A 55,957-nucleotide genomic window follows, 5' to 3' on the forward strand; every position below is an offset into this window, starting at 1 on the left:
GTTGTTTGGTCGTGCTTTCAACACTACCAGAAGCCCCATCATGTCCTGTCTCTTAACCCACCTCGAAGGTGGTGCACTTATGAGTTGAATCTACCCCGGCTCTTGTTGAGCAGAATCTGGACATAGTTGAGCACGCCATTGATCGGATTGTTGATCTCGTGGGCGACTCCGGCCGCCAGCTCGCCGATGGCTGCGCCGATGGTTTTGAGCGCAGTGCGGTTGGCGTCCTCGAGGATGCCTTCCGGACTCAGGAGCCACAAGGACTGAAAGGCATTGTCCTGAATGGCCCGCAGCAGCCGCAGGCTGAGCAGTCTGGAACTGTCTGGAATGCCAAAGACCTGCAGCGGCACGTTGTTGACGCAGAGCAGCGTCGCTGCCCGTTGAGGACGGCGAAGATACCGCCGACCAGCTGGTTGTGACCGGCCCGGTGGATCTGCTGGTGCAGGACATCGGGATTTGCCCGTTAGGGGGGGGGAGAAACCAGGTTCCGGGCTGCTGTCTGTCGATGATGGTCATCGTCCCCTCTTCTTCAGGCATGATTCCGGACCATCCAATTTTTAAATCCCCATTTTATCCTGTGTTGGCACGGCAACAGGGGGGAATGAGGGGAATTTTACCGGACCTGCACGACACGCCAGACGGGCGGCGTCGATCACTTTCCGTCTGTTGCCTGCCTGTTCGGTCCCGTGATAAAAGGGGTTGGCGCGGTGAAATCATCTTTTTATGGAGGTAAAGATGCCCGATCTGACCATTCCCCGAGCCGAGTCTGCCTACAGTTACCCCCTGCTGATCAAAAATCTGCTCGACGCTCCCGTTGTCAGCAATCCCGACCAGGAGATCGTCTACCGGGACCGGATGCGCTACAGCTACCGCACCTTCAGGGAACGGGTCTGCCGTCTGGCCAACGCCCTGGAAAAGCTGAGGGTGAAGCCGGGGGATACGGTGGCGGTGATGGATTACGACAGTCACCGCTATCTCGAATGTTTCTACGCCGTGCCCATGCTGGGAGCGGTGCTGCATACGGTCAATGTCAAGCTGTCGCCGGAGCAGATTCTCTACACCATCGATCATGCCGAGGACGACATCCTGCTGGTGCATGCCGATTTTCTGCCGTTACTGGCGCAGATTCGCGGCCGTATCGACACGGTACGGGCTATGGTGCTGCTGCAGGACGAGCCGGTGTCGCCGCCGGAAGGGCTGGAGTTCGCCGGCGAGTACGAGGCGTTGCTGGCAGAGGCGGACCGCCACTACGAGTTTCGCGATTTTGACGAGAACATCCGGGCGACGACCTTCTACACCACCGGCACCACGGGGCTGCCCAAGGGGGTCTACTTCAGCCAGCGGCAGCTGGTGCTGCACACCCTCGGCACCATGGCCGCCCTGGCCTCGGCGCCCAGCCAGGGCCGGTTTCACACCGGCGACGTCTACATGCCGATCACGCCCATGTTTCACGTTCATGCCTGGGGCGTGCCCTACATCGCCACCTCCCTGGGGGTGAAGCAGGTCTATCCCGGTCGCTATGCGCCCGATGTTCTGCTCGACCTGATCGAGAAGGAGGGGGTTACCTTCTCCCACTGCGTGCCGACCATCCTGCACATGCTGCTGAACCATCCCGACATCGAGAAGCGGGACCTGTCGCGCTGGAAGGTGCTCATCGGCGGTTCGGCGTTGCCCAAGGCTTTGTGCGCCCGGGCGCTGGAGCTTGGCATCGACCTCTACTCCGGCTACGGCATGTCCGAAACCTGTCCGGTGCTGACCCTGGCCCAGGTGCCCGAGGCCGAGCTGGGCAGCGACAATGAACTCGAGATCCGCTGCAAGACCGGTCGGCCCCTGCCGCTGGTCGATCTGCGGATCGTCGACGAGCAGATGCGGGATGTCCCCGCCGACGGCGAGAGTGTTGGCGAGATCGTGGTGCGGGCGCCCTGGCTGACCCAGGGCTACCTGAAGGACCAGCGCAATTCCGAACAGCTCTGGCGCGGCGGCTATCTGCACACCGGCGATGTCGCCTGCCGGGACGCCAAAGGCTATGTCAAGATCACCGACCGGATCAAGGATGTGATCAAGATCGGCGGCGAGTGGATCTCCTCCCTCGAACTGGAGGATCTGCTCATCCAGCATCCGGCCGTAGCCGAAGTGGCGGTGATCGGCGATCCCGATCCGAAGTGGGGCGAACGGCCCCTGGCGCTGGTGGTGCCGCAGGGTGAACTGGACGAGAAGGCCCTGGTGACGCATCTGAAGGGCTTCATCGACCGCGGCCTGATGTCCAAGCAGGCCCTGCTGTTGAAGGTGAAGCTGGTGGAGCAGATCGACAAGACCAGCGTCGGCAAGATCAACAAGCGTCTTCTGCGGGAGAAACACGCCGGCAGGGTATGAGCCCTGCCGGCGGTGGACGGTTGCGGCGGCCCGGGCGTGCGAACGACCCGGGCCGTTTTTTTTACTCGAATTCCTTTTTGAAGCGTTCGAATTCTGCTCGCAGTCCGGCCAGTTCGTTGCGCAGCTGTTCGACGGCCTGTTCCAGCCGGTCCAGTCTTTCCTGCCGCTCTCTGGCCGTGGCCACTGCCGCAGGTTCGGCGGCGGGAGCAGTTTCGACTTCCGGTTCGCCCGCCAGCAGGTGGGCGATGCGCTGCTCCTTGCGCCCGGGCTGGCGTGGCAGGCGGGTCAGGATCGGTTGCTGCCGCTGCAGCATCTCCTCGACGGATCGTTCCAGGCTTTCCAGGCTGTCGAAGGCGTGCATCCGCGCCGTACGCTGGCGCAGCTCGCCCGGTGTCTGCGGGCCGCGCAGCAGCAGTTCGGCCAGAATCGCCAGTTCGGCCGGCACCAGATGCAGTTTGCCGCTCAGGTTGTGGGCGAACTTGGCTACCCGGCCGCCGTCGTTCGACTGCATGACCAGCCCCAGGGGACGCAGGGCAGCGATGGCCTCGGCGACATCCTCCGCGGTCAACTGCATGACCGGATCGCGGTTCGATTTCTGGTTGCAGGCGTTGACCAGTGCGTTCAGGCTGAGCGGGTAGTATTCGGGGGTGGCCAGCTCCTTTTCCGCCAGGCAGCCGAGCACCCGGACTTCCGTGGCGGTCAGCGGTCTTAGCATGCCTCGCTCCTGTCGGGTTCAGATCGGGTTGGTTGGCAGATCGCGGGTGAAAAATGATCTTCGAAATTGCGCCGTGCAATTTCAGCCATTAAACTTGGAAGACCGGTCCGGGTCAAGTCGCCGGTCGGCGGATTTTGTCATCTTGAATTTTCGTTGCCGTGGCAGGCCGTTGCCAACGAGGGATGCATGAAGCACCAACCGGGCCGGCGGGGGAGCGAAAAACGTTATCAGGCCCTCTTCAACAGTACGTTTCAGCTGGTTTTCACGCTCGATCTTCAGGGACGCCTGACCGATGTCAACAGGACCGCCCTGGGGCTGGTCGGTTGTTCAGCCGAGGAGGTAATTGGCCTGCCCTTTGTCGAAACGCCCTGGTGGGAGCGGGCCGATCTTTCCCGGCAGCGCCTCGCAGAGCTCATCGCCGCCGCCCGCGGCGAGTTCGTCCGTTTCGACATCTGTATTCGGCATCGGACGAGCGAGCGCTGCATCGATTTTTCCATCAAGCCGATCTTCGTTGACGACGGGGTCGACTTTCTGCTGGTCGAGGGGCGGGACATCACCGACTACGAGGCGGCCGCGCGGAAAAACATCCAGCTGAAGAATCTCTACGATACCCTGTCGCGGATCAACGCGACCATCCTGCACGCCCGGGACGAAGAACTGCTGCTGCAGCAGATTTGCGATATCGCCGCTTCACTGGAGGAGGTCCGCCTGGCCTGGATCGGATTTGTCGAGCCCCTGGACAATCGCGTGCGGCCTGTCGCCTGGGCCGGCGAGGCGCTGGCGGCAATCCAGGATTTTTCGCTGCATCCGGTCGAGGCGTGTGATGTCGGCGGCAATGCGCTGCAGGCCGACAGCCGCCCCATGGTGATCGACGATCTCGGTGAAGAAAATGTCCTGCGGCCCTTGCACGACATTCTGACGGAACGGCAGTTGCGCTCCCTGGCAGCCTTTCCGCTCTTTCGCGATGGCGAGCCCTGCGGCCTGTTCGTAGTTTATGCTTCCCTGTCCTGCTATTTTCGCGGCGGTCGGCTCGGCCTGTTCGAGGAACTGGCGGCCAACACCTCCTTCGCTCTCGGCAATCTGGCCCGGGAAAGAAAGCGGCTGGCCGCGGAGAGGGCGTTGCGTGAAAGCGAAACCCGCTACCGGGATCTGGTGGAGAATGCCCGCAGCATCATAACGCGCGTATCGCCGACAGGGGAAATTACCTATTTCAATCGTTATGCCGAAGAAATTTTCGGTTTCGATCGTGAAGAAGTCCTCGATCGCCCGTTGTGGGAGACGATTCTGCCGGAAGTGGAAGAATGCGGCCGCAACCTGCGGTCGATGATCGAGGGGATTCTGCATTCTCCCGACGATTACCAGCATAACGTCAATCAGAACGTCTGTCGCGACGGCCGTCGCCTCTGGATCGCCTGGCACAACCGGGGAATGCGGGACGATCAGGGGAGACTGGTCGAGATTCTCAGTATCGGCCATGACATCACCGAACAGCGTCGCCAGGCCGAACTGATCGAGCGCAAGGCCAGCGAAGAAGAACTGCGCGGCAATCTGCTGCGGCTGGTTCTCGAGCCCCTGACCATGGAGAAATTCCTGAAGCAGGGACTCAGGCTCATTCTCGATACCCCCTGGCTGGGACTGATCCAGCGGGGAGGGGTTTTTCTGGCCGATGCCGCAGCAGAACAGCTGCAGCTCGAAGCCGAGGTCAATCTGCCGCGGCGGCAGGTCGAGGCCTGCAGGACGGTTCCTTTCGGTACCTGCCTGTGCGGCCGGGTCGCGATGCAGATGCGTCCTTTCATCGGCGAGAACAATCCGGATATCGATCTGCGGGCCGGGCATCTGGGACTGCACGGACATTGCGTTCTGCCGCTCGTTTCCGGCAAGGAGCTGGTCGGTGTCCTCTGTCTCTACACCGTTCCCGGTCAGGAGAGTGACGGCCAGATCCGGCGATTGCTGGAGAGCGTGGCCGACATTTTCGCCGTCGGCATCAGCCGCCGGCAGGCGGAAGCCGCCCTGCGCAAGCAGGAGACCCTGCTGCGCAGGCTGATCGACACCATCCCCCTGCCGATTTTCTACAAGGATACCGACCTGGTCTTCCAGGAATGCAACGATGCTTTCGCCCGCGAGGTGATCGGCCTGCCGAAAGAGCAGATCGTCGGTCGCAACATGTATGACATCGCCCCTCTCGATCTGGCCCGGTTGTACGAGGATGCCGACCGTGATGTCCTGCGGAGCGGCGGTTCCCAGGTCTACCAGACCGAGGTTCGCTATGCCGACGGATCGCGGCGCAGTGTCCTGCTGCACAGGGCGGTACTGACCCGTGATGACGGTACGCCCTTCGGCATCGTCGGCGCCATTCTCGACCTGTCGGAGCACGAGCGGCTCGAGGAACAACTGCGCCACGCCCAGAAGGTCGAGGCGCTGGGAACACTCACCGGCGGTGTCGCCCATGATTTCAACAACTTTCTCACCGCAATCATGGGTTATGCCAGCATTCTCAAGTTGAAGTCGCCTCCGGCGAGCGAACAGGAACAGATCGTCGACCAGATTCTGCAGACCACCGAAAGGGCGTCGAAGCTGACCTATTCGCTGCTCGCCTACAGCCGGCGGCAGGTCAGCCGGCCGATGCCGCTCGATATCAACCAGGTGGTGTGCGGTCTGGAGAAGATGCTGCGGCGGATTATTCCGGAAACCATCGAATTCGCCACCAGCCTCTGTGAATCGCCCCTGATGGTGCTGGCCGACGTGTCCCAGCTTGAGCAGGTGCTGATGAACCTGGTCACCAACGCCCGCGATGCCATGCCGTCGGGCGGACCCCTGCGCATCGAAACCGGGATGACCGAGGTGGACGAGTCATTCGTCCGTCAGCACGGCTTCGGGGTGCCCGGTCCCTACGTCTACCTGCGGGTCGTCGATACCGGCGAGGGAATGAGCCGGGAGGTGATGGAGCGGATTTTCGATCCCTTCTTTACCACCAAGCAGGTCGGCAAGGGGACGGGACTCGGCCTTTCGGTAAGCTACGGCATCGTGCGTCAGCACCGCGGCGGCATCGTGGTGGAGAGCGAGCAGGGCGGCGGAAGCGTCTTCACCGTCTATCTTCCCCGTACCGAACGGATGCCGGGGACGGACGATCCGACGGTTTCGCACCTGGCCATCGGCGGCAGCGAACTGCTGCTGGTGGTCGAGGATGACCCCGCGGTGCGACAGGTGACCAGATCGGTACTGGAGGAGGTCGGCTACCGGGTGCTGACGGCCAGTGACGGTGAAGAGGGGTTGAACGTCTACCGGCAGAACGCCGACCGGATCGCCATGGTGCTGACCGACATCATCATGCCGCGCAAGACCGGCCTGGAGATGTACGAGGAAATTCGTCGGATCGATTCTTCCGTCCGGACGATCTTTTTCAGCGGTTACACCTTCGACGCTCTCGAGGACCACGGCATCGACCAGAGCCAGCTCGACATCATCTTCAAGCCGGTCACGCCGATGGAGATGCTGAACCGCATCCGCGAACTGCTCGACGCCTGAGTCGATTCGCCGACGGGAGACTTCAGGGCTTCTGCACCAGCAGGGTGGCGAACTCCTCCAGCATCCGGCGTTTGAGCACCTGGCACCCCAGAGCCTCGAAGCGTCTGCGTACGTCGAAGTGGTATTCCCAGAGCATTCCCGACAGCAACAGTCGCCCCTTGGGGCGGGTGTGGGCCACTAGCCCGTCCGCCAGATCGAGCAGCAGGTCGCCGTAGATGTTGGCGAGTACCAGGTCGAAGCCGGTCCGGGGCGCCTCATCGAGGGTGCCGGCGATGTGTCGGATACGGCTGTCCAGTCCGTTCAGGGCGCAGTTGTGACGGCTGGTCCTGATCGCGTCGGGGCTGATGTCGACGCAGACCGCTTCGGCTGCGCCCAGCTTCAGTGCCGCGATGGCCAGAATGCCGGTGCCGCTGCCCAGATCGAGAACCCTGGCACCGGTGATCTCCGGCAGCTCTTCCAGAATTTCCAGGCAGCTTGCCGTGGTTTCGTGTTCACCCGAGCCGAAGGCCCCCTTGGCGATCACCAGCGGGATGCGGTCGTCGCCGGGAGCTTCTTCTTCAGGGGAGAGAATGCGGAATCGGTTGCCGATGGTCAGCATGCTGGGGCCTCCTGTCGGGGTCAGGTGACGCAGAGATAGTCGCGTCCCTCGTTCAGGTTTTGGCGCGCGGCCCATCGCCGGACCTGCTCGCGGGCACCGCGGGCGCCGATGGTGATCAGGGTCGGCTGGCGGCGGATCCGGACCGCGTCGGGGGCGATGACCGGCGCGCCGTGGATAATCTGGCCGATCTTGCGCGGATCGATGTCGATCCAGAGAACGATTTCGAATCCCTGCCCGACCAGAAGCCGCCGCCAGGCCTTGCCTTCGATGCCGGCTCCCCACAGGGCGATTTTGCGGGCACGAAGCAAAAAGCCCTGCCGCAGATGGTGCAGCCGGCAGGCGCGGAAGGCTTCGAGACTGCAGCGGGGGCTCCGCCGGGTCAGCCGGTCGGGCCGGTCGCGCCAGAACAGACGCGTGCCGGGCAGCCGGGCGAAGCGGCAGCCGGCCAGGTGCATGCGCAGCCAGAGGTCGTAGTCCTCGGCCCAGGGTCGCTCCAGGTAACCGCCGAGGTCGAGCACCCGCTGTCGCCGGTAGCAGACGCTCGGGTGGGCGAAGGGGCTTTCGACCCAGATGTCGGCGGCAATGGCCGCCGGCGCGAGATGGGCGTTCTGCCACTGTTCGTAGGCCAGCATCCCGGCGGTGATGCGCGGCCGTGGAAAGTGCCGGGCCCGGCAGGCGACCAGGTCGATGTCGGGATGGGTGCGCAAAAAGGCGACCTGTTCTTCGAGCCGCAGCGGATGGCAGATGTCGTCGCCGTCCATGCGCGCGACCAGTTCGGCGCGGCAGGCGGCCAGGCCCCGGTTGAGGGCGGCGACCAGCCCGTCGGGCGGCTGCCGGATGACCCGGATGCGATCGTCCGCGGCCGCCGCCTGCTGCAGGATGTCGGTCGTGGCGTCGGTCGAACCGTCGTCGACCGCCACCAGTTCCCAGTCGCGAAGTGTCTGCCGCCGGATCGAGGCCAGGGCCGCTTCCAGGTAGCGGGCCTCGTCGCGTACCGCCATCAGGATCGAAACCGCCGGATCTCTCATGTTCCGAACGAACGCAGAAGCAGGAGCATCAGGGTGTAGCTTGCGGCCGAGGCCAGGGTCGACAGCATGACGATGGTGCCGGCCAGCTCGGCATCACCTTTCAGTTCGGCGGCCATGATGTAGTTGGCGGTTGCCGCCGGCGCGCCGGCCAGCAGCAGGCCGACGGTCAGGTCGAGCCCGCCGACGTTCAGCGCCACCAGCACGGCGGCGGTGACCAGCGGCATGATCAGCAGCTTGCACAGGCTGGCCAGGGCCGCCAGCCGCAGATCGCCGCGCAGCCGTTCGAGAGAGAAGGAGCCGCCGATCGCCAGCAGGGCCAGCGGCAGGGTCATGCCGCTGGCGATGCGCAGGCCGCGGTCGAGAACGACGGGCAGCGGCAGGTCGAGCAGGCTCCAGACGATCCCCGCCGCCGAGGCGAGGATGAGAGGGTTGAGGAGGAACTGTCTCATCCACGAGCGCAGTTCGAGGTTGTCACCGTCCTGTCGCCGGGCGAGGGTGAGAACGGTGATCGAGCCGACGTTGTAGACCGGCACCAGAAATCCCATCAGGATGCCGGCGCGGGTCAGCCCTTCGTCGCCGCAGGCGTTGAGGGCGAGAGCCAGGCCCATGTAGGCCAGGTTGCCGCGGCAGGCGCCCTGGCTGCAGACCCCCCGGGCTGGGCCGGGCAGGCTCATGGCGCCGGCAAGAAGCCAGGTCAGGACGAAGAGGACGAGGGTGACGGCGATGCTCCCCACCACCAGGCGTGGATTGAAGTTGCTGCCGAAATCGGCGGTGCCGATACGGTGAAACAGCAGCATCGGCAGGGCGACGTAATAGACCAGGCGGTTGGTGGTGGCGAGAAAGCTGCCGTCGATCAGGCCGGTTCGCCGCAGCAGCCAGCCCAGGGCGATGACCAGGAAGACGGGAAGGACGATGGTGACGATGTCGAAAAAGAGCTGCATGTGGCTGCTTTCCCTCCGGATTCGGTAGTGTCGGCGCGCAGGATAACCCATCTCGGCGGCAAAATCCACGAACGGTGAGTCCTGTCGTTGTCGGCAGGCAGAAGAGGGTGAAAAGACTTGAACTTTCATCCTGTATCGGGAACAATCAGAACATGCGTCGACAGCTGGTCATTCGGGTCTTTCTGCTTGCTCTCATGGTGCTGGGAATTACCCTGCTGCACTACCTGACCACGACCCAGAAGGATCAGTTTCACGACATCTATCGCCGCCTCTACTATCTGCCCATCGTTCTGTCAGGGCTCTGGTTCGGGTTGCGTGGTGGCCTGGGAAGCTCGCTGGCTGTCTCCATTCTCTACGCGCCGCACGTCGTCTTTCAGTGGGGGCACCGCCCCGCAACCAACCTGGAACAATACCTGGAGATCATGCTCTACAACGTCATCGGGCTGCTGACCGGCGTTCTCAGTTCGCGGGAGCAGGCGCAGACCCGACGCTACCAGCGCGCCGCCGAACGGCTCGAGGAGAGCTACGAACGCCTGCGGCAGCAGGCCGACCAGCTTCTGGCCGCCGAAGAGCAACTGCGGCGCGCCGACCGCCTGTCGGCGCTGGGGGAACTTTCCGCGGGCCTGGCGCACGAAGTGCGCAACCCTCTGGGGTCGATCCGCGGCACGGCGGAGATCCTGCGCGACGCCATCCCCGCCGACAGCCCGCACCGGGAATTCGCCGACATTCTGGTGCACGAGGTCGACCGGCTGAACAGGGTGGTTCAGGATTTCCTCGATTTCGCCCGTCCGGGCCGGGGAGGTGAAGATGCGGTCGATCTGAATCGTGTCGTCGACGAGGTGCTCACCCTGAGCGGCCGGATGCTGGAAAAGGAGGGGATCGACCTTTGCTTCCAGGCCGGCGACATTCCGCCCTGCAGCGGACGGGCCGAACAGCTGAAACAGGCGCTGCTCAACCTGGTGATCAATGCCATGCAGGCCATGCCGCAAGGGGGCAGCCTGCGCATCGTCACCGCCGCCGCCGACGGGGGAACGGTCATCACCCTGAGCGATACCGGTATTGGAATTGCTCCGGAAAAACTGGAGAAGATCTTCGATCCCTTCTACACCAGCCGGGCAGAGGGAACGGGGCTGGGGCTGGCGATCACCGCCCGCATCATCCGCGGCCATCGGGGCAGGATCGAGGTGGACAGCGAGCCAGGGCGGGGGACGACCTTCCGTATCTATCTGCCCGGGCAGAAACCTGAACCAGCGCGCTCATCACCGGCGGATAGCACAAGTCATTGACCTGTCTGCGTTTCCCAAAAATCACCGGCGAACCTATGGGCGCGCCACAGATTTTTTGAAAACTCATTCAGGCCAAGTACTTGCACTCTCCATCCGGCATGAACTCACTGATTCAGGTGAAGGAAAGTGACGGAGATGAACGAAACGATACTGCTGGTCGAGGATGACGCTTCCCTGCGCCGGGTGACCGAATTTCAGCTGGCCGAGGCCGGCTACCAGGTGACGACGGCGGAAGACGCGGAAGAGGCACTCGCCTTTCTGCGACGGGAAAGGCCGGATCTTGTCCTCACCGATGTGCGCATGCCGGGCATGAGCGGCGAAGAACTGTTGAAAATCGTCGTGCAGGACTATCCGGGGGTGATGGTTATCGTCATGACTGCCTTTGCTACGGTCGAACGGGCGGTATCGGCCATGCGCATGGGGGCGCACGACTACCTGACCAAGCCTTTTTCGCGTGACGGGCTGCTGATCGCCGTACGCCGGGCCCTGGAATACCGCGGGCTGAAGCGCGAGAACCTGCGGTTGCGCGAGGAGTTGAACCGGCGGGTCAGCGGTGAACTTGTCGGCCAGTCGGAGCCGGTGCGCAGGCTGCGGGAGATGATCGCCCGGGTGGCGGCCACCAATGCCGCGGTGCTGCTGCTCGGAGAAAGCGGTACCGGCAAGGAGCTGGTGGCCCGTGCCATTCACCACGCCAGTCTGCGCGAAAAAAAACCTTTTGTCACCGTCAATTGCGCCGCCATTCCCGAGCAACTGCTCGAAAGCGAACTGTTCGGTCATGTCAGGGGGGCCTTCACCGGCGCCACCCGTGACCGGGAAGGCAAGTTCCTGCAGGCCGACGGCGGCACGCTCTTTCTCGACGAGATCGGGGAGTTGCCGCTCGCCCTGCAGCCGAAGCTGCTGCGGGTGCTGCAGGAGATGGAGGTCGAGCCGGTCGGGGGCCGGACGCGCAAGGTCGACGTGCGGATCGTCGCCGCCACCAACCGGGATCTCGAGGCCATGGTCGAAAAGGGCGATTTTCGCGAGGATCTCTATTACCGACTGGCGGTCATCCCGTTGCAGGTTCCCGCGCTGCGGGAAAGGCGGGAGGATATCCCCCTGCTGATCCGGCATTTTCTCGACCGCCAGGGCGCGAAGGTGCGCATTCGGGCCGACGCCATGGAGCTGCTGACCCGCTACGACTGGCCGGGCAATGTGCGCGAGCTGCAGAACTGCATCGAGCGCATGCTGGTTCTGGCCGGCAGTGATGAAATCGTCCCCGATGACCTGCCGCCGACGGTGCAAGGGGCTGAGGTACCGTCCGGCCAGGGAGTTCTCAACCTGCCGCCGGAGGGCTATTCGCTTGAACAGCTGGAGCGGGAAGCAGTGGAACAGGCCCTGGCCCGCTGCGGCGGCAACCAGTCGCAGGCGGCCCGTTTTTTGCGAATCCCCCGCCATACCCTCATCTATCGGATGGAGAAATACGGCATCGGCAAGGGGGCCCGAGGGGGCAACACTTCGGAAACAACATGAAGTTTTTGTGGAGAAACGGCTTGAAACGAAAGGCTTTTTTGTCTGTTGCAACAGTCCTGCTCGTTCTTGTTTCCGCTTCCGGATCCCTGGCTTCGTTGCGGCGAACGCCGGTGGTCGAGGCGGTGGAAAAGGCGGGTCCGGCGGTCGTCAACATCCGCACCGAGCAGATCGTCCAACGGCGCGGCTCGCCCTTTTTCGGTTTCGGCGGTTCCTTCTTCGAGGATTTTTTCCGCGAATTCGCCCCTCCGCGCCTCTACACCACCGAGTCCCTCGGTTCGGGCGTGCTCATCGATCCCGGCGGGCTGATTCTGACCAACGCCCACGTCATCAGCCGGGCGTCGAAAATCTTTGTCGCCCTGGCCGGCCGGCACCGGGAGATCGAGGCGAAGCTGGTCGGCAGGGACGACAATCTCGATCTGGCGCTGATCCGCATCCCAGCGCCGAAAGGCAGATCCTATCCGTTTCTGCGGCTCGGCCGGTCGGACGATCTGATGATCGGCGAACCGGTGATCGCCATCGGCAATCCGCTCGGGCTCGGCAGCTCCATCACTACTGGTGTGGTCAGCGGTCCGTTGCGCGCCCTGACTCTCGACAAGGAATTTATGGCGGTCTTCATCCAGACCGACGCCCTGATCAACCCGGGTAATTCGGGAGGCCCCCTGATCAACCTGGAAGGGAAGGTCATTGGCATCAATACCGCCATAGCCAGGCAGGCGCAGGGAATAGGTTTCGCCATACCGGCGGATGTCATTCGCCGGGTGCTGCCCGATCTGAAGAAGTACGGTCATCTGCGCCGCAGCTTCTTCGGCGTGGTTCCAGGTGCCACCGGCGAACAGTTCGCCGCCGCCAGGGGATACGGCGGTGTGCTGGTGACCGAGGTGATTCCCGGTTCGCCCGCCGACAGGGCGGGACTGGAATTGGCCGACGTGATTCTCGAGATCGACGATATCCCGGTGGAGACGCCGGGGGAATTTCTCAACATCCTCGGCGCCTACATTCCGGGCAACCGGGTGAGCGTGCGTTTCCTGCGCGGGATCGAAAGCCGAACCGCCGACCTGCGGCTGGAAGAGTTCCCTCCCGGATTCGCCCTGCGGTATGCCGCCGACACCTTCGGATTTTCCCTGGAGGAATGGCGTGGCAAGCTTCGGGTCGCCGACCTGGCCCGCGGCGGCCCGGCCGAACGGGTCGGCATGCGCCGCGGCGATCTGGTGATCCAGGCCGCAGGTCAGGAGGTGTCGAGCCTGAAGGACTATGCCCGGGTCATCGAAGAGACCTTCGGTCGGCTGCCGCTGCAGTTTCTCGTCGTGCGCGGCAACCAGGGATACTACATCGATCTTCCCTGACAGTCCGGAACGTCCTGGTCCGCCCTTGACTTTTGTTGGAAGGCGGGGCTAAAACGAAGCGTCGAAAGAAACGGAAAGGATTGTCCATGCGTTCTCTTCTTACGTTGCTGGTTTCAGCGATCGTTCTGCTTTCTCCCCTGACCGCCGTTGCTGGCAGCCCGCGACCCGACAAAGCCCCCGGCGGCGCCGTTCTGGTCGGCCGGACTGCCCCCGAGATCGACCTGGAAACAGTGGACGGCGGGCGGATGTCCCTGTCCAGCCTGCGCGGCAAGGTGGTGCTGGTTAACTTCTGGGCCACCTGGTGTCCTCCCTGCAAGCAGGAGATGCCCTCCATGGAGCGCCTGTACGCCCGGCTGCACGACCGGGGGCTGGAAATACTCGCCGTCAACATCGAGGCCGACGGCAAAGACGTTCTGCCCGGATTTCTGCGCAAGCATCCGCACACCTTTCCGGTGCTGATGGATGTCGACGGCGAGGCCCAGTCGGCCTACGGCGTGTTCCGCTTTCCCGAGACTTTCGTCGTCGACAAGCAGGGAAAGATCGTCCAGCACATCATCGGCGGCCGGGACTGGGCTGCCCGGTCGATGGTGACCTTCCTGACTTCACTGCTGGAGAAATAGGGTGATGGGGCAGGAGACCGACATCACGGCCTGGATCGCCTTCAGCGCCGGGGTTCTTTCCTTCTTTTCCCCCTGCGTCCTGCCGCTGATTCCCTCGTACCTGACCTATATCACCGGTCTGTCCTTCGGCCAGCTGGAGCAGGCGCATCCCGGTGCCCGGGTGCGGGTCACCGTCATGCTTCACTCCCTGGTTTTCATCCTCGGTTTCTCGACCGTCTTCATCGCTCTCGGGGCTCTGGCGGGGCTGGCCTCGAGCGCCTTTCAGGTCCATCTGCGCGAGGGACTGATCTGGGTTCAGCGGATCGGCGGCGTTCTCATCTTCCTTTTCGGAATCCATCTGACGGGACTCTTTCATTTCGGCGTGCTGTTGGGTGAGAAGAGGGTGCAGATTCATGACAAGCCGAGTGGTTTCGCCGGCACCTTCCTGGTCGGACTGGCCTTTGCCGCCGGCTGGACTCCCTGCATCGGCCCCATTCTCGGCGCCATTCTCGCCATGGCGGCCGGGACCACCGGCGGCACCGGGCGCGGCATCTTCCTGCTGACCCTCTATTCGGCCGGTCTTGGCGTCCCCTTTCTGGTCTCCGGCCTGCTCTTTCACGGTTTTCTCGGTTTCTTCAACCGGTTCCGCAAGCACATCCGTCTGGTCGAGATCGGCACCGGCCTGCTGCTGATGGTGGTGGGCGCGATGCTCTTCTTCAACCTCTTCGGTTCGCTGACCGGCTGGCTCTACCGCGTGCTGCCGGCCGCCGGCTGACACCGTCCATTGCCTGTTTTTTTTGTATCCGCACTTTAACTGGTGGGATTGGCGACCATGGGCCCATATCTCCGCCGCACTGTCAGTTCGCGCTTCCCCAGCCGCCTCCTCCGGGAGTTTCCACCCGCAGGCGGCATCCGGCCTTGATACGTCGACTGAACTTGCCCGGGAGCTGTTCGGAGCTGTCGCCGTCGATCAGCAGGTTGCGGCCGGGGCTTCCCGGTTCCCCGCCCTGCAGGCCGAAAGGTGGCTGGTTGCGGCGTTCGCTCAGGATCGTTACCTCGGCGTCGGCCAGCAGTTCGATCTCCCTGACCAGGCCGTCGCCACCGCTGAAGCGCCCGCAGCCGCCGCTGCCGCGCCGGATGGCGTATTCGGTGACCCGGAAGGGGTAGGCGTATTCCAGGGCCTCGACCGGCGTGTTGAGGGTGTTGGTCATGTGGCTGTGCATCGCCGACTCCCCCTGGCCGGCCGGCCCGCCGCCGTGCCCTCCCGCCAGGGTTTCGTAGTAGGCGAAAGGTGAGCCCCGGCGCGGGTCGATGCCACCGATGGTGACGTTGTTCATCGTCCCCTGGCTGGCGGCGGGAATCCGGTCGGGCAGGGCCTCGGCCAGGGCGCCGAGAACCACGTCGACTATCCGTTGTGATGTCTCGACATTGCCGCCGGCCACGGCCGCGGGGAAGCATGCGTCGACCACCGTGCCCGGTTTTGTCACCACGTCGAGCGGCCGCAGGCAGCCGGCGTTGGCCGGAACGTCGGCCTCGACCAGGCAGCGGAAGACGTAGAGGACCGCCGACAGGGTGATGGCGTAGACGGCATTGACGCTGCCGGTCACCTGCGGGTCGCTGGCGGAGAAGTCGATGCGGGCCAGCTCACCCTCGATGTCGATGACGCAGTCGATCCAGACCGGGTCGGCGGAGATGCCGTCGCTGTCGAGACAGTCCCGGTGATGGTAGCGGCCGTCGGGAATGCCGGCGATGGTCCGGCGCATGAAACGTTCGGCATAGTCGTTGAGGCTGGCGGCGTACCGTTCGACCGTCGCCATGTCATATTTGTCGACCAGCTCCCGCAACCGGCGTTCGCCGATGCGGTTGGCCATGATCTGGGCGGCGAAATCCCCTTCGCGCTCGGTCGGCGTGCGCACGTTGCACAGCAGCACTTCGAGCAGCTTGCGGTCGATGGCCCCCTCCTCGACCAGCCGGACCGGCGAAATGATCAGACCTTCCTGGAACAGCGAGGTCGACAGTGGCATCGAGCCGGAGGTCATGCCGCCGACATCGGCGTGGTGCGCCCGGTTGGCGACGTAGAAGACCGGCTCGTCGCCGATGAAGACCGGGGCGACCAGGGTGATGTCGGGCAGGTGCGTTCCGCCGTCGAAGGGATTGTTGAGCATCACCATGTCGCCGGGACGCATGGCGATTCTGTCGATGGCGCTTTTCACCGACAGGGGCATGGAGCCGAGATGCACCGGGATGTGGGCCGCCTGGGCGATCATGTCGCCATGGCGGTCGAACAGGGCGCAGGAATAGTCGCGACGCTCCTTGATGTTGGGCGAAAAGGCGGTGCGTCCCAGGGTGACGCCCATCTCTTCGGCGATGGCGGCGAAGCGGTTCTTGAACACCTGCAGCAGAATCGGATTGACGTGCATGAGGGTTGTTTTTCCTTTGATGATGAAAACCCGCCACGAAGGGGCGAAGAGAATACGAAGGGGAAAACAAAGTTTCTGTACCCTCGTTCAGCCTTTCTTCTTGCCTTCGTGGTTGGCTCTTTTCAGATTTATTCCTTTATCTCCAGCAGCAGATTCCCGAACCTGTCGACCTGCGCTTCGGCGAAGGGGGGCACGATGATGGTCGACGAATATTCGATGACGATCGCCGGTCCGGGGATGCGGTTGCCGGCCAGAAGTTTTTCCCGCTGCAGCAAAATGGTGCCTCTGCTCCTGCCGTCGAAGATGACGTCCTTTTCTCCGAGGAAAGCTTCCGCCGGCGGCGTTGGACCGCCGGCGGCGATCTGTGGCAGCGATGGCCGCTGCGGGCGCCCGGTGGAGCGCAGGCGCAGGTTGACGACTTCGACCGCCTTGTCCCGGTTGGCGTAGCCGTAGGTCGTTTCGTGCAGGCGGTGGAAGGCCTCGCGGATATCGCCCGTTCCCGGAGCCATCAGTTCGAAGGACTGTCCCCGGTAGCGCATGTCGAGGAAACGCTGGTGGACGATGGCCTGGCGCGGCATCCCTTCGCCCAGCAGGTCGGCCGTTCCCTGGGCCTCCATCGGGGCGAAGAGTTCGTCGAGAATTTCAGGCGTGAGCTCTTCGGCGCCGCGCATGATGGTGCGCGAATAGTCCTTGATGACGTCGGCCATCAGCATGCCGGCGGCCGACAGGATGCCCGGATTGCGTGGCACCAGTACGCGCGGCATCTGCAGCAGGCGGGCGAGGAAGGCCGCGTGCATGCCGCCGGCGCCGCCGAAAGAGAAGAGGGTGAATTCGCGCGGATCGTGTCCTCGTTCGACGGAGATGACCTTGATGGCGCGTTCCATGGTGGCGTTGGCGATGTCGAGGATGCCCTCGGCCAGCTCGACGAGGGGCAGGCCGAGCCGGTCCGCCAGTTCGGTGAAAGGTCGCTGCAGCCGTTCCGGCCGCAGGCGCATGGCGCCGCCTAGAAAGTGTTCCGGCACAAGCCGGCCGAGAAAGAGATTGGCGTCGGTAACGGTGATCCCTTCGCCTTTGCCGTAGCAGATCGGACCCGGGTCGGCGCCAGCACTCTGGGGGCCGACCTGGAGCGAACCGCCGGTGTCGATCGAGGCCAGCGAACCACCGCCGGCACCGACGGTATGGATGTCGATCATCGGCACCTTGACCGGATAGCTGGCGATCTCCGATTCGGTGGTCAGCGGCAGCTCGCCGTCGATCAGGCAGACGTCGGTCGAGGTTCCGCCCATGTCGAAGGTGATCAGGCGGTCGAAGCCCGACTGCCTGCCGATCTCGCGGGCGCCGACGGCACCACCGGCCGGTCCAGAGAGGATGGTGCGGACCGATTCGTTCATCGCCGTCTCGGCCGAGATGCTGCCGCCGTTGCTCTGCATGATGCGAAAACGGCTGCCGCCGGTCTGTTCGCGCAGGTAGGTGAGGTAGCGCCGCATCTTCGGGGCGACGTAGGCGTTGATGACGGTAGTCGAGGTCCGTTCGTATTCGCGGAATTCGGCCAGGGTTTCGTGGGACAGGGAGACCGGCACGCCGAGAGTCGCGAGGCCCGCGCCGACACGTCGTTCATGTTCGGGATTGGCGAATGAGAAGAGCAGGCAGACGGCGACCGATTCCACCTGGGCCTTCTGCAACTTTTCTTTCAATTCCTCAAGGGCCGGATCGGGCAGGGCGGCGATTTCCCGTCCTTCCTGGTCGATCCGGCCGGGCAGGCCGAACCGGTAGCCGGCGGGAACGATCGGCGGATTGCGCCGGCAGTGGAGGCTGTAGAGATCGGGGCGGTTCTGCCGGCCGATCTCGATGATGTCCTCGAAACCGCGATTGGTCACCAGGGCGGTCAGGGCCCCTTTCTTTTCCAGGATGGCATTGGTCGCCACCGTCGAGCCGTGAACCAGGTCGACCGGTCGGTCGCCGGCGATATGCCGCAGCCCCGACAGGACGGCTTCCGCCGGGTTGTGCGGCGTGGACAGCACCTTGTATTCACCCCAGGCGCTTCCGTCGTGCCAGATGAAGTCGGTAAAGGTTCCACCAGTATCGACACCGACGATCAGCATGTCTGCTCCTTGTTGCGGTTGCCGGTCAGGGTTCGGATGTAGTCGAGTCCCTCGTCATCCTGGAAACGGTTGTAGCTGATGATTCTCGGGATGCTGCGGAACAGTGCCGCGTGTTCTTCCGCGACCAGCTTATGGGTCAGCAGAATGTGGGTCTTGTCCAGCCGCGTCCGGTCTCTCCGGATCTCTTCGAGTGTCATGATGGCGAAGCCCGGAAAATCCTTTTGGATGTGCGGATAGTGTTGCCGGATACGCTGGCGGATCGATTCCGACAGGACAACCAGGGTGATGACCGTATCACGTGGGAGAAGGCTGAAATTGAGCAGATGTTCCAAAGGCGGCGTGGTGCGCAGGGCGACCAGGGGAATGCCCTTGTGGATACAGAGGTCGCGAATGCGGCTCTCGCAGAAGAAGGTGGTCACGATCAGATCGGCGGTGATCCAGCCTTCAGTCAGCTGTCTTGCCAGCTCTTCGACCTGGACCGGCTGTACGGGCTGTCCGCAGGTTTGTTCCAGCTCGCGCCGGCCGAGCAGCAGTTCGTTGAACTCGAGGTCGGCATAGATGATCCGCGGCTGGCGCTGTTCCTGCTCGCGATAGGCCGCCAGCAGGGCGGCGGATATTTCCAGACGGTTGAAGCCGGCCGCCGCCAGTTCGCGCAGCAGCGATGCGATGCGCCGGCGCGTGGCGTGATAGATTTCTGCCTGTTCGCTGCTCAGTCGGCGGACGACCCTGTTGCCGGCCCGGCGACGGGCCTGGATCATTCCCGCCTGGCCCAGGAGCGACAGCGCCTTTTTCGCCGTATTGATGTTGGCCCGGTAGGTTTCGGCGATCAGCTCGGTGCGTGGCAGGCGTTCCCGGGGCTCCTGCAGCAGGTCGTCGAGAACGCCGAGCAGGATCAGGTGCTGTTTGGGCAGCAGTTCTGGCAGACCGGCATCGTCCATGGTGTCATCTTTTCGGCTCTGGCGGTGGCTCGCAAGAAAAAAGAACAGGATTTCAGTATTGCATGTGAAAAAAAATCGTCAACCCCGTTTCGTTGACCCAATGGCCGGCCATTTAAGAATAGAAATATAGTCCAATGCATCGGCGCCGTGGCGTCTGGTTGAACGGGTCGTTTTTCCGAAGTGAGTATCCATGGACGGGTCGGAAACGATCACAGCGCGGAAAAAGGCGTCGGAGGCAGCTGCCAGTCTTGCCGGAGAACGGTGCGGAAGGGTCGGTGTCGCGGACGCGGGGGCCTGAATTCGGCCCGGATTGTCGAATCCGGTGTGTCCCGTACGGGTAAGCGGAGAGGGACCCCGGCCTCCGCCGGGGCCCCCGAGACGGGTCGTTGGTGAACGGCGTCAGCGTTCCTGCGGCAGCAGGAGGTTGAGAATGACGCCGACGATTCCGGCCAGGCCGATGCCGCCCAGCTTGACCACGGTCAGGTCGAAACTCATGCCGCCGATGCCGAAGACCAGGATGACGGCGGCGATGGTCAGGTTGCGCGGCCGCATGAGGTCGATCTGCGCCTTGATCAGGGTGTTGATGCCGATGACGGAGATGGCGCCGAACAGCAGCACCATGATACCGCCCATGACGGGGACCGGAATGGTGCCGAGAAAGGCGCCGAGCTTGCCGACGAAGGCGAGCAGGATGGCGCTGATGGCGGCCCAGGTCATGATCGCCGGGTTGAAGGAACGGGTCAGGGCAACGGCGCCGGAGACCTCGGAATAGGTGGTGTTGGGCGGGCCGCCGAGCAGGGCGGCCAGGCTGGTGGCCAGGCCGTCGCCGAGCAGGGTGCGGTGAATGCCGGGATCGTCCACGTAGTCGCGGCCGGTGATGCCGCCGATGGCCAGCACGTCGCCGAAATGCTCGATGGCCGGCGCGATTGCGACCGGGACGATGAAGAGAACGGCTTCCAGGTTCCAGGTCGGAAAGGTGAAGTCGGGCATGGCGATCCAGGGGGCCTCGGCGACCTTCTGCATGGAGATCAGGGTCGGGGCGGTCCAGTTCTTCAGGCTGCCGGGATCGAACCCGGCCTGAATCGAGGCGGAGATGCCGGCCAGGTCGAGAAGCAGCGAGGTGGCGTAACCGGAGGCGATGCCACAGAGAATGGGAATCAGGCGGAACAGTCCCTTGCCGAGCAGGGAAACGAGGACGGTGACCGCCAGGGAGACGCCGGCGATGATGAAGGCGGTCGGTTGCGGCACCAGCCAGGCGGCGCCGTCTCCGGTCCGTCCCGAGGCCATGTGGACGGCCACCGGGGCCAGGACCAGGCCGATGACCATGATCACCGGTCCGGTCACCACCGGCGGCAGAATCCGGTGCAGGATGCCGGACCCGAACAGGCGGATGGCCAGGCTGAAGAGCACGTAGAGCAGGCCGGCGGCGGCCAGGCCGCAGAGCGTTCCCGGAATCCCCCATTGCTGGACGCCGTAGATGATCGGAGCGATGAAGGCGAAACTGGAGGCGAGAAAGACCGGAACCTTGCCACCGGTGATCAGCTGGAAGAGCAGGGTGCCGGCCCCGGCCGTAAACAGGGCGACGTTGGGATTCAGTCCGGTCAGCAGGGGGACCAGGACCAGGGCGCCGAAGGCGACGAAAAGCATCTGGGCGCCGAGCAGGCAGTCCTTGAGACGGAAGTTGTAGCTGCTTTCGGAAAGATTCTTCTCCATACCGAGTTCCCTTCTGTCAGGATGTTGAAGCTGAACCTGTGAACCTGTCACCTATCCCATGCAGAACGGGCTCACCGATCCAGGCTGAAAAAATGGCCGGGTCTGGTTTTCACGGGGCCGTCTGCCCGCCGTTACCGGAGCCGGTGCCTCATGAAACCGGACCTCGTCTCCATGCTGTGCCGGAGCTCTCTTGCCTTGTAGCTGGTGGTCAGCCTCCCGCCGGCAGGCCTGTCTGCCTTATTTCGTCCCGAAGATCTTGTCGCCGGCATCTCCCAGTCCCGGCAGGATGTAGCCGTTGTCGTTGAGCCGTTCATCGATGGCGGCGGTATAGATGTCGACATCCGGATGGACTTCCTGCAACCGGCTGATTCCCTCGGGAGCGGCGACCAGGAACAGTCCCTTGATCCGGCTGCAGCCGGCCTGCTTGAGCATGTCGATGCAGGCGACGACGCTGCCGCCGGTGGCCAGCATCGGGTCGAGGATAAGGGCGGTGCGATCTTCCATGCGGCTGGTGAATTTCTGGTAGTAGGTGACCGGTTCCAGGGTCTCCTCGTTGCGGTAGAGACCGACCACGCTCACCCGGGCGCTGGGAATCAGGTCGAGAACGCCGTTCATCATGCCGAGGCCGGCGCGCAGGATCGGTACGACGGTGATCTTCTTGCCCTTGATCTGCTCGATGCGGACCGGTCCCGCCCAGCTTTCGATGGTGTGGCCTTCGGTTTCGAGATCCTTGGTCGCCTCGTAGGTCAACAGGCAGGCGATTTCGGATGCCAGTTCGCGAAAGTTCTTGGTGGAAATGTCCTTCTCCCGCATCAGTCCGATCTTGTGCCGGACCAGGGGATGGTCGACGAGATGAACGGCCATGGTGCCTCCCTTTGGGGGTTTTGGGTTGCCGAGAATCGGGCAGGTTTGCAAAATCACCAAAAAATAGCCGTTTGTCGACAGCGGGTCAAGCCCGACGAAACCCGGATTTGGCACGAATAATCATGCCGGGATATCCGGAGAGGGGACCTGGGCGGGATTTTTTTTTTCTTGACAGGAACACCCGTCTTTTTTAAATTGAAATCCATTTTCAATGAATGTCGAGGTGAGATGCGGCAAAGCAAGGAACAGTTCAGGCGTTTTCTGTTGCAGAAGGGGCTGAAGTCGACCCGGCAGCGGGAGATTGTGCTCGATGCCTTTTTGCGTTCGTCGACCCATCTTTCCACCGAAGATCTCTATCAGAAGGTGCGCCGCCGGCATCCGAACATCGGCTATGCGACCGTTCACCGGACCCTGAAGCTTTTTACAGAGTGCGGTCTGGCCGAGGAGCGCAATTTCGGCGACGGGCAGATCCGTTACGAGTGGACGGGCGACAAGAGCCATCACGATCACCTGGTCTGCATCTCCTGCGGGGTCATCAGCGAATTCGAGGACAGCCGGATCGAGCAGCTTCAGCGGGATATAGCCGCCCGGCACGGATTCGTCATGACCAGTCACCGCCATGACCTGTACGGTCTGTGCGCCAAGTGCCAGGAAGAAAAAGTAAGAAAGGGCTGCTGAAAAAGGCTCGCCCGCGTTGTTGTTCCATGCTCCGCAATCGTCGGTAAATTCCGAACCCGTTTTCTGCCGGACTATTGAAAACGGTTTTCAATAGAGGGGTGTTTCCCTGACGGAGTCATTTTGATGAAGTGTGCAGTCGAAAACCCGGTACAGGCCGATCAGAACCTTCGCCGCATCTTTCTGGTCGGCAACCCCAATGTCGGCAAGAGCGTTCTGTTCAATGCCCTGACGGGGGCCTATACCACGGTTTCCAACTATCCCGGCACCAGCGTCGAGGTCTTTCGCGGCACCTGTGAAATTCATGGCGTCCGCTACGAGGTGCTGGACACGCCGGGCATGTATTCGTTGCTGCCGATCACCGAGGAGGAGAGGGTGGCGCGTGACATGCTGCTGAACGAGCGGCCGGATGTGGTACTGCACGTCATCGATGCCCGCAACATCGAGCGCATGCTGCCCATGACCCTGCAGCTGATCGAGGCCGGCCTGCCGGTCATCCTGGTGGTCAACATTCTGGACGAGGCCGAACGGCTCGGTCTGCGTTTCGACCTGCATCTTCTGGAGGAGAAGCTCGGCATTCCCGTGGTCGGGGCGGCGGTTCGCCGGCGTCGGGGACTGAAGGAGATCCGGGCCGCCATTGTCGGCTTCGATCCGAGCCAGAAGGCGGTCTTCGGTTACGCCGTCGATCTCGAGCGCGACATTTCACGCGTCACTTCCTGCTTGAGCGGGCAGTACGGTCTGGATGCCCGCGCCATGGCGCTGCTGTTGATGCAGCGTGACGAGTCGCTGACCGAACTGGTCCGTTCGGTCGAAAAGGACAATTTTGCGGTGGTCGAGGGGGCGATCAACGAAATCGCCTTCGATCGCCGGGTCGATCTGCATTTGCGCATCAGCCTGGAGCGCAAGCGGGTCTGCAAGGGGGTTCTCGAAGGCGTTATCAGCGAGGACGGACAGAGAGCAATCGACTGGGCGGGGAAGCTCTCCGAGCTGACCATGAATCCTTGGACGGGGGTTCCCCTGTTGCTGCTGGTGCTCTATTTCGGCCTCTATCAGTTTGTCGGCAACTTCGGTGCCGGCACCATCGTCGACTTTCTCGAGGGGGGACTGTTTGAAAAAAATCTCAACCCCTGGTTTATCGATTTCTGCCGCACCTATCTGCCTTGGAACTGGCTGTTTGAGCTGTTGGCCGGCGAGTACGGCATCTTCACCCTGGGCGTCCGTTATGCCGTGGCCATCGTCTTGCCCATCGTCGGCACCTTTTTCATCGCTTTTTCGGTAATCGAGGACTCTGGCTACTTCCCCCGGCTGGCCATGCTGGTCGACCGGGTCTTCAAGCAGATCGGTCTCAATGGCCGGGCGGTCATTCCCATCGTCCTCGGCTTTGGCTGCGACACCATGGCGACCATCGTCACCCGAACCTTGGAGACCCGCAGGGAGCGGCTGATCGCCACCCTGCTGCTGGCGCTCGCCATCCCCTGCAGCGCCCAGCTCGGCGTTATTCTTGGCTTGCTCTCCGCCGTGCCGGGGGCGCTGGTCATCTGGGGCGGCAGCATGGCCGGACTCTTTCTGTTCATCGGCTTTCTCTCGGCCCGGCTGATGCCGGGCGAAAAGCCGATGTTCTACATGGAAATTCCGCCCATGCGCCTGCCGCAGCCGCGCAACGTGCTGGTCAAGACCCTGACCCGGATGCAGTGGTATTTCCTTGAAATCTTCCCCCTGTTCATTCTGGCGTCGGTCATTCTCTGGGCGGGCAAGATGACCGGGGCCTTGCAATGGCTGGTTGAGGTCATGCAGCCGGTGATGCGTCTGCTGGGATTGCCGGGCCAGACCGCCGCCGCCTTCATCTTTGGCTTTTTCCGGCGGGATTTTGGTGCCGCTGGTCTCTACGATCTGCAGACGAAGGGGATTCTCTCCCCAGCCCAGTTGACGGTGGCGGCGGTGACGCTGACCCTTTTCGTGCCCTGCGTCGCCCAGTTTTTGATCATGAAGAAGGAGCGTGGCTGGAAGGCGTCGCTGGCCATTTTCGCGGTTGTGACCCTGCTGGCGTTCAGTGTCGGTTTCGGCCTGAACCGCTTGCTGCTGCTGACTGGGGTGCCAGGATGATCTGCGGTTTCTGTCACCGGGAGATTCCCGAAGAAACGCCCGAGAAGGGTTGCGGCCGCTGCGGAGGCGGTTGTCGCAAGGTACACTGTCCCTATTGCGGTTACGAAAATCCCCTGCCGTCGCCTCTTCTCGAGCGGTTGCTGGGGCGCAAGGAGAAGAAGAAATGAACGTATCGGAAAAGGCGGAAGAGATTCTCGAGACGCTCTGGATCGCCACCGAAGAAGAGGGGGAGAACGCCGCCCATTTCGAGCGGCTGCGCATCGGTTCCGATGACGAGGGGCTGGAAGAGCTGAAGAAGCTGGCCTATGTTGAGGTCAAAGGGGAGCGGGTCTACCTGCGGCCCGAGGGACGGGAGGAGGCCCGGATGACGGTGCGTCGGCATCGCCTGGCCGAGAGGCTGATGATGGACGTTCTCGACTTCAAGGGAGAGGCCGGCAACGCCAAAGCTTGCGAATTTGAGCACCTGCTGCATCACGGTGTCGATACCAAGCTCTGCACGCTGCTCAACCATCCGACCACCTGCCCGCACGGCAAGCCGATTCCGCCCGGTAGCTGCTGCGAGCAGGCCCGCCGCGAGGGAACCCCCGGTGTTGTCGCCCTGACTGAGCTGAAGGCGGGCGAGCGGGGCGAGATCGCCTACCTGTCGACGGACAACGAGAAGAAGATGCAGAAGCTGATGAGCATGGGGGTGTTGCCGGGCAACGAAATCCTGCTCAGCCGGACCTTCCCCAGCTATGTCTTCAAGGTCGGTTATTCGGAGTTTGCCGTCGACGATGAACTCGCCCGCGAGATTTTTGTCCGCAGGAGCTAGGCCCCCTCGCCGCCACGGTCTGTCCGGCCGCGCCAAGGTGCTTGAACTGTGCATGACGCCGGTGTAAGGTAGGGCGTGATTCACGAGCGACGCGCCCGGGCCCGGCCGGTCGCCAATCATTGCTCCAAGAGGGGTTTGCTTCATGCCTCCTGCCTGGTTCAGCCGCATCCGTCTGGCTGCCGGCCTCCGCCGTCTTTTTCTGTTTTCACTTGTCGTGCTCTCCTTCTCGCCGTCCCCGGCACAGGCGAAAGATCTTGTTTTCGGCTATACCCCTGAAGTTTGCGACCTGATTCGGACGACGGATCAGGCCGATGCCCTGGCCGCCTATCTGTCCGAACAGCTGGGACGCAGGGTAGTGCCCAGGGCGTTCCGCTCGGAAAGGAATCTCCACTACTGGCTCGACAGATTCCGTGAGGTCGATCTGGCGGTGGTCAGCGCCGGTTATCTCTCCCGCAATGGCAGGGGGGGGCTCATTCCGGTCGCCGGCTACGTTCGAAAATCGGATGGCCGTGACGGACAGGGTATGGTCGTTGCCAGGCGGGGATTTTCTCCGGCTCTTTTCGTTCGGACCGGCAATGCCCTTGCCGGGTTGTCGTCCGGCGAGCTGCTCGGTGTCCTCGATGTCCTGACTTTCTATCGGCCCGGCGAAAAGCCGGACATGGTCGTGAGGGGCACCGATGAGCACGGCCGGACATCCCGGCCGGCAAACGACAATGGGACAGACCTGCCTGCCGAGGTTGACGTCGGTTTGCCAAGGGTTGTCATCGATTCTCCGGCCGACCGGGCGGTTCTCAACCGGACGCCCCGGCTTGTCTACGATGCCGACGGGGGAGACGTCGACATTCTGCTCGACGGCAAAAAGGTTGGGGATGTCGACGAGGCCCTCAAGAAACTTGGCGACGGGCTGCATCGTATCGTGGTCCGGGTGCGTGACGAGCGGGGACAAAGTGCCGAAGACATGGTGAGCTTTACTCTCGATCGCACCCCGCCGCAACTGGTTCTGCTCAGTCCGCCGGAGGTGAGCCTCGAGTCGGAGCCGGTCATCGACTGGCGTTGTGAAGGGAACGGGATCAATGTTTTTCTCGACGGCGAAGCCGTTCAGGTCGCGGCAAAAGAACGTCTGCCGAGTCTGTCCGACGGAACCCATCATCTGCGGCTGGAATGTGTCGACGCTGCCGGCAATATCGCCTGGCTTGAGCGGGAATTCGTCATCGATACCCTGCCCCCGGTCTTTACCGTTGCCCCCCTGCCTGCGACTGTCGGCGGTGGTCGCCTGACCGTGCACGGCACCAGGGAGCCGGGTTCTTTCATCGACCTTGTCACGGTTCCGGGAGCAAGGGTGTCCGAAGCCCGTTATCCGGCCGGCGACCGTTGGGAGATCGATGTAGACGGCCTGGAGAATGGTCATTATTTTCTGGTCGTGTCGGCGCGTGATGCGCATGGCAATTCCGGTCGCCTGCGGTTCGAACTGCAGGTTGAACGGAAGGCTCCCCGCGTTCGCATCCTGGCCCCGGCCGTCGGCCTGACCTACGACAACACTCCGTTGCTGCAGTTTCAGGTCGAGCGGGGAAAGGTCAGAGTCCTGGTGGATGGCGAGGTGGTCGACAAGTATTCCGGCATGGCTCTTGATCCCCTTGCTCCCGGCGAGCATGTCGTGCGGGTTGAAGCGGTTGACGATTTCGGCAACCGGGGGTATGCCGAGTGCCATCTGGTGATTGTCGAGTCTGAACCGCCGCCGGTGCGGACGGATACCGGTCCCTGGTTCGAACTGTTTTCCGCCCGTCTCGACCGGCCGCTGCTCGAAAATGGTTCCGACCGGCCTCTGGTTCTGTCGATCGGCCCGCTCAGCTTCCCCGGCGAGACGGTCTATATCGAGCAGTGGGCCGACAGCAACGGCAACGGTGTCGCCGATGCAGGCGAACAGGTGATTCGCACCTTCCGTCTGGTCGATGGTCTGGCATCGCCGAGCTCGCTGGTCCCGGGGGACAGTGACGGTGTCGCCGATGGCCGCATCCGGGCGGAACTTTCGCCGCGGGTTCTCCATGACCGCATGGACGGGGCGAAGCACTACGTGCTGCTGATCATGGCCGAGCACGACCTGGCCGAGGTTGCCTTCCGGGTGGCGACCGACTAGCCCCGGCTTCGGGGCGGTTGACAGCCGTTCGGCCTTTCTTTACAGTACGCCGCTGTTTGTCGTGCCACCGGCCGCTTTACTGGAGGGTTTGCATGGATATCACCATCGTCATTCCGGCCCGTTACGCTTCGACCCGGTTTCCGGGCAAGCCGCTTGCCGATCTTCTCGGCAAGCCGATGATCCAGTGGGTCTACGAGAGGTGCCGCGACTCCCGGCTGGCCCGCCGGGTGCTGGTGGCGACCGATGACGGCCGCATCGCCGATGCCGTCCGGGCCTTCGGTGGCGAGGTGATGATGACCCGGTCCGACCATCCGACCGGCACCGACCGCCTGGCCGAGGTTGCCGAGTCGCTTGCCGGCGACCTGATCATCAACGTGCAGGGCGATGAGCCGCTGATCGATCCGCAAAGCATCGATTTGGCGGCCGAGCCCCTGCTCGAAGACGAAAGTGTCGCCATGGGCACGCTCTGCACGCCGCTGGCCTCGGCCGACGAGTTCATGAACCCCAATGTGGTCAAGGTGGTCTGCGACGGACGGGGGCGGGCGCTCTACTTCTCCCGCGCGCCCATTCCCTGGCCCCGAGACATGGCCGAACGCATGGACGAGGTCCTGCGGGTGACGCCCGCCCGCAGGCATATCGGTCTTTACGTCTACCGGCGGGACTTCCTGCGGCGTTTCCCGTCTCTGCCCAGGACGCCGCTGGAGCAGCTCGAATCGCTGGAGCAGCTCAGGGCGCTGGAGCACGGATACGCCATAATGGTCCGTCAGGTAGCCGATCACTCCCTCGGGGTCGATACCCCGGAGGATCTGGAACAGGTTCGTTCCCTGCTTGCGGGCAAGGCGGAGCTTTAGTCTTTTCCCCGGTCGCAAGGCCATTGTATGATACGCGGCTGGTCGGAGTGCTGAAAACGACCGGCCGGCCGGTGTGTGAATTCCGTACGTAGCGATGAGAGTCAAGGAGCCTTCATGAAAACCAAGTTTCTCTTCATTACCGGCGGTGTCGTCAGTTCACTCGGCAAGGGGCTGTCGGCGGCGGCCATCGGCGCCCTGATGGAGGCGAGGGGCCTGCGGGTCTCCATGCAGAAGATGGACCCCTACATCAATGTCGATCCCGGGACCATGAGTCCCTTCCAGCATGGCGAGGTGTTCGTGACTGACGACGGGGCCGAGACCGATCTCGATCTCGGTCACTACGAGCGCTACACGTCGGCGACTCTCAGCCGGAAGTCGAATTTCACCACCGGCCAGGTCTACGACTCGGTCATCCGCAAGGAGCGCCGGGGCGATTATCTGGGCGGCACGGTGCAGGTCATTCCGCACATCACCAACGAAATCAAGAGCAAGATTCTCGAGAACGCCAGGGGAGTCGATCTGGCCATCGTCGAGGTTGGTGGCACCGTCGGCGACATCGAGTCGCTCCCCTTTCTCGAGGCCATCCGCCAGTTCCGGGCCGACCGGGGGGCTGACAACGTCCTCTACATCCATCTCACCCTGGTTCCCTACATCCAGACGGCGGGGGAGCTGAAGACCAAGCCGACCCAGCACAGCGTCAAGGAACTGCGCGAAATCGGCATCCAGCCCGACATCCTTCTGTGTCGCTGCGACCGGGAGATCCCGCGCGACATGAAGGCGAAAATCGCCCTGTTCTGCAATGTCCGCGAAGAGGCGGTCATCACCGCCCGTGACGTGCAGTCGATCTATGAAGTGCCGATCGCCTTTCACAACGAGGGGCTCGACGAGCGGATCATCGACTATCTGAATATCTGGACCAAGGCCCCGGACCTGTCGGCCTGGGAGCGGATCGTGCAGCGGGTCAAGGAGCCGGCCGGGGAGACGACGATCGCCATCGTCGGCAAGTACGTCGAGCTGAAGGAGAGCTACAAATCCCTGTCCGAGGCTCTGGTCCACGGCGGCATCGCCAACAACTGCCGGGTCAACCTGAAGTATGTCGATTCCGAATCCCTCGAGCGGCACGGCATCAACGCCACCTTCGACGATGTCGATGGAATTCTGGTGCCCGGCGGTTTCGGCGAACGGGGGAGCGAAGGCAAGATCGCCGCCATCGGTCATGCGCGCGAGCAGCGGATTCCCTTTTTCGGCATCTGCCTCGGCATGCAGATGGCGGTGGTTGAATACGCCCGCAACGTCTGCGGCATCGAGGATGCCCATTCCTCCGAATTTCACGACGATGCCGAAAATCCGGTCATCCACATCATGGAAGAACAGAAGCGGGTGCGCGGCAAGGGGGGGACCATGCGCCTCGGCGCCTATCCCTGCGTTCTCGGCGAAGGGACCCTGGCCCGCCGCATCTACGGCACCGACCAGATTTCCGAACGGCATCGTCACCGCTACGAATTCAACAACGCCTATCGCGAACGGCTGCAGGAATGCGGGCTGGTTCTCTCCGGGATCAATCCCGATTCGGATCTGGTCGAGATCGTCGAAATGAAGGATCATCCCTGGTTTCTCGGTTGCCAGTTCCATCCCGAGTTCAAGTCCCGGCCGATGGATCCGCATCCCTTGTTCGAATCCTTTGTCGGTGCCTGCCTGAAGCAGGGGCAGGCCAGAAGGGGAGACGCATGAAGAGAGTGAAAGTCGCCGGTTTGAGTATCGGCGGAAACGAACCGTTGGTGCTGATCGCCGGACCCTGTGTGATCGAAGATCTCGACCGGACTTTGCGGATCGCTGATTTTCTGGCCGGACTGAGCGCCAGGCTCGGATTCGGCCTGGTGTTCAAGGCATCCTTCGACAAGGCCAACCGCTCCTCCTCGAAATCGTACCGCGGACCGGGGCTGGAAAGGGGGCTGGAGATACTCGCCCGGGTCCGGGAGAAGACCGGGTTGCCGCTGATTTCGGACATCCACGAAACCGGGCAGGTCGAAGCCGCCGCCGAGGTGCTCGATATCCTCCAGATCCCGGCCTTCCTCTGCCGGCAGACCGATCTGCTGCAGGCGGCGGCGCGCACCGGCAAGGTGGTCAATGTCAAGAAGGGGCAGTTCATGGCCCCCTGGGACATGCGCAACGTGCTGACCAAGATCGGGGAGGCCGGTGGCGAGTCGGTGCTGTTTACCGAACGCGGCACCACCTTCGGCTACAACAACCTGGTGGTCGACATGCGGTCGCTGGCCTTGATGCGGGAGCTGGGGGTACCGGTGGTGTTCGACGCCACCCACGCCGTCCAGTTGCCCGGGGGGGCCGGCGATTCCTCCGGCGGCCAGCGGCAGTTCGTCGCCGGCCTTTCGCGGGCCGCCGTCGCCATGGGGGTCGACGCCCTCTTCTGGGAAGTGCACGACGATCCGGACCGGGCCCTGTGCGACGGTCCGAACTCGCTGCCGCTCGATCAGCTGGAATCCCTCATCGGCGAGATATTGCGGATCGACCGGCTGGTCAAGACCGGCCAGGCAGCCGGACAGGAGGGAGCATGATCGAAAAAGCCAGACGCGTGCTCGAAATCGAGGCCGAAGCCGTTCTGGCCCTGCGTGACCGGATCGACGGAGCGTTCAGCCGGGCCGTACGGATGATTCTCGACTGCAAGGGCCGGGTGGTCATCACCGGCATGGGCAAATCGGGGCTGATCTGCCAGAAAATAGCCGCCACCATGGCCTCGACCGGGACGCCGGCGCTCTTTCTGCATCCGGCCGAAGGGATTCACGGCGATCTCGGCATGCTGATGAAGGGGGATGTGGTGATCGCCGTCTCCAATTCGGGCGAGACGGAAGAGGTGGTGCGCATCCTGCCCGTCATCAAGCGGATGGGGCTGCCGCTGATCGCCATGTCGGGACAGCCGAACAGCACCCTGGCCCGGGCCGGCGACGTCTTTCTTGACATTTCGGTGGCCGAGGAGGCCTGTCCGCTGGGGCTGGCGCCGACGGCGAGTACCACCGCCACCCTGGCCATGGGGGATGCTCTGGCCGTGACCCTGCTGGCGGAGCGTGGTTTCAGCGAAGAGGACTTTGCCCTGTTTCATCCCGGCGGAGCTCTCGGCAAGCGGCTGCTGCTTCGGGTCGAGGACATGATGCATACCGGTGAGGATGTCCCCCTGGTTTCCGAGGAGACCCTGCTGCGTGACGGTCTGTTCGAGATAACCAGCAAGAAACTCGGCATCACCGGCGTGGTGAACGGGCGGGGCGAACTGGTCGGCGTCTTTACCGACGGCGATCTGCGCCGGGCGCTGGAGAGGGGCTACGAGGTTCTCGAGCGGCCGATGCGCGAGGTCATGACCTGCCATCCGAAACGGATTCTGCGTTCGAACCTGGCGGCCAAGGCCCTGCAGCGGATGGAAGAGTTTTCCATCACTTCCCTGTTCGTTTTCGAGGACGACCAGGCCAGGGTCCCGGTCGGCATCGTCCATTTGCACGATCTGCTCAAGGCCGGAGTCATCTGAATGAAGGAAATGGAAGACAGACTGCGGAAAATACGGCTGTTGTTGCTCGACGTCGATGGCGTTCTGACCGACGGCCGTATCATCATCAACGATCGCGGCGAGGAGACCAAGGCCTTCCATGTGCGCGACGGACACGGTATGAAGCTGCTGCAGCGCTCCGGGGTGCGCATCGGCATCATCACCGGCCGCCAGTCCCGGGTGGTTGCCCACCGGATGCGGGAACTCGGGGTCGATCTGGTCGTTCAGGGCAGCAAGAACAAGCTGCTTCCTTTCCGCCGCATTCTCGAGCAGGAGGGGTTGGGGGAGGACGAAGTCGCCTACGTTGGTGACGACCTGGTCGATCTGCCGATCCTGCGCCGGGTCGGGTTCGCTGCGACGGTGGCGGACGCCTGCGAGGATCTGGTTTCGCACGTCCATTACGTGGCCTCCAGACGGGGAGGTGACGGTGCGGTTCGGGAGATCTGCGAGATGATTCTCAAGGCCCGCGGCGACTGGGAGGAGGTCACGGCCCGCTACTGGCAGGATTGAATACAAAAGTTGTGCCAAGAGTCTTCGGGTGGCTTTACTCGCACTGTCGCCGATGCTATACTGCCTCCCGCCTATGAAAGCCCTTCTGTCGTTCCGAAATATGCTTCTGGTCGCCTTTGTCGTACTCGCCGTGCTGCTGGCCTTCGTTGTCGGCCGGCGTTACCAGCCGGTCGAGGAGGCGATCACGACGGCACAGCCCGCCGGAGACGCCGATCTTTCCCTGGACAACATCGACTATACCGAAACCCGCAACGGCCGTGCCGTCTGGCGGCTGCGGGCCGTCGGTGGCAGTCACGACCTGCAGGCCGGGGTGACCCGGCTGCGGCAGGTCGACCTGGTCTTCTATGGCCGGGAGGGGCGCGGTGATCTGCGCCTGACCGCCGATCGCGGCGTCTGGGACAGCCGTTCAGGGCGGCTCGAGGCTTTCGGCCACGTGCGGGCCAGTGACGACAGAGGCTATGTCCTGACGTCGGAGCGCATGTTCTACGACCAGAACCGACGGCTGGTCTGGACGGATGGTCCGGTGCGCCTGACCTCGACGGCGATGGAAGTGCGCGGGCGCGGATTGCGCCTGTTTGTCGATCAACGCAGGCTGCGGCTGCTTTCGGACGTCTGGTCACGCTGGCAGCTCGGGCCGCTTGCCGAGGAGCGGGGATGAAACGACGGTTCTGTCTTATCTTTCTTGTCTGTCTGCTGGCCGTGCCCTGTCCAGTGCCGGCGGCCGATGCTTTCAACCGGGACGCGCCGCTCGAGATCACCTCCGACCGGCTCGAAGCGGACGATGTCAGCAAGACGGTCGTTTTCATCGGCCACGTTGTCGGCAGGCAGGACGATCTGACCATCCACGCCGGACGGCTGACCGTCCATTATCGGCAGGGACGGCAGATTCGCACCATCGTTGCCGAAGAGGATGTGCGCATCATCCAGGGTGAGAGGGTGGCGACGGGGCAGAAGGCCGTCTTCGACCGGCAGGAGGCGACGATCGTTCTGACCGGCGACCCGCGGGTGAACCAGGGCAAGGATTTCGTGGCCGGCGAGCGGATAACAGTCTTTCTGGACGAAAAGCGCAGCCTGGTCGAAGGAGGAGAGAAGGAACGGGTCAGGGCGCTTTTCCATCCACGGAGCAAGGATAATGGCCAAAACCCTGCGCGCTGAAAAGCTCTGCAAGACCTACCAGAGGCGGCAGGTGGTCAAAAATGTCGATCTCGAGGTCTCTTCGGGACAGGTGATCGGTCTTCTCGGCCCGAACGGTGCCGGCAAGACCACGTCATTCTACATGGTCGTCGGCCTGGTCAAGCCCGACAGCGGCCGGGTCTTTCTCGACGACAGGGAGTTGACCGAGATGCCCATGTATCGACGCGCCCGGTCAGGCATTTCCTACCTCCCTCAGGAGGCCTCGGTTTTCCGCAAGCTGACGGTCGAGGAGAATCTGCTGGCCATTCTCGAAACTCTTGATCTGAGTCGGGAGCAGCAGCAGCAGCGCAAGCGGCAGTTGCTTGAGGATCTGCGGTTGACGCACGTAGCCGCCAGTTATGGATATGCCCTGTCGGGCGGCGAGAGACGGCGGCTGGAAATCGCGCGGGCGCTGGTCATCGAACCCGACTTCATTCTGCTCGACGAACCCTTCGCCGGCATCGATCCGCTGGCGGTCATCGATATTCAGAACATCATCAGGCATCTCAGGGAGAACGGGATCGGCATTCTGATTTCCGATCACAATGTACGTGAAACCCTCGGTGTCTGCGATCGGGCCTACATCCTCAACGAAGGGGAGGTTCTCGAGTACGGAACCCCCGAGGAGATCGCGGCCAGCGAGAGGGCGCGGGAGATCTATCTCGGCGACAAGTTTCGTCTTTAGAAAAGTGCGGTGCGATGGTATTCTCTCGGCAATACCGACCGTGAATGGGAGTTTGAATGGCACTGGAAATACGCCAGCAGCTTAAACTCAGTCAACAGCTTGTCATGACCCCGCAGCTGCAGCAGGCGATCAAGCTGCTGCAGCTCTCCAGGATGGAGCTCATCGACGTCGTCCGTCAGGAACTGGAAGAAAATCCGGTTCTGGAAGAGAGCTCGGACCTGCCCGAGGAAAAGGGGATCGAGGCCGAGGCCGGCGAGGGAATCGACGGTCCGGAAGCGGCGGAAGATGTACCGGAAGCGGCTCCCGAGGCCGAAATCGCGGAGGAGATGCCCCAGGAACCTTCCGCGCTCAGGGACGAAGTCGACTGGCAGGCCTATCTCGAGGGGTACACCCAGTCGAGCACGGCGCCCGACATCTACGAGGATGACGAAGACCGCCCCTCGTACGAGAACCTGCTGACCCGCAAGAGCACCCTGGCCGAACATCTCATGTGGCAGCTCAACCTGAGCAGGGTGGACGACCGCATCCGGGCCATCGCCGCCGAAATCATCGGCAACCTGGGTGGTGACGGCTATCTGCAGGCGAGTCTGGAGGAGATCGCCGAAAGTTCGGGTGCCCCGCTGCAGGACGTGGAGAAGGCGCTGGAGGTGGTCCAGGATTTCGATCCGCCCGGCGTCGCCTGCCGCAACCTGCAGGAATGTCTGCTCAGGCAGGTGCGACATCTCGGCATGGAGGGTTCGCTGGTCGAGACCATCCTCCGCGATCACATCGCCGAGCTCGAATCACGCAAGTACCAGGCGATCGCCCGCGCCCTCGGTGTCAGCCTGGACGAGGTCCTGGGGGCGGCAAAGATCATTTCCAACCTCGATCCCCGGCCGGGCAGCGCCTACGACAGTGACGACATCCATTACATCACCCCCGACATCTTCGTGCACAAGATCGGCGACGAATATGTTGTCGTTCTCAACGACGAGGGGCTGCCCAACCTGAAGATCAACTCCTTCTACCGGACCGCCCTGTCAGGCAACAGCAACATCGATCCGAAGGCGGGCGAGTACATCCAGGAAAAGATGCGCGGTGCCCTGTGGCTGATCAAGAGCATTCACCAGCGGCAGCGCACCATCTACAAGGTGACCAAGAGCATCGTCAAGTTCCAGCGCGAATTTTTCGACAAGGGGATCGAATATCTCAAGCCTCTGGTTCTGCGCGACGTGGCCGAGGATATCGAGATGCACGAATCGACCATCAGCCGGGTCACCACCAACAAGTACGTACAGACGCCGCAGGGGCTTTTTGAGTTGAAGTTCTTCTTCAACAGCGGTATAAGCACCACCCGGGGCGAGACCATTGCTTCGGAGAGCGTCAAGAGCAAGATCAAGGAGATCATCGCCGGAGAGGATCCCAAGAAACCCTACTCCGATCAGAAGATCGTCGAGATTCTGCGCCAATACAATATCGACATCGCCCGCCGTACGGTAACCAAATACAGAGAGATGCTGGGCATCGGCTCGTCAACGGAACGTAAAAGGCTCTTTTAACTGGCCAATCGCCCCGCAAAGGCTATACTTTTTCACACAGGTTACCCTAACTGGCTGGTTGATCAGGAGGTTTGCATGCAAGTTACCACGACATTCAGGCACATGGAAGTCAGCGCGCCGATCCGCGAATATCTCGAGGAGAAGCTTGCCCGGGTCAAGAAGTACATCGACGAACCGATCGACGCCCAGGCCGTTCTGTCGGTCGAGAAGAAGATCAGGCACTGCGTCGAGGTGACGCTGGTGGCCAAGGGCATCATCATCAAGGGAACCGAAACCACCAACGACATGTACGCCGCCATCGATTCGGCCGTCGACAAGATAGAGCGGCAGCTGCGCCGTTACAAGGAGCGCATCAAGCGGCACAAGCCGTTGTCGGGCCGCGAGCGGCAGGTGCGCAAGGCGATCGTTCAGGCAGAGAGCCTCGAGGAGGTCGATGCCGAGCCGGTGATCATCAGGACCGAGACCTTTTTCGTCAAGCCGATGTCGGTTGAGGAGGCGGTCATGCAGATGGATCTGCTGGAAAAGAATTTTCTTGTCTTCACCGATGCCGACACCGAGGAGCTCAATGTCGTCTACCGTCGCAGTGACGGCAACTACGGCCTGATCACTTCGCAACAGAAAGACTGAAAAATTCATTCAAACGCAGGGGAAGGGGGGGACACCTCTTCCCCTGCCGTCTATTCGGTGTGTGACCAGTGATGAAACTGACTGAACTGTTGAATCCGGAAGCGATCAATCCCGAACTGAAGGCCGCCAGCAAAAACGATGTCCTTGTCGAGTTGACCGATGCCCTGCTCAGGGTCGAACCCGGGCTCAACCGGGACGAGGTCGTGGATGTGCTCAAGGAGCGCGAGCGACTGGGCAGCACCGGCATCGGCGACGGCGTGGCTATTCCCCACGGCAAGCTCAAGCATCTCGACAAGTTGCTCCTTTCCTTCGGCCGCAGCCGCAGCGGGGTCGACTTCGACTCCATGGACGGCCAGCCGGCCCGGCTCTTTTTTCTGCTGGTCGCACCCGAGGATTCGGTCGGAGTTCATCTCAAGACCTTGGCCCGCATTTCCAAGCTGCTGAAAAACGCCGAAGTGCGGCAATCCCTGATTGATGCCGAGGACGCGGGGGCGATTTATGACATCATTGCCCGCCAGGAGGAGCAGCTCTAGCCCGGGGGCGACAGTAGGCTGGCCCTTTCCAGCCAGCCGGGATGCGTGGAATGCCTGGAATCACCATCGAAGAAATACTGAGCGAAAAGGAGGCCGGACTTGATCTGGAGCTTCTTTCCGGGGAAGGGGGGTTGCGCCGGCAGGTCAGGGTGCCGCGCATCCAGAAACCGGGTCTGGCTCTGGCCGGTTATGTCGAGAACCTGCATGCCGACCGACTGCAGGTTCTCGGTTCGACCGAACTCACCTATCTGGCGCAGCTTCCTGCCGAAAAGGTCGAACAGAACCTGCGCAAGCTTTTTGCCGTTGAAATTTGCGGTTTCATCATAACCAAGGGGCAGCAGGTTCCCGAGCTGCTGGTCAAGCTGGCGGAAGAACGCAGGATTCCCCTGCTTCGCACTCACCACCAAAGCTCCACATTCATTTCCCTCGTCACCAATTTTCTGGAAGAGCGTCTGCTGCCGTCGACCACCATTCACGGCGTGCTGGTCGACGTGCTGGGCGTTGGCGTGCTGCTGCTGGGAAAGAGCGGCATCGGCAAGAGTGAGTGCGCCCTCGACCTGGTGCTGCGCGGACACCGTCTGGTGGCCGACGATGTGGTCAAGGTGCGCAAGAAGCTGCCCGCGGTCCTGTTCGGCGAGGGAATGGACCTGCTTCACTATCACATGGAGATCCGGGGGCTCGGCATCATCAACATCAAGCACCTGTTCGGGGTGGCTGCCATCCGCGAGCGCAAGAAGATCGATCTGGCTCTGGAGCTGGTGGCCTGGGAAGACGGCCGGGCCTACGACCGGCTCGGTCTTGAGGAGGAGACTCACAGCATTCTCGACATCGAGATTCCGCTGCTGAAGATTCCGGTGCGGCCCGGACGCAACATCACCAGCATCGTCGAGGTGGCGGCGAGAAACCAGCTGCTCAAGGAGATGGGCTACAACAGCGCCGTCGAATTTCAGGATCGACTCGAAAAACGGATGGCCGAAGTGGCCTGGCAGCATGCTCACCGGATCATCGGAGACGATCTCGAATGAGCGGACGCAGGGTGGTCATCATCACCGGCCTTTCGGGGTCGGGCAAGAGCTGTGCCGCACGCGCCCTCGAGGATGCCGGATTTTTCGTTGTCGACAATCTTCCCCTGCCCCTTCTGCCCCAGTGCCTCGGCCTGACCGGCACGGGCGGTGTGAACGTTTCCGAACTGGCGGTCGTGATCGATGTCCGCAGCCGCGAATTTCTCAGTGATCTCGAAAATGTCTTCGCTGCGGTCCGCCGGGCCGGCTATCGCCTCGACATCCTGTTTCTCGACGCCAACGACGAGGTGATCGTCCGGCGTTTTTCCGAGACCCGCCGCCGGCATCCCCTGGCCGGTTCGAGTCAGGTTCTCGACGGGGTGGCCCGCGAGCGGGAGTGTCTGCAGCAGTTGCAGCAAATGGCGACGCTGCAGATCGACTCGTCCTGGCTGACTCCGCATCAGCTGCGCGACCAGGTGGTGCAGGCCGTCTGCGGCGCCGGAGCGGGGGCCATGTCGGTGCTGCTGCAATCTTTCGGTTTCCGTTTCGGGGTGCCGAAGGAGTCCGATCTGGTATTTGATGTCCGCTTTCTGCCCAATCCGCATTTCATTTCCGAACTGAAGCATCTGACCGGCATGGATCCCGATGTCCGCCGGTTCGCCCTCGAAAATCCCCTGGGCAGGACATTTCTTGACAAGCTCAGCGGTTTGCTGGCATTTCTGCTTCCTGAATACCAGCGGGAAGGGAAGAGCTACCTGACCCTGTCGATCGGCTGCACCGGCGGCCGCCACCGCAGCGTCGCCGTTGTCGAGACCCTGCGCCACACCCTTTCGGGGCGGAAGCTGAAGGTCGATGTTTTGCACCGGGACGTAACCAAGAAATAGGATCGATGATCGGACTTGTCATCGCCACCCATTCGCGCCTCGCTCACGAACTGCTCGCCGCTGCCGAGATGATCATCGGTCCCTGCCGCAATGCCCGGGCGGTCGCCATCATGCGCGAACATTCGCTGGACGACATCCAGCGCGAGATCGGAGCGGCAGTCGAGGCGGTCAGCCAGGACGGCGGGGGGGTGGTGATCATGACCGACATGTTCGGGGGGACGCCTTCCAACGTCAGCCTCACTTTTCTGAAGCCGGAGAGCGTCGAGGTGGTGACCGGCGTCAATCTCCCGATGGTGATCAAATTCTTCAACAGCCACGACAGATTGGGGTTGAAAGAGCTGTGCGACATGCTCAAGGCCTATGGCCAGCAGAGTATCGTACTGGCCAGTGAATTCCTTCGTTGATTCTGATCGTCGGGATGGAGCAGGTGACATGGCAGTTGTTCTCGCCCGCATAGACAACCGGCTGATTCATGGGCAGGTACTCGAGGCCTGGGTTCCGCATACCCGGGCCGACTGCATCGTGGTGGCTAACGACCGGGTTGCGGCCGAACCTCTGCGGCGAACGATGATGGCGGCCGCCGTGCCCCGGAACATCCAGGTCATTATCGGCTCGGTGGAGGAACTGCAGGAGCAGTTCAGCAACGGTCGGCTTTTGGAGCGCCGGGTGCTGCTGCTGTTCGAGACCTCGGATGACGCTCTCAGGGCCCATCAGCTCGGTTTTCCCTTCGATACCCTCAACCTCGGTAACATGCATGCCGGCGAGGGAAAACTGCGCTACAGCTGCACCATCGCCCTCGACGAACAGGACATCGGCAATCTGGACCGGCTGGAGAAGGAAGAAGGCGTCCGCATCGTTTCCCAGTGTGTGCCGGGGGATCGGGCGCGGCCCTGGAGGAAGCTGATTCCGTGAGTTTTTCGTCTTTCGAACTCTGGCCGCTGCTGCCGGGGGCGGCGGTGGCGCTGGTCGCCGGACTGGATCGCATGGCCCTCGGGCAGGTGATGCTCTGCCGACCGCTGGTCTGTGCCCCCGTCGCCGGCTGGCTGCTTGGGGTGCCGGAGGCGGGACTGCTCGTCGGCGCCCTGACCGAGCTGGTCTGGCTCGGTCGGCTGCCGGTCGGGGCGGCGATTCCGCCCGACGATACCCAGGTCGCCATCGGCGCGACCACCCTGACGGCTCTGCTGGCCGACGGCGGAGACACGCTAGGCGCGCTTCCTCTGTTCTGTCTGCTGCTGGCGATTCCCCTGGGCAAGGTGGGGCAGTGGTTCGATCACTGGGCGCGAAGGCGCAATGACCGGCTGCCGGGTCGGGTGGAGGCGGCTTTGAAAGCCGGCCGGGACAGGCAGATCGAACGCCTCCACCTGCGCGGACTGGTTCATTTTGCCCAGGCCGGACTGATGACTTACCTGGTGATCGCCCTGGGTGGCTATCTTGTCGCCATCGTTTTGTTGCCCATCGGCATGCCGCTGGTCGGCAGCGTGAGGTTGCCGGTCGAACTGGCCCTGCCACTGGTAGGTGCGGCGGTACTGATCGCGACTCTGAATGTCAGTCGGGCGCTGACCCTGTTCGGAGCCTCGTTTTTGGCCGTCTATCTTGCGGCATGGGTGTTCTGATGACCGGAGCAGCATTGTCGAAGGCTGTTCTGCGTCGCTGTGCCTGGCGAACCTTTCTGCTGCAGGCCAGCTGGAGTTTCGAAAAGATGCAGGGGCTGGGGGTCCTGTTCGTCATGGCGCCGGCCATTCGTTCCCTCTATCGGGGTGAAGAACGCATCGCCGTCTTGCGTCGTTTTTTGGGCTATTTCAACACCCACCCCTTTCTGGCCTCGCCGGTTCTGGGGGGAATGCTCCGGTTCGGGGAGGATGGTGGAAAGTCTCGTTCCGGGATGGCCGGGACCGATTTCGGCAACATGCTGATGGCTCCCTACGCCGCCATGGGCGATGCCCTGTTCTGGGGCGGTTTGCGGCCGCTGGCGGCGGTCATGGGCCTCTTCTTTGCCGTTCGGGGTTCGTTCTGGGGCGCGGCGGTGCTGCTGGTGGTCTTCAATCTGCCGGCCATCTATTTTCGGCTCGTCTGCTTTTATCGCGGCTATCGGGAAGGTGGCGGCATGGTCGAAACCATTCAGCGCTGGCGGCTGCCGGATCTGGCCATCCGGATCAAGGAGGCGACGGTCGTGCTGCTCGGCGGTCTCTGTGCCACCTGGATGGTCAGTGGCCTCGAACGGGAAGGGGCGGCGCCTGCCTGGGGGCTGCTGGCGCTGCCGGCGGTCTGCGTTTTTGGCTGGCTGGTGCGCATCGGCGTATCGCCGTTGATGATCATTTTCAGTGTGGTTGCATTGATGATACCGCTGGCGATGTTCCTGCAGTGAGGTTTTCCCTGCTGGTGGAGTTGCTGTCGAAAGGATTCTTTGGGGGATGATTGAAAGGACTTTCACCATTGTCAACCGTCTCGGACTGCATGCTCGCGCCGCTGCACAACTGGTGCAGACGGCCACGAAGTTCAAGGCGGACATTCTGGTCGGCAAGGACGATCTGGAGGTGAACGGCAAGAGCATCATGGGGATTCTCATGCTTGCCGCGCCGAAGGGATCGGTTATCCGCATATCCATCAATGGAGAGGATGAGGCCGAGGCGATGGAGACTCTCGGCGGACTGATCGAAGATGGTTTCGGCGAAGACTGAAATAGTTCCCGACACCTTTCTGGTCGGAATCGGCGTCTCGCCGGGGATCGCCATCGGACAGGCGCATCTGCTCAGCCGTGCCCGCATGGCCGCCATCGAACGTTCGATCGATCCGAGCGACGTCGATGCCGAAGTCGCCGCCTTCGAGGAGGCGGTCGAACAGTCTCGGCGCCAGCTCGAGGAAGTCAAGCGCAAGATCGCGGTACAGCATCCCGAGGAGCATCTCTACATCATCGACACCCACCTGATGATGCTCAACGACCAGATGCTCCACGACGAGACGGTGCATGGCATCCGCGACCGGCTGCTCAACGCCGAAGGCGCCCTCAAGCGGGCCCTCGACCGGTTCCGCTCGGTCTTCGCCAACATCGAGGACGAGTATCTGCGCGACCGGGCCGGCGATGTCGAGTCGATCGGCGAACGGCTGCTGCGCAACCTGATGGGCGAGTCGCGCCAGGAGCTGTCGCAGCTCGATCACAAGGCCATCGTCGTGGCGCATGACCTTTCGCCGGCCGAGACCATGCAGATCGACCGGGACAAGGTGCTCGGTTTCGTTACCGATGTCGGCGGCCGCACCTCCCATACCGCCATTGTCGCCCGGTCGCTGGGCATACCGGCCGTCGTCGGTCTCGAGAACGTGACGGCCATGGTTCCAGGCGGCACCCCGATGATTATCGATGGCGGCGCCGGCACGGTCATTCTCAACCCGACCGAATCGACCTTCAGGGAGTACCTGCAGAAGAAGCAGCGCTACGAGTATTTCGAGAAGGAGCTGCTCAGCTACCGCACCCTGCCGGCCGAGACGCCGGACGGCCACCGGCTGATTCTGCGCGGCAATGTCGAGTTGCCCATCGAGGTCGACCAGGTCAGGGAACAGGGCGCCGAGGGGATCGGACTCTATCGGTCGGAGTTCCTCTTTTTCGGCCGGCTGACGCCTCCGGACGAAGAAGAGCAGTACCAGGCCTACCGGCAGCTGATCGAAAGTGTTGCCCCGCACGAGGTCACCATCCGCACCCTCGATGTTGGCGGTGACAAGTTCGTTCCCGACATCAACCTTGCGGACGAGGCCAACCCGGCTCTCGGCCTGCGGGGTGTTCGTTTTTCGCTCGCCGATCGCAGTCTGTTCAAGACGCAGTTGCGGGCGATTCTGCGGGCCTCGGTCCACGGTCCGGTGCGGGTCATGTTCCCCATGGTGAGCGGAGTGGCCGAGGTGCGGGGTTGCCGCGCCATGCTCGAGGAGGCGAAGGACGAACTCAAATCCGAGGGCCTGCTGTTCGACGATCGTCTGGCGGCCGGCATCATGGTCGAAACCCCGGCAGCGGCCTTCATCGCCGACCAGCTTGCCGAGGAGGTCGATTTCTTTTCGGTCGGCACCAACGATCTGGTGCAGTACTGTCTGGCGGTTGATCGCGGCAACGAGCACGTCGCCTATCTGTACGAACCGCTGCATCCGGCCATTCTCAGGGCGTTGCGGATGGTTTGCGAGGCGGGGAGAAGGGCCGGCATCAGTGTTGCCATGTGCGGTGAGATGGCGTCCGAATCCCTCTACCTGCCGATTCTGCTCGGGCTTGGATTTACCGAGCTGTCGATGAACGCGCCCTGCATTCCACGGGTCAAACGCATCGTCCGGCAGGTCCGCAGAAGCGAGGCCGAGGAGCTGTTGGCGGCGGCGCTCGAGATGAAGACCGCGACCGAGGTCGCCGCTTTTCTCGAACAGGAGATGGCCAGTCGCTTTCCCGGTATATACGGTACAACCAACATCTGAGACGGTTGCAACGCGCTGCTTGACACGGCAGGGCACTCATCCCTAGAATAGCGCGCCTGTTTTCCGGCACAGCAATGAAGGAGGAATTCCGTCCATGGCCATGACCGACTTTCTGTTTACCTCGGAATCCGTGAGTGAAGGGCATCCCGACAAGGTTGCCGACCAGATTTCCGACGCCATTCTCGACGCCATCCTCGAGCAGGACACCAAGGCGCGCGTCGCCTGTGAGACGCTGGTGACCACCGGCATGGCCATCATCGCCGGCGAGATTACTACCTCGGCCTATGTCGACATGCCCGACATCGTGCGCAGGACGATCAAGGAGATCGGTTACGATGACTCGTCGATGGGCTTCGATTACGAGACCTGCGCCGTGCTGACCAGCATCGACCGGCAGTCGCCCGATATCGCCCAGGGGGTGACTGAGGGCGAGGGGCTGTTCAAGGAGCAGGGCGCCGGCGACCAGGGGCTGATGTTCGGCTATGCCTGCAACGAGACTCCCGAGCTGATGCCGATGCCGATCATGTTCGCCCACAAACTGACCAAGCGGCTGGCCGATGTTCGCAAGAGCGGGCTGCTCACTTTTCTGCGTCCCGACAGCAAGTCGCAGGTTTCGATCCAGTACATCAACGATCGGCCGGTGCGGGTCGATACCGTGGTCGTCTCCACGCAGCATACGCCCGACGTCACCTACGAGACGCTCAAGGAAGGGATCATCGAGGAGGTGGTGAAGAGGGTCATCCCCGCTGATCTGCTCGACGAAAAGACCAAGTTCTTCATCAATCCGACGGGGCGCTTCGTCGTCGGCGGCCCGATGGGCGATTGCGGCCTGACCGGTCGCAAGATCATTGTTGACACCTATGGCGGTCAGGGATCGCACGGCGGCGGCGCCTTTTCCGGAAAGGATCCTTCCAAGGTCGACCGCAGCGCGTCCTACATGGCGCGCTACGTGGCCAAGAACATTGTTGCCGCCGGTCTGGCCGACAAGTGCGAGGTCCAGGTCGCCTACGCCATTGGCGTCGCCAAGCCGGTTTCGGTGATGATCAACACTTTCGGTACCGGCAAGATTCCGTCCAACGAAATCGCCCGCATCGCCCTGGACGAGTTCGACATGACGCCGCGGGGGATCATCGAAACCCTCGATCTGCTCCGTCCCATCTACCACAAGACGGCGGCCTACGGGCATTTCGGCCGGGAACTGCCGGAATTCACCTGGGAACGGACCGACCGGGTCGAGTCCCTGCGCAGCAGGGCAGGTCTCTGACCAAAAAGGCGGACCGTACGGCCCGCCTTTTTTCTCACCTGCGGGAGACACCACGGGGAAGCCTGGATGGAGCTGTCCATTGTCGTTCCCGTCCTCAACGAGGCGGCCATCCTGACGCAGTTCGTCGACCGGCTTCGCCGGCAGCGGGGAATCGCCTTCGAACTGCTGCTCTGCGACGGCGGCTCGACGGACGGAACGCCACAGCTCGCCGCGCGGCTGGCCGCGGAAGTCTCCTGGCCCTGCCGGCTGATCCGCAGCCCCAGAGGGCGGGGATTTCAGCTCAACGCCGGTGCCGACGCCGCCCGGGGAGAACTGCTGCTCTTTCTGCACGTCGACAGCGCCTTCGCATCGGACGACGCCCTGCGCCGGGCCTGCGATGTCTATTGCGCGGCGCGGGCGGCATCGCCGTGGCCTGTCGGCGGGCATTTCCGGCTTCGCTTCACCGACGCGCCAGCGGAGTTTCTGGTGCGGATGCGCTACTGGGAGATCAAGGCCGGCCTGGACCGCCCCGGCTGCACACACGGCGACCAGGGTTTTCTGCTCGACCGGGCGGTCTTCGCGCGGTTCGGTCCCTTCGACACCGATCTGCCGGTCTTCGAGGATACCCGGTTCGCCGAGCGGCTGCGTCGCCAGGGACGCTGGCTGCTGCTGCCGGTCCCCCTGCTGACCTCGGCCAGGCGATTCGTCAGCGAAGGGCTGAGCGAACGCCAGACCCTGAACGCCCTGCTCATGGCCTGCCACGCCATCGGCTGGCATGACTTTTTCGCGCTCGCCGGTGATGTCTACCGCCAGCAGGCGGCCACGGACCGGCTGCGACTCGGCCCCTACGTCGAACTGATCCGGCACCGGTTCGCCGCCATGCCCCGGCGACAGCGGTGGCGGCTGTGGTATCGCACCGGCCGCTTCGTTCGCGCCAACGCCTGGCAGCTGCTGCTGGCCTGGAACGTCCGCCGCGGCCGCTGGACCCGTGCCACGGCCGTCGACGCGATCGAGTCGGCCCTGCGTCGCTTCGACCGCGTTTTCGATGTCCTAACCGATCATGGTGCCGGGCATCTTCTGGCGGCACTCGCAACCCGCATCTGGCTGGCGCGGGTCGGTGCGCGCTGCCGCTGAGGCAACGTCCGGCCGGCGACGGCGGGAAGCCCGGATGTCCTGTCCGGCGAAAGCTGTTATGATTCATTCCGATGCCGCACGGCTCCTTGCGAGACGTGCGCGATGTGTCCAGAGCTGAACAAGGAGAGACCCGATGGCAAGCGGAAATCAGGATTTCAAGGTCAAGGATCTTTCACTGGCCGATTTCGGTCGACGCGAGATCGAGCTGGCCGAAGTCGAAATGCCGGGCCTGATGGCCCTGCGCGAGGAGTACGCGGCCAGCAGGCCGCTTGAGGGAGCCCGGATCACCGGCTCGTTGCACATGACCATTCAGACGGCCGTGCTGATCGAGACCCTGGTGGCGCTGGGGGCCGAGGTGCGCTGGGCGTCCTGCAACATCTTCTCGACCCAGGACCATGCCGCGGCCGCCATCGCCGCCGCCGGCATACCGGTCTTCGCCTGGAAAGGGGAGACCCTCGAGGAGTACTGGTGGTGCACCGAACGGGCTCTGAGCTGGCCGGACGGCAGGCTGCCCAACATGATTCTCGATGACGGCGGCGACGCCACCATGATGGTTCTCAACGGCGCCCGCTGGCAGAGCGAAGGCGTTCCCGAGATCAGGCCGGACGATCCCGAGGACTGGGTCGAACTGATCCGGTGCCTGCGCGCTTCCATCGCCGAGAAGCGCAACGACTGGCAGGCGATTCGCGATGCCATTCGCGGCGTGACCGAGGAGACCACCACCGGCGTCCACCGGCTCTACCAGCTGGAGAAGGAGGGGCAGCTCCCCTTCCCGGCGATGAACGTCAACGACTCGGTGACCAAGAGCAAGTTCGACAACATCTACGGCTGTCGGCACAGCCTGGTCGACGGCATCATGCGGGCCACCGACGTGATGATTTCCGGCAAGGTGGCCGTGGTCTGCGGTTATGGCGATGTCGGCAAGGGGTGCTGCCAGTCGCTGCGCGGCCAGGGAGCCCGGGTGATCGTGACCGAAATCGACCCGATCTGCGCCCTGCAGGCGCTGATGGAAGGCTACGAGGTGCGCACCCTGGAGGAGGTGGTCGAGCAGGCGGACATCTTCATCACCGCCACCGGCAACTTCAACATCATCCGCCCCGAGCACATGGCGCGCATGAAGCACAACGCCATCGTCGGCAACATCGGCCATTTCGACAACGAGATCGATATGGCCGGACTGGCCAGGGTGCCGGGAATCCGCAAGATCAACCTGAAAAATCCGGTCGAACACGGCAACCAGGTCGACCAGTGGATCTTCCCCGACGGTCATGCCGTCATCGTGCTGGCCGAAGGACGGCTGCTCAATCTCGGCTGTGCCACCGGCCATCCCTCCTTTGTCATGTCCAACAGCTTCAGCAACCAGGTCATCGCCCAGGTCGAGCTCTTTCAGCACCGGGAAAGGTACGAAAACCGGGTCTACGTGCTGCCGAAAAAGCTGGACGAGAAAGTGGCGCGGCTGCATCTGGACAAGCTTGGGGCCAGGTTGACCAGGCTGACGCCGGAACAGGCGGACTACATCGGCGTCCCGGTCGACGGTCCCTACAAGCCCGATCACTACCGGTACTGAGCGCAAAGGCGGTCCGGTATCGGCGAGCTGGGAAAGCCCCGCATCAAGCGGGGCTTTTTTATGTCTAGCGGGCGCGGGTGAGGATGAGCCAGGCCGCCAGCAGGCCGGTCAGGATGTTGCCCGACCAGGCCGCGGCCCAGGGAGGCAGGACGCCGGCGTAGCCAAAGGCGATCATGGTCGACTGCAGCAGGAAGTAGACCATGCCGATGCCGACGCTGATGGCTATGCCCAGTGCCAGGTGGCTGCCCCGTCCCCGCTGCAGGGCGAAGGGGATACCGAGGCAGGCCATGATGAAGCAGGTCGCCGAGTAGGCCAGCCGGTTGTGCAGGTCGACCCGGTAGCGGGTGGTGTCGTAGCCCTCGGCGGTCAGCCTGCGGCTGAGGGAGAGAAGCTCGGCGAAGCCGAGTTCCCTGTTGTCGAGCTGGTTGGCCTGGAAGTCGCCGGGCGACTTGTCGAGGGGGTAGGGCATGCTCGCCCGCTTCTCCTTCTGGGTGACTTCTCCCTCGGGGGAGAAGCGGTGGAGAACCAGGTCGCGAAGGACCCAGCCCCTTTCGGGACTGTAGCGGGCCGAGGCGGCGTCGATCCGCTGCCTGAGGTGGAAGGACTTGTCCACCTGGTAGATGGTTACCCCTTTCAACAGCCCCTTCTGCGGCAGAATCAGCTTGACGAAGACGACGGCGTCTCCCTCCCGGAACCAGACCATGTTCTGCCTGCGGGCGAACATCGGCCGTCCGACCAGTTCGTGTTTGAGGATGTGGCGGGTTACGCGCACTCCGTGCGGGACCAGCATGTCGCCGGCCAGAAAATGCGCCGTGCTGATCAGCAACGCGGCCAGCAGCAGGGGGCGGGATATCCGGGCCAGGCTCAGACCGCAGGCGCGCATCGCCGTCAGTTCGCCGTGGCGGGTGAAGCTTCCCAGGGTGAGAAAAACCGAAAGCAGCACCGCCAGGGGGGCGATGTCGACGAAGATGACCGGCAGCTTCCAGCCGAAATAGCGCAGATACTGCGACAGGGTACCGTGGTGCTCGATGAAATCGTCGACCCGCTCGAAGAATTCGATCAGCAGGTAGATGCCGGCAAACGCGCCGGCCGTCAGGCCGAACATGCGGCCGAAGGTGCGCAGCAGGTAGCGGTCGAGAATGCGCATGGCTCAGACCTCTTTGCGGTGCGGGCGCCAGATGCCGGAGAGCCGCCGCTGCAGCACGGCCAGCAGCCGCAGTTCCTTTTCCTGCCGGGCCCGCTGGAACAGGACCAGGCCGCAGGCGAGCAGGATGGCGGCCGGGGCCCAGAGTGTCGGGATGACCGGCCAGCCCGATTCGATGGCCAGGGTGTTGGCCAGGGAGACCAGCATGTAGTAGCAGAGAAAGACCACCAGGCCGATGGCGAACCCGCCCCCCCGCCCGGAGCGGTTCGACTGGATGCCCAGCGGCAGAGCCAGCAGGGCGAGCAGCAGGGGAGTCAGGGGCCTGCTGAAGCGGCTGTGAATCTCGGCGGCGGCATGCCGGCCTCTGGCCGTGGAGTCAGCCTTTGCCAGCCGGAAAAGCTGCCGCAGGGGAATTTCCTTCATCTTGGGTTGCCTCTTTTCGCCGCCGCCCCCGGCATCGACCGGCAGGTTGACGACGTAGCGTGAAAAGCCGACGACCTGGTAGGGCGTTTCTTTCCTGTGCGGTGCATAGCGGTGGATCTGCCCCCGGCTCAGGGCGAGGGTCAGGCGACGTCCCTCCGGGTCGGACAGCAGCCGGCCGCTGTCGGCGAAAATGGTGACGGGAACCTGGCTGTTGCGCTGATCCGAGATCATGACCCCGTTCAGTTCGCCGGTGCGCTCCTTCATTCTGTCTGCGTAGATGACCATCCCCGGGATTTCGGCCATGAAGACCCGCGGCTTGAGGGCGACGCGGGCCTGCCGGCTCGCCATGCTGTAGACCTGGCTGCGGAAGGCGTGGTTGGCCTGCGGTTCGAAAAAAAGAACCAGCGCCGAGGTGCCCAGAGTGGCCAGTGCCGCCAGCAGCAGGGTTGGTTTCAACAGCCGCGTAAGACTGATGCCGGCGGCCTTCATGGCGATGATTTCGGCATCGGCGGAGAGACGCGAAAAGGCGAGCAGGGTGCCGAGCAGGACCGACAGGGGGATGGTGATGGTGAAAAAGGAGGGGAGCAGGAAGCCCAGTAGGCGGACGACGTCGGCGAAGGGAACGCCCTTGCTGATGACCAGGTCGGCCAGTTTCAGTGTGCGTCCCGCCAGCAGGACAAACGTGAAGATCCCCAGCGAAAGGAGCGTGGGGACCAGGATTTCCCTGAAAATATAGCGTTCGATGCGGGTATAGGCCATGGCCGGAGCATCTTATTACAGTGCCCGGAACTTGTAAATGAAAGAGATTTTTTCCCTTGCCTGCCCCGGGGGCACATGTTATAGAAACGCGTTACCCGACCACACACGTCTCCCGATCCGGATTTGGGTCTTCCGGCGGTTCGGGGAGTCGATCCGGAGACGACGGGGGCGGAGGAAAAAACCCGAAAAGGAGAAGTCGCACATGTCCCAGATCACCATGAAGCAGTTGCTGGAGGCCGGTGTCCATTTCGGCCACCAGACCCGCCGCTGGAATCCGAAGATGAAGCCCTACATCTTCGGTGCCCGTAACGGCATCTACATCATCGACCTGCAGAAGACGGTTCGCTATTTCAAGGTCGCCTACGCTTTCGTCCGCGACACCGTTGCCAGCGGCCAGAAGGTGCTGTTCGTCGGCACCAAGAAGCAGGCCCAGGACGCCATCGTCGAGGAAGCGACGCGCGCCGACCAGTTCTATGTCAATCATCGCTGGCTGGGCGGCATGCTGACCAACTATGCGACCATCAAGGCCAGCATCGAGCGGCTGAAGAAGATCGAGGCCATGGCCGAAGACGGTACCTTCGAGCTGCTGACCAAGAAAGAGGTGCTGCAGCTGCAGCGCGAGAAGGAAAAGCTGGAGAAGAACCTGGGCGGCATCAAGGGAATGAACAAGCTGCCCGGTGCCGTGTTCGTCGTCGATCCCAAGAAGGAGCAGATCGCCGTCAAGGAGGCTCGCAAGCTGAAGATTCCGGTTGTTGCCGTGGTCGACACCAACTGCGATCCCGACGAAATCGATTACATCATTCCGGGCAACGACGACGCCATTCGCGCCATCCGGCTCTTCACCTCCAAGATGGCCGACGCCTGCCTCGAAGGGGTTCAGCTGCGCGAGGCACAGCTGCGCACCGAGGCCGAAGGCGGTGAGGGCGAAGAAGCCGCCGAGGCGGCACCGCAGGGACCCGAGGTTGTCGAGAAGCCTGCCGCCACCGAGGCTACCAAGGAGGGCTGATCCGACATTGACAGTGGTCGAGAGGCGGTCGGGGATCCTGGCCGCCTTTTTTCCGGACCGTCAGATAGACAGGAAAACTGAAAATCCAAGCATGACAGGCCACCCTCTGGAGGGTTGGCCGGGGAGGTAGATATGGCAGCAATTACCGCGAAAATGGTAGCCGAGCTGCGCGCCAAGACCGGCGCCGGCATGATGGACTGCAAGAAGGCTCTGAACGAAACCGACGGCAACATGGAAGAGGCCATCGACTATCTGCGCAAGAAGGGGCTGTCCGCCGCCGCCAAGAAGGCGGGCCGGGTCGCCGCCGAAGGCATGATCGTCGCGGCCGGTGAAGGCAATGTCGGTGTGCTGGCCGAAATCAACGCCGAAACCGATTTTGTCGCCAAGAACGAGAACTTCCAGAGCTTTGCCAAGGGGGTTGGCGAGGCGATCGTGCAGGCTGCGCCGGCCGATGTCGAGGCGCTCAAGGCCGTTGTTTTTCCCGGCAGCGACCGCACGGTTGGCGAGGAGCTGACTCATCAGATCGCCACTATCGGCGAAAACATGAACATCCGCCGTTTCGTCCGCTTCGAGGTCGAAAAGGGCGTGGTCGCTTCCTACATTCATGCCGGCGGCAAGATCGGTGTCCTGATCGAGCTGGCAGGCGACGGTGACCGCGAGGCGATGCAGGACCTCGCCCGGCAGCTGGCCATGCACGTCGCCGCCGCCAATCCGCAGTACCTCACCCGCGAGGACGTCCCCGCCGAGATCGTCGACCGGGAAAAGGACATCATGCGCACCAAGGCTCTGGAGAGCGGCAAGCCGGAGAACATCGTCGAGAAGATCATCGTCGGTCAGCTCAACAAGTTTTTCGGCGAAGTCTGCCTGCTCGAGCAGCAGTTCGTGATCGATACCGACAGGAAGGTCGGCAAGGTCGTCGAGCAGTTGGGCAAGGAGCTCGGTTGTGAGATCCGCCTGACCCGTTATGCCCGCTATCAGCTCGGTGAGGGCATCGAGAAGAAGGAAGACGATTTCGCCGCCGAGGTGGCCCAGCTGACCAAGTAAGGATCCCGCGGGAGGAGACATGGCTGACGAACCCAGATACCGCCGCATCCTGCTCAAGCTGAGCGGCGAGGCTCTCGCCGGCGAGCAGGGCTACGGAATCGACCCGGCTGTCATCCAGGGGATCGCCGAGGAGATCAGGGATGTCTCCCTGCTCGGCATCGAAATCGCCCTGGTGATCGGCGGTGGCAACATCTTTCGTGGGTTGGCGGCTTCTTCCCGGGGCATGGACCGGGCCAGCGCCGATTACATGGGCATGCTGGCCACGGTCATGAACAGCCTCGCCATGCAGGATGCCCTGGAGAAGCTCGGGGTGGTGACCAGGGTGCAGTCGGCCATCGAGATGCAGGAGATCGCCGAACCGTACATCCGGCGGCGTGCCATCCGGCATCTGGAGAAGGGCAGGGTGGTCATCTTCGCCGCTGGTACCGGCAACCCCTATTTCACCACTGACACGGCGGCCAGTCTGCGGGCGATGGAAATCGGCGCCGAAGTCATACTCAAGGCCACCCGGGTCGACGGGGTCTACACCGCCGATCCCCGCACCAACCCGGGTGCGATCAAGTTCTCCAGTCTGACCTACCTCGAAGTGCTGGAGAAGGGGTTGCAGGTGATGGATGCGACGGCAACCTCCCTGTGCATGGACAACAGGCTGCCGATTGTGGTATTTGATTTGACCGAGCGTGGCAACATCAGGCGTGTGGTCATGGGAGAAGACATCGGAACGATTGTCAAAGGAGAGTGAGGCATGTTGGACGACGTGAAAAAAAAGGCTGCAGCCGCCATGGAGAAGGCGATCGAGGCCCTCAAGCGTGACCTTGGCAAGGTCAGGACAGGACGTGCCTCCCTGTCCCTGCTCGACGATGTCCGTGTCGATTACTACGGCACACCGACGCCGCTCAACCAGGTGGGGACTCTGGCCGTTCCCGAGCCGCGGCTGATCACTATCCAGCCTTGGGAGAAGAACCTGATTCCCGAAATCGAAAAGGCCATTCTCAAGTCCGATCTCGGGCTCAATCCGAGCTCCGACGGCCAGGTGGTGCGCATCGCCATCCCGGCCCTGACCGAGGAGCGGCGCAAGGAGATGGTCAAGGTGGTTCGGCGGATGGGGGAGGACACCAAGATCGCCGTCCGCACCGCCCGGCGGGACGCCAATGACAGTCTGAAGAAACTGCTCAAGGACAAGGAAATCACCGAGGACGGGCAGAAACGTGGAGAGAAGGATATCCAGGATCTGACCGACTCCTATGTCAAAAAGGTCGACGAGATCCTTGAGGCCAAGGAGAAGGAGGTCATGGAGATCTGACCTCCAGACTAACCACAAAGAAAAAGGAGAAATGAACCATGCACGTCATTAATGATGAATGTATCGCCTGTGGTGCCTGTGCTGATTCCTGCCCTGTCGGGGCCATCGAAGAGGGTGATCCCAAGTACACCATCACCGAAGAGTGCACCGACTGTGGTTCCTGCGTTGACACCTGCCCGGTTTCCGCTATTTCCGAAGCCTGATCCAGGTAAAGCCTGACAGTTACGCAAGCATGAAGAGCGCTTCTGGAGGTTGTCCGGAAGCGCTTTTCATGTTAATTTCCAGGGGCACCAGTTCCAGAAGAACTTGCCCGCAAGTACGGCAGATCAGGTTGTTTTCATGCACATTCCGCGACATCTGGCGATCATCATGGACGGCAACGGCCGCTGGGCCGAGCAGCGGCATCTGCCGCGCATCTCCGGCCACCGCCAGGGGGTGCGGGTCGTGCGTGACATTGTCAAGGAGTGTCATCGTCTCGGCATCGACTATCTTACCCTGTATGCCTTCAGTTCCGAAAACTGGGGGCGTCCGGAAGAAGAGGTGTCGGCGCTCATGGACCTGCTCGGCCGCTATCTGCAGTCCGAGCTCGAGCTGATGCTCAAAAACAGGATCAGCCTGCGGGTTATCGGCGAACTCGATCGTCTGCCACCGGGGGTGCGGTCGGCTCTTAAAGAGACGGTCGAGCGAACCCGGAACAACGGCGACATGGTGTTGACCCTGGCTCTTTCCTACGGGGCCCGAAACGAGCTGGTTCGGGCGGTGCGGAAGATCGCCGCCAAGGTCCAGGCCGGATTGCTGCTGCCCGGCGAGATTACGGAAAGAACGTTCGCCGACTGTCTCGATACCGCTGGGATGCCCGATCCCGACCTGCTCATCCGGACCAGTGGGGAAATGCGGGTCAGCAACTTTCTTCTCTGGCAGCTTGCCTATGCCGAGATGGTTTTCACTCCGGTGCTCTGGCCGGATTTCAACGAGGACGAATTGCACAGATGCCTCGAAGAATACAGCTCTCGGGAACGTCGTTTCGGCTTGACCCACGACCAGGTGGCCGGTTTGCGGCCCGAGGGCAGGAGGGTGAACCATTAAGCAGCGCATCATTACCGGGGCCGTTGCACTGCCCCTGATCATACTCTTTCTGGCCTATACCGGGCCGGGGCTCCTTCTCGTTCTCGTCTGCACGATCAGCATCCTCGGGCAGTTCGAATTTCAGAAGATGGCGCAGGGGGCGTCGCTGGCGGCGGCCAACCTGGTCGCTGTCGTCGGCGGTTCGCTCTTTGTCCTGCTGGCCGGGCTGCAGCTGTACGTCTGGTCCCTGCTGGCGCTGACCCTGCTGTCCTTTCTGCTTTTCAGCCTCTTTCTCTTCCAGCGACGCGACCTGCGGCAGATCGCTCATGACTGTGCCGTCACGCTGATGGGAGTCGTCTATCTCGCTTTTCCCCTCGCCTTGATGGTCGAGCTGTTTCGTCAGCCGAACGGTCGGCAGTGGATCTTCTTTGTCCTGCTGACCGTCATGCTTTCCGACACCTGCGCCTACTTCGTCGGCTCCAGGTGGGGGAGAAAACCTCTCTATCCCAGTGTCAGCCCCAACAAGAGCGTCGAAGGCGCCGTTGGCGGACTGCTGGGGGCGCTGGTCGGTGGCGGCGTGGCAGTAGCAACCTTTTTCCCCTCGCTCGGTCTGCTTGCCCTGCCGGTAGCCCTTTTTCTCAGCGTCTGCGGGCAGGTTGGCGATCTGTTCGAATCCCTGCTCAAGCGCAGTTTCGGGGTCAAGGATTCCGGCACCATGATACCCGGCCACGGCGGCCTGCTCGACCGGCTCGACAGCCTGCTGTTCGCCTTTCCCGGCGCCCTTTTCTGCGCCTTGACCGGTAGCGCCCTCGGAGTCTGGTAATGAGCAGGGGACTGGCCATACTCGGCGCGACAGGCTCCATCGGTTGTTCGACCTTGGAGATTGTCGATGCCTATCCCGACCGCTTCCGGGTGGTCAGCCTCACCGGTGGCAGGAACCTGCGGCGTCTGGCCGAGCAGGTGCGTCGCTACCGTCCCCGCATGGTGGCGGTTCTGGGGATGGAGGATGCGGATCGTCTGAGGGCCGAACTTGGCGGCGATTGCCCAGAAATCGGCTACGGCGAGGAGGGAATGGTGCGCTGCGCGACCGCTGACGAGGCCGACCTTGTGGTTTCCGCCATTGTCGGTTCGGCCGGCCTGGTGCCGACGCTCAGGGCGATCGAGGCCGGCAAGGACGTGGCCCTGGCCAACAAGGAGACCCTGGTTGCGGCCGGTCCGGTGGTGATGCGGGCCGTGCGGGAGAACGGGGTCAGGCTCTACCCGGTCGACAGCGAGCATTCAGCGATCTTTCAGGCTCTGCAGGGCCAGCAGGGAAACACCATCCGCCGCATCATCCTGACAGCCTCCGGAGGACCGTTCCGCGACTGGCCGCTCGAGAAACTGCGGCAGGTGACGCGCGAGCAGGCCCTCGACCATCCCAACTGGTCGATGGGGCCGAAGATCACCATCGATTCGGCCACCATGATGAACAAGGGCCTCGAGGTGATCGAGGCGAGCTGGCTTTTCGGTCTGGAAGCGGACCGTATCGCCGTTCACATCCATCCGCAGAGCATCGTCCATTCGATGGTCGAATATCTGGATGGGTCGGTGATCGCCCAGATGGGGGTTCCCGACATGAAGGCCCCCATCGCCTATGCTCTGGCCTATCCCGAGCGGCTGGAGCTGCCCATGCCGCATCTCGATCTCTGCCGGCTCGGTCAGCTGACCTTCCAGCAGCCCGATCCCGACAGGTTCGCCTGTCTCGCCCTGGCCTACCGGGCCCTGGAGCTGGGCGGGACGGCTCCAGCAGTGCTGAAC

The 55,957-nt window shown here is 62.8% G+C and carries 54 protein-coding genes (1 of these 54 cut by a window edge); 42 read left to right on the forward strand and 12 right to left on the reverse strand.

The genetic code is table 11. The annotated features are described in order from the left end of the window. Window positions 1–77: 77 nt before the first annotated feature. On the reverse strand, window positions 78–350 hold the full coding sequence (locus EDC39_RS15510; RefSeq protein WP_246140161.1) for a histidine kinase dimerization/phospho-acceptor domain-containing protein: 273 nt from the start codon (window positions 348–350) through the stop codon (window positions 78–80). A 385-nt stretch (window positions 351–735) separates the two neighbouring features. On the opposite strand from EDC39_RS15510, the gene EDC39_RS02665 reads away from it, so the two are divergent. After that, entirely contained in the window at window positions 736–2,373 is a 1,638-nt protein-coding gene (locus EDC39_RS02665; protein ID WP_148894629.1) for a fatty acid--CoA ligase, read from the forward strand. A gap of 61 nt (window positions 2,374–2,434) precedes the next feature. Here the strand turns inward: EDC39_RS02665 and EDC39_RS02670 are convergent, their stop codons facing one another. Beyond that, entirely contained in the window at window positions 2,435–3,088 is a 654-nt protein-coding gene (locus EDC39_RS02670) for a YceH family protein (protein ID WP_148894631.1), read from the reverse strand. Window positions 3,089–3,274: 186 nt separating this feature from the next. Between EDC39_RS02670 and EDC39_RS02675 the strand changes: the two genes are divergently transcribed. After that, entirely contained in the window at window positions 3,275–6,613 is a 3,339-nt protein-coding gene (locus EDC39_RS02675) for a PAS domain S-box protein (RefSeq protein WP_148894633.1), read from the forward strand. 22 nt (window positions 6,614–6,635) lie between these two features. Here the strand turns inward: EDC39_RS02675 and EDC39_RS02680 are convergent, their stop codons facing one another. From EDC39_RS02680 to EDC39_RS02690, 3 genes are read right to left on the reverse strand one after another with little or no spacing between them, the layout of a single operon-like run. Then, complete coding sequence (locus tag EDC39_RS02680) at window positions 6,636–7,211, reverse strand: 50S ribosomal protein L11 methyltransferase (RefSeq protein WP_148894634.1); 576 nt, start codon at window positions 7,209–7,211, stop codon at window positions 6,636–6,638. A 20-nt stretch (window positions 7,212–7,231) separates the two neighbouring features. Continuing rightward, window positions 7,232–8,239, reverse strand: a complete 1,008-nt coding sequence (locus tag EDC39_RS02685) for a glycosyltransferase (RefSeq protein ID WP_148894635.1) — start codon at window positions 8,237–8,239, stop codon at window positions 7,232–7,234. Further along, the gene (locus EDC39_RS02690) at window positions 8,236–9,231 is read right to left on the reverse strand and encodes an AEC family transporter (protein WP_246140162.1); all 996 of its coding nucleotides are present in this window, start codon (window positions 9,229–9,231) and stop codon (window positions 8,236–8,238) included. The genes EDC39_RS02685 and EDC39_RS02690 overlap by 4 nt, the downstream gene beginning before the upstream one ends. Before the next feature lie 101 nt (window positions 9,232–9,332). Here EDC39_RS02690 and EDC39_RS02695 point away from each other — a divergent pair, with 101 nt between their 5' ends. The 5 genes from EDC39_RS02695 to EDC39_RS02715 all read left to right on the forward strand — a co-directional run bounded on the left by EDC39_RS02695 (window position 9,333) and on the right by EDC39_RS02715 (window position 14,692). Further along, window positions 9,333–10,466, forward strand: coding sequence for an ATP-binding protein (locus tag EDC39_RS02695; protein ID WP_148894637.1), 1,134 nt, complete (start codon window positions 9,333–9,335; stop codon window positions 10,464–10,466). Window positions 10,467–10,601: 135 nt separating this feature from the next. Then, window positions 10,602–11,975 carry a sigma-54-dependent transcriptional regulator gene (locus EDC39_RS02700; protein ID WP_148894639.1) on the forward strand — a complete coding sequence of 458 codons (1,374 nt, stop codon included), beginning with the start codon at window positions 10,602–10,604 and terminating at the stop codon, window positions 11,973–11,975. Between the two features lie 38 nt (window positions 11,976–12,013). After that, window positions 12,014–13,318: a trypsin-like peptidase domain-containing protein gene (locus EDC39_RS02705; RefSeq protein ID WP_187426610.1), complete on the forward strand. Its 1,305-nt coding sequence runs from the start codon at window positions 12,014–12,016 to the stop codon at window positions 13,316–13,318. Window positions 13,319–13,404: 86 nt separating this feature from the next. Beyond that, window positions 13,405–13,938, forward strand: coding sequence for a TlpA disulfide reductase family protein (locus EDC39_RS02710; RefSeq protein WP_148894643.1), 534 nt, complete (start codon window positions 13,405–13,407; stop codon window positions 13,936–13,938). 4 nt (window positions 13,939–13,942) lie between these two features. After that, on the forward strand, window positions 13,943–14,692 hold the full coding sequence (locus EDC39_RS02715; protein ID WP_148894646.1) for a cytochrome c biogenesis CcdA family protein: 750 nt from the start codon (window positions 13,943–13,945) through the stop codon (window positions 14,690–14,692). Window positions 14,693–14,774: 82 nt separating this feature from the next. Here EDC39_RS02715 and EDC39_RS02720 read toward each other — a convergent pair whose 3' ends face one another. From EDC39_RS02720 to upp, 5 genes are all read right to left on the reverse strand, one after another. Then, window positions 14,775–16,337 carry a hydantoinase B/oxoprolinase family protein gene (locus EDC39_RS02720; protein WP_148894648.1) on the reverse strand — a complete coding sequence of 521 codons (1,563 nt, stop codon included), beginning with the start codon at window positions 16,335–16,337 and terminating at the stop codon, window positions 14,775–14,777. Window positions 16,338–16,465: 128 nt separating this feature from the next. Then, a complete protein-coding gene (locus tag EDC39_RS02725; RefSeq protein ID WP_148894650.1) occupies window positions 16,466–18,439 on the reverse strand; it encodes a hydantoinase/oxoprolinase family protein in 1,974 nt (657 codons plus the stop codon). After that, complete coding sequence (locus EDC39_RS02730) at window positions 18,433–19,377, reverse strand: GntR family transcriptional regulator (RefSeq protein ID WP_148894651.1); 945 nt, start codon at window positions 19,375–19,377, stop codon at window positions 18,433–18,435. Before EDC39_RS02730 ends, EDC39_RS02725 begins: the two co-directional genes overlap by 7 nt. Window positions 19,378–19,776: 399 nt before the next feature. After that, window positions 19,777–21,090: a uracil-xanthine permease family protein gene (locus EDC39_RS02735; protein WP_148894653.1), complete on the reverse strand. Its 1,314-nt coding sequence runs from the start codon at window positions 21,088–21,090 to the stop codon at window positions 19,777–19,779. 237 nt (window positions 21,091–21,327) lie between these two features. Continuing rightward, window positions 21,328–21,954, reverse strand: a complete 627-nt coding sequence (upp, locus tag EDC39_RS02740) for a uracil phosphoribosyltransferase (RefSeq protein ID WP_148894656.1) — start codon at window positions 21,952–21,954, stop codon at window positions 21,328–21,330. 228 nt (window positions 21,955–22,182) lie between these two features. On the opposite strand from upp, the gene EDC39_RS02745 reads away from it, so the two are divergent. The 27 genes from EDC39_RS02745 to ahcY all read left to right on the forward strand — a co-directional run bounded on the left by EDC39_RS02745 (window position 22,183) and on the right by ahcY (window position 47,416). Then, window positions 22,183–22,632 carry a Fur family transcriptional regulator gene (locus EDC39_RS02745; protein ID WP_148894658.1) on the forward strand — a complete coding sequence of 150 codons (450 nt, stop codon included), beginning with the start codon at window positions 22,183–22,185 and terminating at the stop codon, window positions 22,630–22,632. A 123-nt stretch (window positions 22,633–22,755) separates the two neighbouring features. Continuing rightward, window positions 22,756–24,732, forward strand: coding sequence for a ferrous iron transport protein B (gene feoB / locus EDC39_RS02750; RefSeq protein WP_148894660.1), 1,977 nt, complete (start codon window positions 22,756–22,758; stop codon window positions 24,730–24,732). Then, a complete protein-coding gene (locus tag EDC39_RS15255) occupies window positions 24,729–24,899 on the forward strand; it encodes a hypothetical protein (protein WP_187426611.1) in 171 nt (56 codons plus the stop codon). The genes feoB and EDC39_RS15255 overlap by 4 nt, the downstream gene beginning before the upstream one ends. Continuing rightward, window positions 24,896–25,543: a metal-dependent transcriptional regulator gene (locus EDC39_RS02755; RefSeq protein WP_148894662.1), complete on the forward strand. Its 648-nt coding sequence runs from the start codon at window positions 24,896–24,898 to the stop codon at window positions 25,541–25,543. Before EDC39_RS15255 ends, EDC39_RS02755 begins: the two co-directional genes overlap by 4 nt. A gap of 142 nt (window positions 25,544–25,685) precedes the next feature. After that, window positions 25,686–27,677, forward strand: coding sequence for a substrate-binding domain-containing protein (locus EDC39_RS02760; protein WP_148894664.1), 1,992 nt, complete (start codon window positions 25,686–25,688; stop codon window positions 27,675–27,677). Window positions 27,678–27,769: 92 nt separating this feature from the next. Beyond that, window positions 27,770–28,528, forward strand: coding sequence for a 3-deoxy-manno-octulosonate cytidylyltransferase (gene kdsB / locus EDC39_RS02765; RefSeq protein ID WP_148894666.1), 759 nt, complete (start codon window positions 27,770–27,772; stop codon window positions 28,526–28,528). Window positions 28,529–28,642: 114 nt separating this feature from the next. After that, entirely contained in the window at window positions 28,643–30,259 is a 1,617-nt protein-coding gene (locus tag EDC39_RS02770; RefSeq protein WP_148894668.1) for a CTP synthase, read from the forward strand. Beyond that, a complete protein-coding gene (kdsA, locus tag EDC39_RS02775; RefSeq protein ID WP_148894670.1) occupies window positions 30,256–31,101 on the forward strand; it encodes a 3-deoxy-8-phosphooctulonate synthase in 846 nt (281 codons plus the stop codon). The genes EDC39_RS02770 and kdsA overlap by 4 nt, the downstream gene beginning before the upstream one ends. Continuing rightward, on the forward strand, window positions 31,098–32,060 hold the full coding sequence (locus EDC39_RS02780; protein ID WP_148894672.1) for a KpsF/GutQ family sugar-phosphate isomerase: 963 nt from the start codon (window positions 31,098–31,100) through the stop codon (window positions 32,058–32,060). The genes kdsA and EDC39_RS02780 overlap by 4 nt, the downstream gene beginning before the upstream one ends. 9 nt (window positions 32,061–32,069) lie before the next feature. Continuing rightward, the gene (locus tag EDC39_RS02785; RefSeq protein WP_148895079.1) at window positions 32,070–32,588 is read left to right on the forward strand and encodes a KdsC family phosphatase; all 519 of its coding nucleotides are present in this window, start codon (window positions 32,070–32,072) and stop codon (window positions 32,586–32,588) included. A 100-nt stretch (window positions 32,589–32,688) separates the two neighbouring features. Continuing rightward, window positions 32,689–33,246 (forward strand): LPS export ABC transporter periplasmic protein LptC, encoded by a 558-nt coding sequence (gene lptC, locus EDC39_RS02790; RefSeq protein ID WP_187426612.1) that lies wholly within the window; start codon window positions 32,689–32,691, stop codon window positions 33,244–33,246. Further along, window positions 33,243–33,743: a lipopolysaccharide transport periplasmic protein LptA gene (gene lptA / locus EDC39_RS02795; RefSeq protein ID WP_148894676.1), complete on the forward strand. Its 501-nt coding sequence runs from the start codon at window positions 33,243–33,245 to the stop codon at window positions 33,741–33,743. The genes lptC and lptA overlap by 4 nt, the downstream gene beginning before the upstream one ends. Continuing rightward, on the forward strand, window positions 33,721–34,446 hold the full coding sequence (gene lptB, locus EDC39_RS02800) for an LPS export ABC transporter ATP-binding protein (protein WP_148894677.1): 726 nt from the start codon (window positions 33,721–33,723) through the stop codon (window positions 34,444–34,446). The genes lptA and lptB overlap by 23 nt, the downstream gene beginning before the upstream one ends. 56 nt (window positions 34,447–34,502) lie before the next feature. Then, complete coding sequence (rpoN, locus tag EDC39_RS02805) at window positions 34,503–35,984, forward strand: RNA polymerase factor sigma-54 (protein ID WP_148894679.1); 1,482 nt, start codon at window positions 34,503–34,505, stop codon at window positions 35,982–35,984. Between the two features lie 75 nt (window positions 35,985–36,059). Further along, the gene (hpf, locus tag EDC39_RS02810; RefSeq protein ID WP_148894681.1) at window positions 36,060–36,611 is read left to right on the forward strand and encodes a ribosome hibernation-promoting factor, HPF/YfiA family; all 552 of its coding nucleotides are present in this window, start codon (window positions 36,060–36,062) and stop codon (window positions 36,609–36,611) included. A gap of 71 nt (window positions 36,612–36,682) precedes the next feature. Next, window positions 36,683–37,144, forward strand: coding sequence for a PTS sugar transporter subunit IIA (locus EDC39_RS02815; RefSeq protein WP_148894683.1), 462 nt, complete (start codon window positions 36,683–36,685; stop codon window positions 37,142–37,144). A 50-nt stretch (window positions 37,145–37,194) separates the two neighbouring features. Further along, entirely contained in the window at window positions 37,195–38,169 is a 975-nt protein-coding gene (hprK, locus tag EDC39_RS02820; protein WP_148894685.1) for an HPr(Ser) kinase/phosphatase, read from the forward strand. After that, window positions 38,166–39,029, forward strand: coding sequence for an RNase adapter RapZ (gene rapZ, locus EDC39_RS02825; protein WP_148894687.1), 864 nt, complete (start codon window positions 38,166–38,168; stop codon window positions 39,027–39,029). Before hprK ends, rapZ begins: the two co-directional genes overlap by 4 nt. Before the next feature lie 5 nt (window positions 39,030–39,034). Further along, window positions 39,035–39,433: a PTS sugar transporter subunit IIA gene (locus EDC39_RS02830; protein ID WP_148894688.1), complete on the forward strand. Its 399-nt coding sequence runs from the start codon at window positions 39,035–39,037 to the stop codon at window positions 39,431–39,433. Between the two features lie 28 nt (window positions 39,434–39,461). After that, a complete protein-coding gene (locus tag EDC39_RS02835) occupies window positions 39,462–39,941 on the forward strand; it encodes a PTS system mannose/fructose/N-acetylgalactosamine-transporter subunit IIB (protein WP_187426613.1) in 480 nt (159 codons plus the stop codon). Next, on the forward strand, window positions 39,938–40,642 hold the full coding sequence (locus tag EDC39_RS02840; RefSeq protein ID WP_148894692.1) for a PTS sugar transporter subunit IIC: 705 nt from the start codon (window positions 39,938–39,940) through the stop codon (window positions 40,640–40,642). The genes EDC39_RS02835 and EDC39_RS02840 overlap by 4 nt, the downstream gene beginning before the upstream one ends. A gap of 14 nt (window positions 40,643–40,656) precedes the next feature. Further along, complete coding sequence (locus EDC39_RS02845) at window positions 40,657–41,394, forward strand: PTS system mannose/fructose/sorbose family transporter subunit IID (protein WP_187426614.1); 738 nt, start codon at window positions 40,657–40,659, stop codon at window positions 41,392–41,394. 46 nt (window positions 41,395–41,440) lie between these two features. Beyond that, window positions 41,441–41,707: an HPr family phosphocarrier protein gene (locus tag EDC39_RS02850; RefSeq protein ID WP_148894696.1), complete on the forward strand. Its 267-nt coding sequence runs from the start codon at window positions 41,441–41,443 to the stop codon at window positions 41,705–41,707. After that, window positions 41,688–43,472, forward strand: coding sequence for a phosphoenolpyruvate--protein phosphotransferase (gene ptsP, locus EDC39_RS02855; RefSeq protein ID WP_148894697.1), 1,785 nt, complete (start codon window positions 41,688–41,690; stop codon window positions 43,470–43,472). Before EDC39_RS02850 ends, ptsP begins: the two co-directional genes overlap by 20 nt. Window positions 43,473–43,566: 94 nt before the next feature. After that, a complete protein-coding gene (gene metK / locus EDC39_RS02860; protein ID WP_148894699.1) occupies window positions 43,567–44,736 on the forward strand; it encodes a methionine adenosyltransferase in 1,170 nt (389 codons plus the stop codon). A gap of 66 nt (window positions 44,737–44,802) precedes the next feature. Next, entirely contained in the window at window positions 44,803–45,849 is a 1,047-nt protein-coding gene (locus EDC39_RS02865; RefSeq protein WP_148894701.1) for a TIGR04283 family arsenosugar biosynthesis glycosyltransferase, read from the forward strand. 133 nt (window positions 45,850–45,982) lie between these two features. Then, entirely contained in the window at window positions 45,983–47,416 is a 1,434-nt protein-coding gene (gene ahcY / locus EDC39_RS02870) for an adenosylhomocysteinase (protein ID WP_148894702.1), read from the forward strand. Window positions 47,417–47,480: 64 nt separating this feature from the next. On the opposite strand, the gene lptG is transcribed toward ahcY, so the two are convergent. Continuing rightward, complete coding sequence (gene lptG / locus EDC39_RS02875) at window positions 47,481–48,563, reverse strand: LPS export ABC transporter permease LptG (RefSeq protein ID WP_148894704.1); 1,083 nt, start codon at window positions 48,561–48,563, stop codon at window positions 47,481–47,483. A gap of 3 nt (window positions 48,564–48,566) precedes the next feature. Continuing rightward, the gene (gene lptF / locus EDC39_RS02880; protein WP_148894706.1) at window positions 48,567–49,742 is read right to left on the reverse strand and encodes an LPS export ABC transporter permease LptF; all 1,176 of its coding nucleotides are present in this window, start codon (window positions 49,740–49,742) and stop codon (window positions 48,567–48,569) included. 202 nt (window positions 49,743–49,944) lie between these two features. Here lptF and rpsB point away from each other — a divergent pair, with 202 nt between their 5' ends. From rpsB to EDC39_RS02920, 8 genes are all read left to right on the forward strand, one after another. Next, the gene (gene rpsB, locus EDC39_RS02885; RefSeq protein WP_148894708.1) at window positions 49,945–50,748 is read left to right on the forward strand and encodes a 30S ribosomal protein S2; all 804 of its coding nucleotides are present in this window, start codon (window positions 49,945–49,947) and stop codon (window positions 50,746–50,748) included. Window positions 50,749–50,880: 132 nt separating this feature from the next. After that, a complete protein-coding gene (gene tsf / locus EDC39_RS02890; protein ID WP_148894710.1) occupies window positions 50,881–51,792 on the forward strand; it encodes a translation elongation factor Ts in 912 nt (303 codons plus the stop codon). A 19-nt stretch (window positions 51,793–51,811) separates the two neighbouring features. After that, a complete protein-coding gene (gene pyrH, locus EDC39_RS02895; protein ID WP_148894712.1) occupies window positions 51,812–52,534 on the forward strand; it encodes a UMP kinase in 723 nt (240 codons plus the stop codon). A 3-nt stretch (window positions 52,535–52,537) separates the two neighbouring features. Further along, window positions 52,538–53,095, forward strand: coding sequence for a ribosome recycling factor (gene frr / locus EDC39_RS02900; protein WP_148894714.1), 558 nt, complete (start codon window positions 52,538–52,540; stop codon window positions 53,093–53,095). A 38-nt stretch (window positions 53,096–53,133) separates the two neighbouring features. Beyond that, the gene (locus EDC39_RS02905) at window positions 53,134–53,298 is read left to right on the forward strand and encodes a DUF362 domain-containing protein (RefSeq protein ID WP_148894716.1); all 165 of its coding nucleotides are present in this window, start codon (window positions 53,134–53,136) and stop codon (window positions 53,296–53,298) included. 49 nt (window positions 53,299–53,347) lie between these two features. Continuing rightward, window positions 53,348–54,181 carry an isoprenyl transferase gene (locus tag EDC39_RS02910; protein WP_407925429.1) on the forward strand — a complete coding sequence of 278 codons (834 nt, stop codon included), beginning with the start codon at window positions 53,348–53,350 and terminating at the stop codon, window positions 54,179–54,181. A 10-nt stretch (window positions 54,182–54,191) separates the two neighbouring features. Continuing rightward, entirely contained in the window at window positions 54,192–54,983 is a 792-nt protein-coding gene (locus EDC39_RS02915) for a phosphatidate cytidylyltransferase (RefSeq protein WP_281289720.1), read from the forward strand. Beyond that, window positions 54,983–55,957: the 5' portion of a 1-deoxy-D-xylulose-5-phosphate reductoisomerase gene (locus EDC39_RS02920; RefSeq protein ID WP_148894721.1), read on the forward strand. 198 nt of this gene lie beyond the right edge of the window; only the first 975 of its 1,173 coding nucleotides appear in the window; it begins with the start codon at window positions 54,983–54,985; its stop codon lies beyond the right edge, outside the window. The genes EDC39_RS02915 and EDC39_RS02920 overlap by 1 nt, the downstream gene beginning before the upstream one ends.

It is taken from the genome of Geothermobacter ehrlichii (assembly GCF_008124615.1).
In the GTDB taxonomy this organism is placed as follows: Bacteria; Desulfobacterota; Desulfuromonadia; order Desulfuromonadales; family Geothermobacteraceae; genus Geothermobacter; species Geothermobacter ehrlichii.

What these genes read in the sequence shown, in the direction of transcription:
- kdsA (WP_148894670.1), top strand. Translation starts at nt 30,256, where the DNA reads ATGAAGAGAGTGAAAGTCGCCGGTTTGAGTATCGGCGGAAACGAACCG.
- frr (WP_148894714.1), top strand. Translation starts at nt 52,538, where the DNA reads ATGTTGGACGACGTGAAAAAAAAGGCTGCAGCCGCCATGGAGAAGGCG.
- EDC39_RS02675 (WP_148894633.1), top strand. Translation starts at nt 3,275, where the DNA reads ATGAAGCACCAACCGGGCCGGCGGGGGAGCGAAAAACGTTATCAGGCC.
- EDC39_RS02725 (WP_148894650.1), bottom strand. Translation starts at nt 18,439, where the DNA reads ATGCTGATCGTCGGTGTCGATACTGGTGGAACCTTTACCGACTTCATC.
- hprK (WP_148894685.1), top strand. Translation starts at nt 37,195, where the DNA reads ATGCCTGGAATCACCATCGAAGAAATACTGAGCGAAAAGGAGGCCGGA.
- EDC39_RS02850 (WP_148894696.1), top strand. Translation starts at nt 41,441, where the DNA reads ATGATTGAAAGGACTTTCACCATTGTCAACCGTCTCGGACTGCATGCT.
- kdsB (WP_148894666.1), top strand. Translation starts at nt 27,770, where the DNA reads ATGGATATCACCATCGTCATTCCGGCCCGTTACGCTTCGACCCGGTTT.
- EDC39_RS02695 (WP_148894637.1), top strand. Translation starts at nt 9,333, where the DNA reads ATGCGTCGACAGCTGGTCATTCGGGTCTTTCTGCTTGCTCTCATGGTG.
- rpsB (WP_148894708.1), top strand. Translation starts at nt 49,945, where the DNA reads ATGTCCCAGATCACCATGAAGCAGTTGCTGGAGGCCGGTGTCCATTTC.
- EDC39_RS02865 (WP_148894701.1), top strand. Translation starts at nt 44,803, where the DNA reads ATGGAGCTGTCCATTGTCGTTCCCGTCCTCAACGAGGCGGCCATCCTG.
- ptsP (WP_148894697.1), top strand. Translation starts at nt 41,688, where the DNA reads ATGGTTTCGGCGAAGACTGAAATAGTTCCCGACACCTTTCTGGTCGGA.
- rapZ (WP_148894687.1), top strand. Translation starts at nt 38,166, where the DNA reads ATGAGCGGACGCAGGGTGGTCATCATCACCGGCCTTTCGGGGTCGGGC.
- EDC39_RS02760 (WP_148894664.1), top strand. Translation starts at nt 25,686, where the DNA reads ATGCCTCCTGCCTGGTTCAGCCGCATCCGTCTGGCTGCCGGCCTCCGC.
- EDC39_RS02905 (WP_148894716.1), top strand. Translation starts at nt 53,134, where the DNA reads ATGCACGTCATTAATGATGAATGTATCGCCTGTGGTGCCTGTGCTGAT.
- pyrH (WP_148894712.1), top strand. Translation starts at nt 51,812, where the DNA reads ATGGCTGACGAACCCAGATACCGCCGCATCCTGCTCAAGCTGAGCGGC.
- metK (WP_148894699.1), top strand. Translation starts at nt 43,567, where the DNA reads ATGGCCATGACCGACTTTCTGTTTACCTCGGAATCCGTGAGTGAAGGG.
- rpoN (WP_148894679.1), top strand. Translation starts at nt 34,503, where the DNA reads ATGGCACTGGAAATACGCCAGCAGCTTAAACTCAGTCAACAGCTTGTC.
- EDC39_RS02700 (WP_148894639.1), top strand. Translation starts at nt 10,602, where the DNA reads ATGAACGAAACGATACTGCTGGTCGAGGATGACGCTTCCCTGCGCCGG.
- EDC39_RS02755 (WP_148894662.1), top strand. Translation starts at nt 24,896, where the DNA reads ATGAACGTATCGGAAAAGGCGGAAGAGATTCTCGAGACGCTCTGGATC.
- EDC39_RS02785 (WP_148895079.1), top strand. Translation starts at nt 32,070, where the DNA reads ATGGAAGACAGACTGCGGAAAATACGGCTGTTGTTGCTCGACGTCGAT.
- EDC39_RS02730 (WP_148894651.1), bottom strand. Translation starts at nt 19,377, where the DNA reads ATGGACGATGCCGGTCTGCCAGAACTGCTGCCCAAACAGCACCTGATC.
- ahcY (WP_148894702.1), top strand. Translation starts at nt 45,983, where the DNA reads ATGGCAAGCGGAAATCAGGATTTCAAGGTCAAGGATCTTTCACTGGCC.
- lptC (WP_187426612.1), top strand. Translation starts at nt 32,689, where the DNA reads ATGCTTCTGGTCGCCTTTGTCGTACTCGCCGTGCTGCTGGCCTTCGTT.
- EDC39_RS02670 (WP_148894631.1), bottom strand. Translation starts at nt 3,088, where the DNA reads ATGCTAAGACCGCTGACCGCCACGGAAGTCCGGGTGCTCGGCTGCCTG.
- lptA (WP_148894676.1), top strand. Translation starts at nt 33,243, where the DNA reads ATGAAACGACGGTTCTGTCTTATCTTTCTTGTCTGTCTGCTGGCCGTG.
- EDC39_RS02680 (WP_148894634.1), bottom strand. Translation starts at nt 7,211, where the DNA reads ATGCTGACCATCGGCAACCGATTCCGCATTCTCTCCCCTGAAGAAGAA.
- lptG (WP_148894704.1), bottom strand. Translation starts at nt 48,563, where the DNA reads ATGCGCATTCTCGACCGCTACCTGCTGCGCACCTTCGGCCGCATGTTC.
- EDC39_RS02685 (WP_148894635.1), bottom strand. Translation starts at nt 8,239, where the DNA reads ATGAGAGATCCGGCGGTTTCGATCCTGATGGCGGTACGCGACGAGGCC.
- EDC39_RS02780 (WP_148894672.1), top strand. Translation starts at nt 31,098, where the DNA reads ATGATCGAAAAAGCCAGACGCGTGCTCGAAATCGAGGCCGAAGCCGTT.
- upp (WP_148894656.1), bottom strand. Translation starts at nt 21,954, where the DNA reads ATGGCCGTTCATCTCGTCGACCATCCCCTGGTCCGGCACAAGATCGGA.
- hpf (WP_148894681.1), top strand. Translation starts at nt 36,060, where the DNA reads ATGCAAGTTACCACGACATTCAGGCACATGGAAGTCAGCGCGCCGATC.
- EDC39_RS02735 (WP_148894653.1), bottom strand. Translation starts at nt 21,090, where the DNA reads ATGGAGAAGAATCTTTCCGAAAGCAGCTACAACTTCCGTCTCAAGGAC.
- EDC39_RS15255 (WP_187426611.1), top strand. Translation starts at nt 24,729, where the DNA reads ATGATCTGCGGTTTCTGTCACCGGGAGATTCCCGAAGAAACGCCCGAG.
- EDC39_RS02665 (WP_148894629.1), top strand. Translation starts at nt 736, where the DNA reads ATGCCCGATCTGACCATTCCCCGAGCCGAGTCTGCCTACAGTTACCCC.
- EDC39_RS02720 (WP_148894648.1), bottom strand. Translation starts at nt 16,337, where the DNA reads ATGCACGTCAATCCGATTCTGCTGCAGGTGTTCAAGAACCGCTTCGCC.
- lptB (WP_148894677.1), top strand. Translation starts at nt 33,721, where the DNA reads ATGGCCAAAACCCTGCGCGCTGAAAAGCTCTGCAAGACCTACCAGAGG.
- EDC39_RS02745 (WP_148894658.1), top strand. Translation starts at nt 22,183, where the DNA reads ATGCGGCAAAGCAAGGAACAGTTCAGGCGTTTTCTGTTGCAGAAGGGG.
- EDC39_RS02710 (WP_148894643.1), top strand. Translation starts at nt 13,405, where the DNA reads ATGCGTTCTCTTCTTACGTTGCTGGTTTCAGCGATCGTTCTGCTTTCT.
- EDC39_RS02830 (WP_148894688.1), top strand. Translation starts at nt 39,035, where the DNA reads ATGATCGGACTTGTCATCGCCACCCATTCGCGCCTCGCTCACGAACTG.
- EDC39_RS02815 (WP_148894683.1), top strand. Translation starts at nt 36,683, where the DNA reads ATGAAACTGACTGAACTGTTGAATCCGGAAGCGATCAATCCCGAACTG.
- EDC39_RS02690 (WP_246140162.1), bottom strand. Translation starts at nt 9,231, where the DNA reads ATGGGTTATCCTGCGCGCCGACACTACCGAATCCGGAGGGAAAGCAGC.
- feoB (WP_148894660.1), top strand. Translation starts at nt 22,756, where the DNA reads ATGAAGTGTGCAGTCGAAAACCCGGTACAGGCCGATCAGAACCTTCGC.
- EDC39_RS02770 (WP_148894668.1), top strand. Translation starts at nt 28,643, where the DNA reads ATGAAAACCAAGTTTCTCTTCATTACCGGCGGTGTCGTCAGTTCACTC.
- tsf (WP_148894710.1), top strand. Translation starts at nt 50,881, where the DNA reads ATGGCAGCAATTACCGCGAAAATGGTAGCCGAGCTGCGCGCCAAGACC.
- EDC39_RS02715 (WP_148894646.1), top strand. Translation starts at nt 13,943, where the DNA reads ATGGGGCAGGAGACCGACATCACGGCCTGGATCGCCTTCAGCGCCGGG.
- EDC39_RS02835 (WP_187426613.1), top strand. Translation starts at nt 39,462, where the DNA reads ATGGCAGTTGTTCTCGCCCGCATAGACAACCGGCTGATTCATGGGCAG.
- lptF (WP_148894706.1), bottom strand. Translation starts at nt 49,742, where the DNA reads ATGGCCTATACCCGCATCGAACGCTATATTTTCAGGGAAATCCTGGTC.